Annotated in this window: 58 protein-coding genes and 1 riboswitch; of the genes, 20 read left to right on the top strand and 38 right to left on the bottom strand. The window is 45.8% G+C overall.

Annotated elements, in window-relative coordinates:
• Positions 1–75: 75 nt before the first annotated feature.
• The 8 genes from tpx to N746_RS0100255 all read right to left on the bottom strand — a co-directional run bounded on the left by tpx (position 76) and on the right by N746_RS0100255 (position 7,529).
• Entirely contained in the window at positions 76–582 is a 507-nt protein-coding gene (gene tpx, locus N746_RS0100295) for a thiol peroxidase (protein ID WP_029933363.1), read from the bottom strand.
• Between the two features lie 76 nt (positions 583–658).
• A complete protein-coding gene (gene thiD, locus N746_RS0100290) occupies positions 659–1,459 on the bottom strand; it encodes a bifunctional hydroxymethylpyrimidine kinase/phosphomethylpyrimidine kinase (RefSeq protein ID WP_038125784.1) in 801 nt (266 codons plus the stop codon).
• The gene (locus N746_RS0100285; RefSeq protein ID WP_051678415.1) at positions 1,456–2,133 is read right to left on the bottom strand and encodes a metallophosphoesterase family protein; all 678 of its coding nucleotides are present in this window, start codon (positions 2,131–2,133) and stop codon (positions 1,456–1,458) included. Before N746_RS0100285 ends, thiD begins: the two co-directional genes overlap by 4 nt.
• A 260-nt stretch (positions 2,134–2,393) precedes the next feature.
• Positions 2,394–3,095: a c-type cytochrome gene (locus tag N746_RS0100275; RefSeq protein WP_029933360.1), complete on the bottom strand. Its 702-nt coding sequence runs from the start codon at positions 3,093–3,095 to the stop codon at positions 2,394–2,396.
• Positions 3,096–3,112: 17 nt separating this feature from the next.
• Positions 3,113–4,408, bottom strand: coding sequence for an NAD(P)/FAD-dependent oxidoreductase (locus N746_RS0100270; protein ID WP_038125783.1), 1,296 nt, complete (start codon positions 4,406–4,408; stop codon positions 3,113–3,115).
• Positions 4,405–4,809 carry a c-type cytochrome gene (locus N746_RS10800; protein WP_051678414.1) on the bottom strand — a complete coding sequence of 135 codons (405 nt, stop codon included), beginning with the start codon at positions 4,807–4,809 and terminating at the stop codon, positions 4,405–4,407. Before N746_RS10800 ends, N746_RS0100270 begins: the two co-directional genes overlap by 4 nt.
• Positions 4,810–4,827: 18 nt before the next feature.
• Positions 4,828–6,066 carry a hypothetical protein gene (locus tag N746_RS0100260; RefSeq protein WP_029933357.1) on the bottom strand — a complete coding sequence of 413 codons (1,239 nt, stop codon included), beginning with the start codon at positions 6,064–6,066 and terminating at the stop codon, positions 4,828–4,830.
• Positions 6,066–7,529, bottom strand: a complete 1,464-nt coding sequence (locus N746_RS0100255) for a c-type cytochrome (RefSeq protein WP_029933356.1) — start codon at positions 7,527–7,529, stop codon at positions 6,066–6,068. The genes N746_RS0100260 and N746_RS0100255 overlap by 1 nt, the downstream gene beginning before the upstream one ends.
• Before the next feature lie 660 nt (positions 7,530–8,189).
• Between N746_RS0100255 and N746_RS0100250 the strand changes: the two genes are divergently transcribed.
• Positions 8,190–8,834: a hypothetical protein gene (locus tag N746_RS0100250; RefSeq protein WP_029933355.1), complete on the top strand. Its 645-nt coding sequence runs from the start codon at positions 8,190–8,192 to the stop codon at positions 8,832–8,834.
• A gap of 2 nt (positions 8,835–8,836) precedes the next feature.
• Here N746_RS0100250 and N746_RS0100245 read toward each other — a convergent pair whose 3' ends face one another.
• From N746_RS0100245 to thiC, 4 genes are all read right to left on the bottom strand, one after another.
• Positions 8,837–9,634 (bottom strand): thiazole synthase, encoded by a 798-nt coding sequence (locus N746_RS0100245; RefSeq protein ID WP_029933354.1) that lies wholly within the window; start codon positions 9,632–9,634, stop codon positions 8,837–8,839.
• Between the two features lie 165 nt (positions 9,635–9,799).
• Positions 9,800–9,994: a sulfur carrier protein ThiS gene (gene thiS, locus N746_RS0100240; protein WP_029933353.1), complete on the bottom strand. Its 195-nt coding sequence runs from the start codon at positions 9,992–9,994 to the stop codon at positions 9,800–9,802.
• Positions 9,995–10,013: 19 nt separating this feature from the next.
• Positions 10,014–11,078, bottom strand: a complete 1,065-nt coding sequence (locus N746_RS0100235; RefSeq protein ID WP_029933352.1) for an FAD-dependent oxidoreductase — start codon at positions 11,076–11,078, stop codon at positions 10,014–10,016.
• A 3-nt stretch (positions 11,079–11,081) separates the two neighbouring features.
• Positions 11,082–12,971, bottom strand: a complete 1,890-nt coding sequence (thiC, locus tag N746_RS0100230; RefSeq protein ID WP_029933351.1) for a phosphomethylpyrimidine synthase ThiC — start codon at positions 12,969–12,971, stop codon at positions 11,082–11,084.
• Positions 12,972–13,148: 177 nt separating this feature from the next.
• A riboswitch (TPP riboswitch) is annotated at positions 13,149–13,258 on the bottom strand.
• Positions 13,259–13,370: 112 nt separating this feature from the next.
• Between thiC and trmA the strand changes: the two genes are divergently transcribed.
• From trmA to N746_RS0100210, 4 genes are read left to right on the top strand one after another with little or no spacing between them, the layout of a single operon-like run.
• Complete coding sequence (trmA, locus tag N746_RS0100225) at positions 13,371–14,471, top strand: tRNA (uridine(54)-C5)-methyltransferase TrmA (protein WP_029933350.1); 1,101 nt, start codon at positions 13,371–13,373, stop codon at positions 14,469–14,471.
• 10 nt (positions 14,472–14,481) lie between these two features.
• The gene (locus tag N746_RS0100220; protein ID WP_029933349.1) at positions 14,482–15,252 is read left to right on the top strand and encodes a sulfite exporter TauE/SafE family protein; all 771 of its coding nucleotides are present in this window, start codon (positions 14,482–14,484) and stop codon (positions 15,250–15,252) included.
• The gene (locus N746_RS0100215; RefSeq protein WP_051678413.1) at positions 15,252–16,052 is read left to right on the top strand and encodes a PP-loop family protein; all 801 of its coding nucleotides are present in this window, start codon (positions 15,252–15,254) and stop codon (positions 16,050–16,052) included. Before N746_RS0100220 ends, N746_RS0100215 begins: the two co-directional genes overlap by 1 nt.
• Positions 16,039–16,944, top strand: a complete 906-nt coding sequence (locus N746_RS0100210) for a lysophospholipid acyltransferase family protein (protein ID WP_029933347.1) — start codon at positions 16,039–16,041, stop codon at positions 16,942–16,944. The genes N746_RS0100215 and N746_RS0100210 overlap by 14 nt, the downstream gene beginning before the upstream one ends.
• 57 nt (positions 16,945–17,001) lie before the next feature.
• Here N746_RS0100210 and N746_RS0100205 read toward each other — a convergent pair whose 3' ends face one another.
• Together N746_RS0100205 and polA are read right to left on the bottom strand one after the other, a co-directional pair.
• Positions 17,002–18,279, bottom strand: a complete 1,278-nt coding sequence (locus N746_RS0100205; protein ID WP_029933346.1) for an O-acetylhomoserine aminocarboxypropyltransferase/cysteine synthase family protein — start codon at positions 18,277–18,279, stop codon at positions 17,002–17,004.
• Between the two features lie 16 nt (positions 18,280–18,295).
• Complete coding sequence (gene polA / locus N746_RS0100200; protein WP_029933345.1) at positions 18,296–21,079, bottom strand: DNA polymerase I; 2,784 nt, start codon at positions 21,077–21,079, stop codon at positions 18,296–18,298.
• 317 nt (positions 21,080–21,396) lie between these two features.
• Between polA and N746_RS0100195 the strand changes: the two genes are divergently transcribed.
• Positions 21,397–21,984, top strand: coding sequence for a hypothetical protein (locus N746_RS0100195; RefSeq protein ID WP_029933344.1), 588 nt, complete (start codon positions 21,397–21,399; stop codon positions 21,982–21,984).
• Positions 21,985–22,039: 55 nt separating this feature from the next.
• Here N746_RS0100195 and trmB read toward each other — a convergent pair whose 3' ends face one another.
• Entirely contained in the window at positions 22,040–22,744 is a 705-nt protein-coding gene (gene trmB / locus N746_RS0100190; RefSeq protein WP_029933343.1) for a tRNA (guanosine(46)-N7)-methyltransferase TrmB, read from the bottom strand.
• 74 nt (positions 22,745–22,818) lie between these two features.
• Between trmB and mutY the strand changes: the two genes are divergently transcribed.
• From mutY to N746_RS0100175, 3 genes are all read left to right on the top strand, one after another.
• Positions 22,819–23,844: an A/G-specific adenine glycosylase gene (mutY, locus tag N746_RS0100185; RefSeq protein WP_029933342.1), complete on the top strand. Its 1,026-nt coding sequence runs from the start codon at positions 22,819–22,821 to the stop codon at positions 23,842–23,844.
• Positions 23,845–23,878: 34 nt separating this feature from the next.
• Complete coding sequence (locus tag N746_RS0100180; protein WP_029933341.1) at positions 23,879–24,148, top strand: oxidative damage protection protein; 270 nt, start codon at positions 23,879–23,881, stop codon at positions 24,146–24,148.
• Positions 24,149–24,232: 84 nt separating this feature from the next.
• Entirely contained in the window at positions 24,233–25,450 is a 1,218-nt protein-coding gene (locus N746_RS0100175) for an EAL and HDOD domain-containing protein (RefSeq protein ID WP_029933340.1), read from the top strand.
• Positions 25,451–25,525: 75 nt separating this feature from the next.
• Here the strand turns inward: N746_RS0100175 and hemE are convergent, their stop codons facing one another.
• The 5 genes from hemE to trxA form a co-directional block, all read right to left on the bottom strand.
• The gene (gene hemE, locus N746_RS0100170; RefSeq protein ID WP_029933339.1) at positions 25,526–26,590 is read right to left on the bottom strand and encodes a uroporphyrinogen decarboxylase; all 1,065 of its coding nucleotides are present in this window, start codon (positions 26,588–26,590) and stop codon (positions 25,526–25,528) included.
• 115 nt (positions 26,591–26,705) lie between these two features.
• On the bottom strand, positions 26,706–27,515 hold the full coding sequence (locus N746_RS0100165; protein ID WP_029933338.1) for a thermonuclease family protein: 810 nt from the start codon (positions 27,513–27,515) through the stop codon (positions 26,706–26,708).
• Between the two features lie 140 nt (positions 27,516–27,655).
• Entirely contained in the window at positions 27,656–27,907 is a 252-nt protein-coding gene (locus N746_RS0100160) for a type B 50S ribosomal protein L31 (RefSeq protein ID WP_029933337.1), read from the bottom strand.
• Positions 27,908–28,004: 97 nt separating this feature from the next.
• Complete coding sequence (rho, locus tag N746_RS0100155) at positions 28,005–29,264, bottom strand: transcription termination factor Rho (protein WP_029933336.1); 1,260 nt, start codon at positions 29,262–29,264, stop codon at positions 28,005–28,007.
• A gap of 119 nt (positions 29,265–29,383) precedes the next feature.
• Complete coding sequence (gene trxA / locus N746_RS0100150) at positions 29,384–29,710, bottom strand: thioredoxin TrxA (RefSeq protein WP_029933335.1); 327 nt, start codon at positions 29,708–29,710, stop codon at positions 29,384–29,386.
• Between the two features lie 355 nt (positions 29,711–30,065).
• Here trxA and uvrD point away from each other — a divergent pair, with 355 nt between their 5' ends.
• Complete coding sequence (gene uvrD, locus N746_RS0100145) at positions 30,066–32,264, top strand: DNA helicase II (RefSeq protein ID WP_029933334.1); 2,199 nt, start codon at positions 30,066–30,068, stop codon at positions 32,262–32,264.
• A gap of 20 nt (positions 32,265–32,284) precedes the next feature.
• Here uvrD and N746_RS0100140 read toward each other — a convergent pair whose 3' ends face one another.
• Positions 32,285–33,295 (bottom strand): hypothetical protein, encoded by a 1,011-nt coding sequence (locus N746_RS0100140; RefSeq protein ID WP_029933333.1) that lies wholly within the window; start codon positions 33,293–33,295, stop codon positions 32,285–32,287.
• A gap of 120 nt (positions 33,296–33,415) precedes the next feature.
• Between N746_RS0100140 and N746_RS0100135 the strand changes: the two genes are divergently transcribed.
• The 3 genes from N746_RS0100135 to N746_RS0100125 are packed head-to-tail and all read left to right on the top strand — an operon-like array spanning position 33,416 to position 37,193.
• Positions 33,416–34,198, top strand: a complete 783-nt coding sequence (locus N746_RS0100135) for an HAD-IIB family hydrolase (RefSeq protein WP_029933332.1) — start codon at positions 33,416–33,418, stop codon at positions 34,196–34,198.
• On the top strand, positions 34,195–35,406 hold the full coding sequence (locus N746_RS0100130) for a glycosyltransferase family protein (protein WP_029933331.1): 1,212 nt from the start codon (positions 34,195–34,197) through the stop codon (positions 35,404–35,406). The genes N746_RS0100135 and N746_RS0100130 overlap by 4 nt, the downstream gene beginning before the upstream one ends.
• An 11-nt stretch (positions 35,407–35,417) precedes the next feature.
• Positions 35,418–37,193 (top strand): sugar phosphorylase, encoded by a 1,776-nt coding sequence (locus tag N746_RS0100125; protein ID WP_029933330.1) that lies wholly within the window; start codon positions 35,418–35,420, stop codon positions 37,191–37,193.
• Between the two features lie 29 nt (positions 37,194–37,222).
• Here N746_RS0100125 and N746_RS0100120 read toward each other — a convergent pair whose 3' ends face one another.
• Genes N746_RS0100120 through N746_RS0100105 form a run of 4 tightly spaced genes read right to left on the bottom strand, consistent with a single transcriptional unit; the run spans position 37,223 to position 40,595 of the window.
• Complete coding sequence (locus tag N746_RS0100120) at positions 37,223–38,344, bottom strand: glycerate kinase (RefSeq protein WP_038125780.1); 1,122 nt, start codon at positions 38,342–38,344, stop codon at positions 37,223–37,225.
• A gap of 12 nt (positions 38,345–38,356) precedes the next feature.
• On the bottom strand, positions 38,357–39,241 hold the full coding sequence (locus N746_RS0100115) for a cation diffusion facilitator family transporter (RefSeq protein ID WP_029933328.1): 885 nt from the start codon (positions 39,239–39,241) through the stop codon (positions 38,357–38,359).
• Between the two features lie 38 nt (positions 39,242–39,279).
• Positions 39,280–39,876: a flavin reductase family protein gene (locus tag N746_RS0100110; RefSeq protein ID WP_029933327.1), complete on the bottom strand. Its 597-nt coding sequence runs from the start codon at positions 39,874–39,876 to the stop codon at positions 39,280–39,282.
• A 44-nt stretch (positions 39,877–39,920) separates the two neighbouring features.
• On the bottom strand, positions 39,921–40,595 hold the full coding sequence (locus N746_RS0100105) for a ComFC family protein (protein WP_051678412.1): 675 nt from the start codon (positions 40,593–40,595) through the stop codon (positions 39,921–39,923).
• Positions 40,596–40,656: 61 nt separating this feature from the next.
• Here N746_RS0100105 and bioB point away from each other — a divergent pair, with 61 nt between their 5' ends.
• On the top strand, positions 40,657–41,649 hold the full coding sequence (bioB, locus tag N746_RS0100100) for a biotin synthase BioB (protein WP_029933325.1): 993 nt from the start codon (positions 40,657–40,659) through the stop codon (positions 41,647–41,649).
• 8 nt (positions 41,650–41,657) lie between these two features.
• The gene (gene bioF / locus N746_RS0100095; protein WP_029933324.1) at positions 41,658–42,827 is read left to right on the top strand and encodes an 8-amino-7-oxononanoate synthase; all 1,170 of its coding nucleotides are present in this window, start codon (positions 41,658–41,660) and stop codon (positions 42,825–42,827) included.
• Positions 42,828–42,893: 66 nt separating this feature from the next.
• Here the strand turns inward: bioF and N746_RS0100090 are convergent, their stop codons facing one another.
• On the bottom strand, positions 42,894–43,391 hold the full coding sequence (locus tag N746_RS0100090; protein ID WP_029933323.1) for a DsrE family protein: 498 nt from the start codon (positions 43,389–43,391) through the stop codon (positions 42,894–42,896).
• 217 nt (positions 43,392–43,608) lie between these two features.
• Positions 43,609–43,818 (bottom strand): cold-shock protein, encoded by a 210-nt coding sequence (locus N746_RS0100085; protein WP_029933322.1) that lies wholly within the window; start codon positions 43,816–43,818, stop codon positions 43,609–43,611.
• Positions 43,819–44,028: 210 nt separating this feature from the next.
• On the opposite strand from N746_RS0100085, the gene bioH reads away from it, so the two are divergent.
• The 4 genes from bioH to N746_RS10510 all read left to right on the top strand — a co-directional run bounded on the left by bioH (position 44,029) and on the right by N746_RS10510 (position 47,311).
• Positions 44,029–44,832 (top strand): pimeloyl-ACP methyl ester esterase BioH, encoded by an 804-nt coding sequence (bioH, locus tag N746_RS0100080; RefSeq protein WP_051678411.1) that lies wholly within the window; start codon positions 44,029–44,031, stop codon positions 44,830–44,832.
• On the top strand, positions 44,825–45,760 hold the full coding sequence (gene bioC, locus N746_RS0100075) for a malonyl-ACP O-methyltransferase BioC (protein ID WP_029933320.1): 936 nt from the start codon (positions 44,825–44,827) through the stop codon (positions 45,758–45,760). The genes bioH and bioC overlap by 8 nt, the downstream gene beginning before the upstream one ends.
• A 4-nt stretch (positions 45,761–45,764) precedes the next feature.
• A complete protein-coding gene (locus tag N746_RS0100070) occupies positions 45,765–46,136 on the top strand; it encodes a SirB2 family protein (protein WP_029933319.1) in 372 nt (123 codons plus the stop codon).
• A gap of 293 nt (positions 46,137–46,429) precedes the next feature.
• Complete coding sequence (locus N746_RS10510; RefSeq protein ID WP_162173022.1) at positions 46,430–47,311, top strand: pentapeptide repeat-containing protein; 882 nt, start codon at positions 46,430–46,432, stop codon at positions 47,309–47,311.
• Positions 47,312–47,358: 47 nt separating this feature from the next.
• Here N746_RS10510 and N746_RS0100060 read toward each other — a convergent pair whose 3' ends face one another.
• The 4 genes from N746_RS0100060 to N746_RS0100045 form a co-directional block, all read right to left on the bottom strand.
• Entirely contained in the window at positions 47,359–48,033 is a 675-nt protein-coding gene (locus tag N746_RS0100060; RefSeq protein WP_029933317.1) for a YoaK family protein, read from the bottom strand.
• Positions 48,034–48,102: 69 nt separating this feature from the next.
• The gene (gene rpoH / locus N746_RS0100055) at positions 48,103–48,969 is read right to left on the bottom strand and encodes an RNA polymerase sigma factor RpoH (protein ID WP_029933316.1); all 867 of its coding nucleotides are present in this window, start codon (positions 48,967–48,969) and stop codon (positions 48,103–48,105) included.
• Positions 48,970–49,141: 172 nt separating this feature from the next.
• Positions 49,142–49,660 carry a HugZ family pyridoxamine 5'-phosphate oxidase gene (locus N746_RS0100050; RefSeq protein ID WP_051678409.1) on the bottom strand — a complete coding sequence of 173 codons (519 nt, stop codon included), beginning with the start codon at positions 49,658–49,660 and terminating at the stop codon, positions 49,142–49,144.
• A gap of 9 nt (positions 49,661–49,669) precedes the next feature.
• On the bottom strand, positions 49,670–51,706 hold the full coding sequence (locus N746_RS0100045; RefSeq protein ID WP_211245116.1) for a heavy metal translocating P-type ATPase: 2,037 nt from the start codon (positions 51,704–51,706) through the stop codon (positions 49,670–49,672).
• A gap of 114 nt (positions 51,707–51,820) precedes the next feature.
• Between N746_RS0100045 and N746_RS0100040 the strand changes: the two genes are divergently transcribed.
• Complete coding sequence (locus N746_RS0100040) at positions 51,821–52,876, top strand: FecCD family ABC transporter permease (RefSeq protein ID WP_245603300.1); 1,056 nt, start codon at positions 51,821–51,823, stop codon at positions 52,874–52,876.
• A gap of 13 nt (positions 52,877–52,889) precedes the next feature.
• Here N746_RS0100040 and N746_RS0100035 read toward each other — a convergent pair whose 3' ends face one another.
• The 7 genes from N746_RS0100035 to N746_RS0100005 form a co-directional block, all read right to left on the bottom strand.
• Positions 52,890–53,588, bottom strand: coding sequence for a zinc metallopeptidase (locus tag N746_RS0100035; protein WP_029933312.1), 699 nt, complete (start codon positions 53,586–53,588; stop codon positions 52,890–52,892).
• 7 nt (positions 53,589–53,595) lie between these two features.
• The gene (locus N746_RS0100030; protein WP_162173021.1) at positions 53,596–55,257 is read right to left on the bottom strand and encodes a thioredoxin domain-containing protein; all 1,662 of its coding nucleotides are present in this window, start codon (positions 55,255–55,257) and stop codon (positions 53,596–53,598) included.
• Between the two features lie 52 nt (positions 55,258–55,309).
• Entirely contained in the window at positions 55,310–56,302 is a 993-nt protein-coding gene (tatC, locus tag N746_RS0100025) for a twin-arginine translocase subunit TatC (RefSeq protein WP_029933310.1), read from the bottom strand.
• Positions 56,303–56,317: 15 nt separating this feature from the next.
• Positions 56,318–56,794 carry a Sec-independent protein translocase protein TatB gene (tatB, locus tag N746_RS0100020; RefSeq protein WP_029933309.1) on the bottom strand — a complete coding sequence of 159 codons (477 nt, stop codon included), beginning with the start codon at positions 56,792–56,794 and terminating at the stop codon, positions 56,318–56,320.
• Positions 56,795–56,820: 26 nt separating this feature from the next.
• The gene (locus tag N746_RS0100015) at positions 56,821–57,087 is read right to left on the bottom strand and encodes a twin-arginine translocase TatA/TatE family subunit (protein ID WP_029933308.1); all 267 of its coding nucleotides are present in this window, start codon (positions 57,085–57,087) and stop codon (positions 56,821–56,823) included.
• A 71-nt stretch (positions 57,088–57,158) separates the two neighbouring features.
• Positions 57,159–57,479 carry a histidine triad nucleotide-binding protein gene (locus tag N746_RS0100010; protein ID WP_029933307.1) on the bottom strand — a complete coding sequence of 107 codons (321 nt, stop codon included), beginning with the start codon at positions 57,477–57,479 and terminating at the stop codon, positions 57,159–57,161.
• 25 nt (positions 57,480–57,504) lie between these two features.
• The coding region (locus N746_RS0100005) for a phosphoribosyl-ATP diphosphatase (protein ID WP_029933306.1) at positions 57,505–57,671 on the bottom strand (167 nt) is incomplete at its 5' end.

Genomic DNA, 57,671 nt, shown 5'->3' with positions numbered 1-57,671 from the left:
AATGATAATCCCACTAATATAAAAATACTTTTTCCATACAGAAACAACCAGGCCTGGTGATTTATTACTTCCCTCTTAGCAGCGCTTTAGTGCGTCTAAAGCCGCATCGTAATCGGGTTCTTGGACAATTTCGGGAACCTGTTGGGTATAACAAATTTTTCCATTCGAATCGACGATCACAACGGCACGCGATAATAAGCCCTGGAGTGGACCGGTTGTTATTATTAAACCATAACTCTCACCAAAGGCCGAGTGACGAAAGCTCGACAAATTAATTACCTGGTCTAAACCTTCGGCACCACAAAACCGTTGTTGAGCGAAAGGTAGGTCGGCGGAAATACACAGCACTTGTACATCCTTTACCTTAGAGGCAATCTCATTAAAACGTCGAACCGAAGCGGCGCAAACACCAGTATCGATGCTTGGAAAAATATTAAGCACCAATTTTTTGCCAGCATAGTCGGCTAAATTAGTATCGCTTAAGTCGGCTTTAGTGAGGGTAAAGTTTGGAGCAAGAGAGCCCGCTGTTGGTAGCTCGCCAATTGTTTGGATTGGTTGGCCTTTGAGAGTAATACTCGCCATAATCTACTCCTTATTTTTTCGAATAGGCTTATGGATTGTGTCACTAAATACTATTTAAAACAAGCAGACCTAAGGCTTATAGAAATGGATTAATCAGGCGCGCGGATTCGGTGGGTTGAGAAATCTCTGCATAGTGCGCGTGCGTTAAATTTTGATATAAAAATGTTTTCGCATGTCCGGTGGCATGGATTAAATCATCCCCCTGTGAAAGATAAAAAGCCAACGCAGAAGACAGGGCGCAACCGGTGCCTTTTACATTTAAGTGAGTCAGACGCGGGGCTGAAAAAACCTGCGGCGGTCGATCGGGGTACAGCAAATAATCGACCGCCTCGTCATCTAAACTATGGCCGCCTTTCACTAAGACCGCCTGCACACCTAATGCAAAAAAGGCCTGGCCAATATCACTCATTTCATCGGCTAAGCCTTTATATTTCGTGCCGAGCAGCGCGTTGACTTCTGGAATATTGGGTGTGATGAGTTGTGCAAGTGGAAGCAACTGGCGAATTAAGGTTGAATGGGCCGATGGAGATAACAAGGCTTGACCACTAGAGCTGACCAAAACAGGGTCCAATACAATCGGGCATTGTGCAGGTTTCAGTGATTGGCTAAGCGCCTGAATAATCTCAGCGCTGGCGAGCTGACCAATTTTGATCGCATCAATTTTAACATTCAATAATAAGCTATCTAACTGTGCTGACACCTGCGCGGCCGATAACGGAAACACGGCTTGCACACCTGCAAAATTTTGCGCGGTGATCGCGGTGGTTACCGTAACCGCATACCCGCCTAAAGCATGAATGGTTTTTAAGTCAGCTTGCAGTCCGGCACCGGCCAGCGTATCCGAACCAGCAATCGTCAGAATGATAGGTTGATTCATAGTTTAGCCAAGTCAATAATCGGCGGAAACGCGAGTAGATTTTCATCACGTTTAACATAGGCACTGTTATAAAAATGTACGCCATTAAACTGTTTATAGCCATAGCTTTCATGAATATGACCGAACAAGTGCAGCTTAATGTTTGGGTGTTGATCTAGAGTTTCGCGTAAACGTTCACAGCCCAGCGGACGCGCTTGAGGACGACCCAAATCCAAGTGACCAAACGCAGGGCCATGCGTGATGAGTACATCGGTATCTTGGGGGATTTGTTGCCATTTTTCGGTTATTTCAGGGCCATTGATAGGTAAGTTAAATGCCCAGTTCATAAACTCTGGCTGCCAAGGAGAGCCATAGAATTTGACTTGGTTAATGACAACTTCATCATCTTCTAAATAATGAATTCCAAACTCATCCAGCAAGTATGTTTTTAAGTCGACGGTTTGAGTTAGACATTCATAACAGAACCAGTCATGATTGCCCGCGACTAAAATTTTATGTTTAAAAGGCAACGCCGCCAGCCACTTAATAAAAGCTTCAAACTCATATTGTTTGTAACCGCTATCACGAAGCTCGGTTAAAAAATCGCCTGAATGCACCAACACATCCGCCTCAACATGAGCAAAGTCGATTTGACGATGGAGGCCGTGGGTGTCACTGATATGAACGATTTTCATGCGTATCCTTCGGTTTTGAAAGTTTATTTTAACCTAAGCGACTGGTGGAAGTCGAAACAAGACGGGCGGGCTAAGGCGCAGATGAATAACCAGTTACAATGTTAAACTTGCGCCATAAAAAAGCCCGCTAAAGCGGGCGATTGATGTGGTTAAGGTGAAATTAAACCGATACGACAGTTAATAAACTCAATAGCCAAATTAAGGCGATTGAGCCAAAGGTGAGGATAATTCCCCAAATGATGGCTTTCATTCCTGTCATATCACTCTCCTTTGCCAAAGCTGGCGTAATAATCCGCCAAGGCATCAATTTCGGCATCGGTTAGATTATAAGTGAATTGCGCCATACCTTCATTAAGGTCATTGGTACGCAGTTTGTTTTTGTATGCTTGCATCGTACGCACAAAATATTCAGGCGTTTGACCCGCTAAGGCTGGGGTAACGCCGTTGCCTTCCCCTTTAGCCCCATGACAAGACGCACAAGCGACAATCATGCGAGACATATCACCTTTGCGTGTTAATCGATCAATAGCCGGGTCAATTTGCTTGGCTTCCGCACGTGGAGGAAGGCTTTGATCGGCATAATAAACAGCCAAATCGGCCATGTCTTGTTGAGACATAGGCTGAGTAGCGGCATGCATTAAGCTAGCTTTGCCATCGCCTTCGTTACGTAAGCCACTTTTATAATCCAACAAGGTTTTGTAGGTATACTCGATCGGTTGCGCCGCCAGACTGGGGGCATTGCGTGAAGGCGCGACGCCGTTTGCGCCATGGCAGGTCATGCACAAACCATTACGATGTAAATCGGCACCACGTTGAATATCACCTTGTGGCATTTTCTCTAATGTCTTACTCCATTGCATGGGTGTCCAAGGCTCAGCCTTTGGGGCATGATCCGCTGCCATCGCCGAACCGGTCATAAATGTCCCAGCACTGAATAGAGCGACAAATAATTGTTTTTTCATATTGCTCTCCTTGTCACTCAGCTGAAAATATCTTTACGGAAGGTACGTTGCCAATTCTTCGCCAGTTCGGCGCGAATGCGACGTTCGTAAGGATTGTCGGTGACTTTGGAAAGTCGTTTTTGCAGCAGGTAAGTATCGCCGCCGAAACGGTGGGTATCGGCAATGCTCATACCGTATTCTTCCGAAATAATCGCGACACAGTTGTTAGTGATAAACGGCGTACCTGGTTCACGACCCTCTAACTGATCCACAATCGCTTGTGCCACTACTTTGGCTTGGTTGCTGGCGATGTAGCCGGTTTTCGACATAGGGGCATCCACCATGTCACCGATCACAAATACGTCAGGATGAACATCCGAGGCAAAGGTTTTAGTGTCAAAAGGCACCCAACGTTGACCCTTAGCTAATCCCGTATCCATTGCAAACTTAGAGGCTTTATGCGGTGGAATGATATTAATCACGTCCGCTTTTACCTTTTCATCATTGGCCGTGGTGATCACTTTATTTTTAGCATCGACTTTGACCGCACGACCACCTTCTTGTTCACTGATCCAGCTAATACGAGCGTTATCGGTGCCATATCCGTGACGCTCTGTCCAGTAATGCCAATAGTGTTTGTCAAAAGTGAAACCGTTTTTGGAATCCAAAATTAAAATTTTGGCGGTGGGGTTTACCTTTTCAAGTTGTTCGGCGATCATCGAAGCACGCTCATAAGGTGCGGGCGGGCAGCGATAAGCGCCATCGGGTGAAGAAATAACCACCGTGCCGCCTTGGCGCATAGAATCAAGCTGTTGTTTTAGTTTGGCTGTTTGCGGACCAGCCTTCCAAGCGTGTGGTAAATCGGTAGCGGCCAACTGCGCGCTGTAACCTTCCACCGCGTCATACATAAAGTCCGGGCCAGTTGATACCACTAATTTGTCGTAGCTCACCCAATCGCCTGAACTAACACGAACACGATGCTTGTCGTAATCAATCGCGACTGCCTTATCTTGGATCATGTTGACCCCAAAACGGGTTTTAAACGTGTCGTAGTTATAGGTTAGATTGTCTAAGGTTTCGTGACCATTAAACACTTCGTTACTGCCAGGGCAGAAGGTGTATTCCGGGTTAGGTTCAATCATGGTAATGCGTACGCTGCCGTCCGCAATACGTAGATATTTTGCCAAAGCCGCGCCACCAATACCACCACCTACGATGACGATATGAGCCGATTTATTCGACCAGGCCTGGTTGTTGAAACCAAACAAGCCTGAACCGGCAACAGCGGACGCGCCTAGGTATTTAATTAATTGTCTTCTCGTTAAAGAGCTCATGGTTTCACTCCTTGTTTTACTGTGCCGTCTGCATTTAAATGCGGCCATTGTTGGGCCGGTTGTGCCGCAAAATAATCCGCCATAGCTTCGATTTCTTTATCGTTGTATACATACGCGACATCGTGCATCACCACGGTGGGGAATTCGTTGGCACGAAATGCTTTCATTAATTTAATAAAATCATCGCGATCCATACCTGCTAAAGGTGGCATGCCTTCGCTGAACTCGGCGCCCATGGTGCCGTGACAAGCCGAACAATTATCCGCCAACATTTTGCCGCTTGGCATTGGATATTGTTGGTTGATCTGATTGATTTGATCATCGGTTAATTTAGCTTTAGCCGCCAGACCTGGTAACGAAACACAGGCCAAAACCGCTAAGCTGATGAGTTGTTTTTTCATAGTTATATTTCTCCAATCCTATTGAGCCCAGATCCAGAAACCGATGGCGAAGAAGTGAATCATCCAAAGACTGACAATCCAAATTGCGATGGTTCCCATACGATCAACGGCTTTACTTGGGGTATAGACACCTTGGCTTTGGCCAACCTTCCAAGCAATCGTCAAGAAGTAGGCCAAAATAGCGCCACCAACGACCGCAAAGGTGCCAAAGAATAGGGCGGTTGAATACCAATCCATCGTGACTTTATAGTCAAAAAAGTCATAACCAAATGCACCGTTTAAGATGTCGTAACGCAATACTTCACGTCCGATAGACGCGACTAATACCGCGACAAACACCACGCCTAATGCCATGTAATTGCAAAGTGATTGACTTTCTTTTAAACGAAGCTGAGCCCATGCCGCAACACCAATTAAGGCGACAATCGGTAATAAACCCCAAATGGTTAGGCCAAACCCTGCGGCGGATTCTTGTACGGTCGCCATCCAGCCGATATAAGGCACGATCACCACTAAAGAACCGATTTTTATCCATTTCTTGCCAAGCTCACCTGCCCAGTTCAAGTAGTCTTGATCCATATCAGTACGAACCGACTTGAAGCGACGATAAGCCACCAACATCGCACCTGCGGCTGGAATGCCTAGCAAAATAAAGAAGGCATAACGCCAAGGGTTATTGGCATGCAGTTGTGAACCGCTGTAATCCATCATGCCGCCTGGTGCATACCACTCTTGCCATAGTTCAGGATGTAACATTTGCGAGGTCAAGCTATGCATAATCCAACCAGCGAATAAGAAGATCACTAAACTCGCTAAGATCGACCAGCGTGCTTTAGGAGAGCCCGCATTTTGGCCGTATTTACCATTTTTAAAATAGTAGTAATACATCGACCAGTAACCGGCAATCATAATCACGATAAACGCAATCACCCAGTCAGCTGAAAGCACATTGGAGGTATACCATTGTGGGTCATATACCACCTGTACAAATAGCAGCGGGGCGACCCCGATGACGATCGCAACCGATACCGATACTTTCGCCACTTCCAACATAGCGCTGGCTAAGCGGCGCCAGTTATCTTGCTTACTGAAGGCACCAAACGCAGTGAGCGTGGCGGTACCCAGCATTAGTTGTACAAAGAAAATATGCAGTGCAAAGGTCAATACACCCAATGCGACAAACACAATTGGGTAGAAAGGTACGCCTGCGGGGTTGCGCATGGCGTACATCATTTCGGTCAATTGCATGGCTTCCATTATTGAACCTCCTGTTTAGCCGACTCATTCAAGCTCACTACCAGGCCTAGTGCCTGATCAGCCAGCTTGCTTGCTTCACGATTTGCTATTTCTTGTTCAATCGCCACTTGTGTCGCCGCTTGACCGCTTTCGTTATTCATCACTAAATAGGCCGATAACGCTTCGATTTCAGAGTCGATCATAGGCATTTTTGGCATGTAAGCGATATGTCCAGGCATAATTGCACCGCGGATATAACGTGCCATGACCTCTTGTGTCACGCCTTCAGGGAAATAACGATGTAATGGTCGAATCCCAGTTTCGCTAGGTGAATGACAGTTCGAGCAATAGGTCATAGTGATAAATTCACCCGCTTGAATAATATTGCCGTCATTTACTTCGCGCAGATGCGCAGGCGTCATAGGGTGAGACTTCAAGATGCCGTGCTTTTCAAGGTGGGGTAATTGTGACTCGATCCCCATACCCGGCACATCCCGACCAATGACTTGGTTGGAGTAAACATATTGACCCGCTACCCAAGGTTTACGCATAGATTCACGCGCGGTTTCTTCCGGCCATAAACCGGCCACCAATAAAATCACCGCCATCGAGCCGGCAAAGCCAGCCACCAATAAACGCGGTTTCCACATGGTGACAATGAAATAAGCCAAGGTCATCGCTAACACGATCATAATGCTGGGACCGAAATAATCTGGCAGACGGTTTTCCATCACCAATAAAGCCGACTCCGGTACGGTTTTTAAATAAACCTGGAATAACCCTGCGCCGATCAAGGTGGCGATAATCCCTAACCAACCGAGCTTGCGCGCCATTTCTTTTTTGAACGCTGGGTTGGTAATGCTGGCAACCACTATGCCACCAACAATCGCGGTCATAGTCATCATAAAGGTCATGCGCATACCCAATTGCACAAAGGTATTGTCACCATAGAAACCAAGCAAATAGCCGCCTTCTTCAAACCAAGCCTCTTTACCCGGCACCATCATGAAAGACAAGATACCGATGATAATCACCATGGTCGCGAACGAAGAAATACCGAAAATCACCGAGATTTTCATGTGGGTCTTCTTATCAACCTTGCCGACTAGGTAAACGATCATATAAATCCCGACCACCTCGATCACGAAGAACACCCATTCGGTTGCCCACTTCCAAACAAAGGAGTGGATCAAAGCGCCGATACCATTCGGGCTGGCGACCGTGGTTGAATACCAAATCCCCACCCCAGTTAAGGAGCCGGCGACATAGGTGAACACCAATAAAAACAATCCATACTTCTTAACAAAGTCTAGATAGTCATCGTTATCTTCTTTGTAGGCTCGGTAGGATAAGTAAGCGAACAACAAAGCCGCGCCTACCGATGTATGAGAGGCCAGTACATGGAAGGTCGCAATAAAACCAACCACCCAGCCTGATCCCACCATTGGTTCGAACCAAGTTGGAAATAAGCTAATGAATTCCATAAAAACGTCCTTTTTCATTAGATGATATGCAGACTAATGACTTGTCTTAACAAGTTTAGTCAGCGAATAAGTAAAATTCTCAAATCAATCATACGCCTAAGCTACGATGCGTTCATGACACTTTGTTTGAGATTGTTGCTTGGGATAGATTGTATATAAATAATGTGAATGTGGTTATCGAATAATTTAATACTTAAATGTCTAAAAATTTAATCACCCATACAAATTAAAAGGTTTATTCGTGACGATAAGTATATATGCTTACCTACCTTCTAAAAGACGTGCTTTTATAGAGTCTAGGCTTAATTATGTATGTAGGATAAATCTAATTAATACAGATGGTTATTAATTAATTCAAGATAAGGTGGGCGAAGAGCACAAGTCAACCCTGATTGCACTACTGTGCGGGATTCCAGCTGTTGTTATCAGGTTTGAGGATTTTCAAACCTATGAGGAACTCGTTACCTTATGACTAGTCTAAAAACGCATAAAGTTTAAATCATGCAATTGTGGAGGTTTGGGAAGGCAAAACTTAGCAACATGATTTAACTGGGGAATACACACTTTATGAAAAAGCTGGTAGACAAAAAATTAAGCAGAGCTTCTATTTCAGTTATATTGAAACTGGAATAAAGTATGTAATAAATTTGGAGGGTGTGTATGCAAGAATCATTAGAAATTATTTCTGCTGTAAATAATTTTTATAGCCAGTCATTTGGACAACTTATTACAATAACGTTAGGCTTTTTGGCGTTTATCGGAGTCTTTTTGCCAATATTGTTAACTTTTTACCAAAAAAGATTAGTTAACTTGGAGCAAACAGAAATCGAAGCAATGTTAACTAAAAGGCTTGGACAAATAGAATCGTCGCTTCAAGAAAAACTTGATAGAGATTTAGCAGAAAAAGACATTTTACTAACTCAAAAGATAAGTAATAGTGAAGAAAAATTACAAGAAAGGGTGTCGCATGCATTATCAGGGGTTTTGTTTGTACAGGGCTCCTTACAGTTAAGTAATAAGCTTTACTGGTTGGCTTCTTATAGTTTCGTTAGAGCTGCAAAGGAAAGCATTAAAGCGAATGAAGAAGGAAACCTCAAGAAAGCATTGAGATTGATCATAGTAAATTGTTCCCCTAATATGACAGAACAAAATTATACAGAAGCACCATATGAAGAAGTCTTAGATGGGTTTCTAGAGATGTTATCTCACTTCAATCATAACAATAGATACACAGATGAAATCAATCAATTAAAAGTTTTATTCGAAAAGTTTTATACAATTTCAAATAAAAAAAGAACCTCTTAAATTTAACCCTGATGCCAAAACGGGGTACCTAAAACCGGGGTGGAAGGCGTAGCGAATTCGCGTTGTGGCATGGTGCCTGAGTTGTAGCCTAAGCGTCCGGCTTCGATGGCGAGCTTGAAGGCGCTCGCCATATTGATTGGATCATCGGCCAAAGCCACCGCGGAATTAAGCAACACCCCATCAAAACCCATTTCCAAAGCTTGAGCTGCGTGGGATGGTTTGCCGATGCCCGCATCGACAATCAGAGTGGTATCGGGCAGACGTTGGCGAATCAATTCCATATTATAGGGATTCATAATGCCTTTGCCCGAACCAATCGGTGATGCCCAAGGCATGACGATACGGCAACCGACATCAACTAAACGTTGACACAAAACGAGATCATCACTCGCATAAGGGAAGACTTCAAAGCCGTCCTCAATTAATACCTGCGCGGCTTTGACCAAATCAAATGGATCGGGTTGCAGGGTGTAGTCATCACCGATCACTTCGAGTTTAACCCAGTTGGTACCAAAAATTTCACGTGCCATCTGCGCGGTGGTAATCGATTCTTGAGCCGTTCGGCAACCAGCGGTATTGGGTAGAATGTGACAACCGAGTGATTGAATAATTTGCCAAAACGCCTGTCCACTTTGGTCACCTATATTCTGCCGACGAATCGACACGGTGACCACTTGGCTTTCACTGGCTTGAATCGCCTGGCGCATAATCTCGGGTGACGGATAAAGCGCTGAACCGATTAACAAACGGCTTTGCAATAAAGTATCTGCCAATGACCAGGCCTGGTTGTGAGTTGTCATATTCATTTCCTGTATTTTTATTCAGCAAAGAGACACGAAGGCACAGGATATTTGTAGGTTGGATTAGGTCGAAGACCGTAATCCAACATGCTCTTGACGCATGATTGTCAGATTACGGCTTGCAGCCTAATCTGACCTACTTTGTATACTGTGTTTAAAACCAAATCAGCCGCCTTGCATGGGGGCGACGATTTCTATGCGGTCGTTTTCATTTACAAACGTGTCAGCGTATTGGCTTTTGGGCACAAAGTTTTCATTCAGTGCTAACGCAAATGCGCCTTCAATTTCCAACTCAAGCACCAGGCTGGCTAAGGTTTGAGCATTGCTTTCTGTTGGTTTGTCGTTAATCAATAAAATCATGTTTCACCTTGTGGTTCGACTAATTCTTTAATTCAGCCAGTGCCTTTTCAATCATCGCAGGGGAGAATAAATAACCGTGGCGGTAGAGCCCGTTAATGCGCGTTAACCCCTCAAGTTGCTCAATGCGCGGTAAATTGTCGCCCAGCGCCGGACGGCAATTGGTGAGTTGATTGACAATGCGTGCCTCAGCAAAACCAGGGTGCACGCTATAGGCGGCAGAGAGTAATTCCAAGCTCGAGCGCACCGACATCGGACTGCGGTCTTCGCTTTCGATTTCACTCGCGCCGATGATATAGCGTCCATTGGCGCGCGGCACAATATAAATGCGATAACGTGGGTGCATTAAGCGTACTGGCCGCGTGAGGTTCACCTCGGGTGCATCCAGCCAAAGCACTTCACCACGTACGCCGCGTAAATCTTTTAACGCCGCTTTCGCACCTAAGCCACGACAATCAAATACCCAGTCATAATAATCTTGCTGTTTGCAACAATGAACAACGTGAGCTTCAACTTCTTTTGCCTCAGTACTTACGCGCCATTCGACTAGCGGATGGTTTTTTAGCAGGCGTTCGCTTTGCGCAAAAAACTGGGTGGAGTCTACCTGGCCTTCGTTAGGCAACCACCAAGCCTGGTGATGATGTGTCAGTTCTGGTTCAAGTTCGCTAATGCGTGCGTTGTTTAGCGGTTCGACTTGGCTGTTTTGATGGCCGGCGGGCATTTTATCCAGCAGTTGCCGCATAAAATGCTGCAGATCGGCACGGTCATTATGATGCGCCAAAATCAAGCTGCCACGGTGTTGAAAATCGACCGCATAACCTTGTTGCGCCATCCAAGCAAGCAGGCCTGGCCAAAGTGCAATCGAACGTGTACCGAGTTTAAATAACTCGGCATCCATTAACTCCAATTCAGCATAAGGCGCGAGCATGCCAGCCGCGGTATAACCAGCGGCATTAGGTGTGGCATCTGACGCATCTTTTTCATACAGCGTGACCTGAATCCCGCGCTGAATTAAATTCAACGCCAGCACGCGACCGACCAGGCCTGCACCGGCGATGCCAACGGTTTTTAAACCGTCTAGCTTCATAACTTAAGCCTGCTTTTTAGTTTTGTGATTCAGCTGCTCAACCGGCACCGAAATTTCACTGCCCAGTTCTTTAAAGGTTTGCGCTTGTTCCGCCATACCCGCTTCGAGGGCTTTTTGTTCATCCACACCCAGTTGCGCTGCGTAATCGCGCACTTCTTGGCTGATTTTCATTGAGCAAAATTTTGGTCCACACATGGAGCAGAAATGCGCGACTTTAGCCGAATCACGTGGCAAGGTTTCATCGTGATAGGCCATCGCACGTTCTGGGTCTAGGCCGATATTAAACTGATCCATCCAGCGGAATTCAAAGCGTGCTTTGCTCATTTCATCATCACGGTAACGTGCGCCTGGATGTCCCTTGGCGACATCGGCGGCATGGGCCGCGATTTTATACGCCATCAAGCCTTCTTTGACGTCTTCACGATTTGGCAAGCCTAAGTGTTCTTTTGGTGTGACATAACACAGCATCGCCGTACCGTACCAACCAATCATCGCCGCGCCAATCGCTGAGGTTATGTGGTCGTAACCGGGTGCGATATCCGTGGTCAGCGGGCCGAGAGTATAAAATGGTGCTTCGTGGCACAGTTCCAATTGCAAATCCATGTTCTCTTTAATCTTGTGCATCGGCACATGGCCCGGGCCTTCGATAATGGTTTGTACATCGTGTTTCCAAGCGATTTTTGTGAGTTCGCCCAGGGTTTTGAGTTCGGCCAGCTGCGCTTCATCATTCGCGTCTGCTAATGAACCTGGGCGTAAGCCATCACCCAACGAAAAGCTGACATCATAGGCTTTCATGATTTCGCAGATATCCTCGAAATGGGTATAGAGGAAACTTTCTTTATGGTGCGCTAAACACCATTTCGCCATAATTGAGCCGCCGCGCGACACAATGCCGGTCACTCGTTTGGCCGTCATCGGCACATAACGCAATAACACCCCGGCGTGAATCGTGAAATAATCCACCCCTTGCTCGGCCTGCTCAATCAGCGTGTCGCGATAAATTTCCCAAGTCAGGTCTTCCGCGATGCCATTCACCTTTTCCAAAGCTTGATACAAAGGTACGGTGCCAATCGGTACCGGCGAGTTACGCACAATCCAATCGCGGGTGGCGTGAATGTTTTTGCCAGTGGATAAATCCATCACCGTATCGCCGCCCCAGCGAGTTGACCAGACCATTTTTTCGACTTCTTCGGCAATCGAAGAGGTGAGAGCCGAGTTGCCGATATTGGCGTTGATTTTGACCAAAAAGTTGCGCCCAATAATCATCGGCTCGGATTCAGGATGGTTGATGTTATTTGGAATGACCGCACGACCAGCGGCGACTTCATCACGCACAAAATCAGGCGTGATCAGTTCTGGCAAGTTCGCGCCAAAGCTTTCGCCTTTTAAGCGCGCTTCGCGTTCGGCATCGATCACTTCAGAGCGGCGTTGGTTTTCACGGATCGCGATAAATTCCATTTCCGGCGTGATAATCCCCTGGCGTGCGTAGTGCATTTGGGTCACATTTTTGCCCGTCTTGGCGCGTAATGGTATGCGTTTTAAGCCTTTTTCCGCCGCTAAAAGTTCTTCAGGTACATCCGTTTCGCGCTTGTAACCATTATCCACCGCTTGAATTTGACGGCCTTCGTATTCTTCCACATCGCCACGCGCCGCAATCCAGGACTGGCGAATCGGCTCAATCCCCTGAGTTAAATCAATGCTCGCATTCGGATCGGTATAAGGGCCGGAGGTATCATATACAGTTAGCGTTTCGCCATTCGTCAGCGCGATTTCGCGCATCGGTACACGGATGTTTGGGTGGATTTTGCCTGAGATATAAGCTTTGCTCGAAGCCGGTAACGGCTCGCGAGTGATTTCGCTATGCGCGGCGGTGTGTTTAATATTCTGTGACATGTTTTTCTCCAAATAATTTTGGGATAGAAAAACAGCGTGAAAAGCCGGTGGGGCGTTTGTAATAACAGGCGAGGAGGGTTTTATGTGCAACCACCAGGCCTGGTTATTTTAAACGCAGGCGCCGGAGGCATTCAGAAACGGCGAATAGAGTGGGTCACAAAGTATGAAGCACACGCCGATTAAGATGATTCTCTTCCCTACGCTGGTTCTAACCAGTTCAAGTTCAGCGGGTTCGGTCGAAGACCATCTCAGCGTTCGCGATCGCAAACGCACCCCGAGAGATGCCAAGCAGATTAAATTAGACCTGTCGACTTGTCAAGCATCTAGGGTTGAGAAGTTAGGCATAGCCGCTTAGACACGATATAATGCCCGCCTAATTTTGATAAAGAGGACGGCCTTGTGCTGTGTCAGGTTTTTCCCCAACAATATGATCAACAGCTAGCCGACAAACAGCAGCGTTTGTTAGGTTTGGTGCCGAGTATGGCGGATAAGTTGCAAGTGTTTGCGTCGGTGCCGGCGCATTTTCGACAACGCGCGGAGTTTCGTATCTGGCATACGCCGGAGCGCTTGTTTTATGCTATGTTTGATCCGGCTAATCCCAAGCACCCGGTCGAAATAGTATCGTGCCCAATGGCGGCGGAATCGATTGATAACTTGATGACGCCCTTGTTAGAAGCGATTGGTCAGCAAGAAATTTTAAGTAATGGCCTGTTTGAAATTGATTTTCTCGCCACCTTAAGCGGCGAAATGTTGGTGACTTTAATTTATCGTAAAAAACTCGACGACCAGGCCTGGTCGTCCGCCGCGCAAAGCTTGCGTGAAGTTTTGCCGATTGATCATATTATTGGCCGCAGCCGTAAACAGAAAATTTTGCTTGATCAAGATTTTGTGATCGAACGCTTAGAAGCCGACCACCAGGCCTGGTGGTTTCAGCAGATTGAAAATAGCTTTACCCAACCGAATGCTAAAATGGCGCAGAATATGTTGGCCTGGGCGCGCGAGCAAAGTCGCGATATTAATTCTGCGGGCGGTGATTTGTTGGAGTTGTATTGCGGAAATGGTCATTTTTCGATTGCGCTGGCCGATTTGTATGACAGAGTATTGGCGACCGAAATTTCTAAAACCTCGGTGAAATCAGCACAATTCAATTTGACAAAAAATGGCGTGGAAAATGTCGAGGTTATTAAGATGGCCGCCGAAGAGGTGTCACAAGCCTTGCAAGGTCAAACATTTAATCGTTTGGCAGACATTGATTTATCCAGTTATCAATTCAACACTATTTTTGTCGATCCGCCGCGTGCGGGGTTGGACGATTTAACGCGCCAATTATCGAGTGATTTTGATCACATTTTGTATATCTCCTGTAACCCAGAAACGCTGGCACGAGACTTGTCTATTTTAGAACAAACGCATGATGTAATGGCCGCGGCTTTATTCGATCAGTTCCCTTACAGTCACCACATTGAATCGGGCGTATTGCTCAAAAGGAAACCGACATGAGGAAAACCTTATGATTTTGGCCTGGATTGGCGCGTTATTAATTGGCCTAAGCTTAGGCTTGCTCGGTTCGGGCGGCTCAATTTTGACCGTGCCAGTATTAGTATATTTAGTCGGACAAGACCCGAAAGTCGCGATGGCTGGGTCCTTGATGATTGTGGGCGTGATCTCGTTAATTTCGGCGATTCCCTACGCGCGCCAAAAGACCATTGACTGGCGCATGGTGGCATGGTTTGGTATACCGGGCCTGGCAGGGGCGGTGTTTGGTGCTTGGCTGGCGCATTTTATTGATGGCGTCATCCAGATGTTAATTTTCGCCGTTTTAATGTTAAGCGCCGCTTATTTAATGTTTAAACCCGTCGACTTGAGCGATGCGCCTAAAGCGCCTCGTGCGGCTTATAAAATTGTGGCAGATGGCTTAGTGGTGGGCGCGGTCACCGGGCTCGTCGGTGTAGGCGGTGGCTTTCTCATTATTCCGGCGTTGGTTTTATTGGGTGGCTTGTCGATGCGTTTGGCGATTGGCACCAGTTTAGTTATTATCGCGATGAAATCCTTTGCCGGTTTTGGTGCCTACTTAGAGGTGTTAAGCGCTCTGAATCTCGCACTGGATTGGGGCATTATTATTAAATTCACCCTTATCGGTATTATCGGCGGTTGGTTAGGCCACAAAGTCAGCCACAAATTTGACCAGCAGTTATTGCGCCGAATCTTCGCCGTATTCCTCGTGCTGATGAGCGTATTTATTCTTTATCAAAAACTACCAGGCCTGGTGATGGGAAGCTAATGGAAGACGTTATAAAGACCAAAAAAGAAGCCGTGATTAAGCCGCCAAAGAAAATTTTGCAGCCGGTTGGGCGAGCCATTGCGCAATTTAATATGATCCGCGAAGGCGACCGGGTGTTGCTGGGTTTGTCGGGCGGTAAGGATTCACTCGCCTTATTAATGGTCTTGAAACATCTGCAGCGCCATTCGCCGGTTAAGTTTGAACTGGCCGCCTGTACGATTAACCCCGAAATTCCTGGGTTTGATCCTTCGCCATTAAAAGGTTTTTTAGCTGAGTTAAACGTGCCTTATTTTTACGAGTCGGAAGACTTGGTGGCCTTGGCCGATAAATATATGAAAGGCGATTCGTTTTGCAGTTTTTGTTCGCGCCAAAAACGCGGCAAGTTGTACACGGTTTGTCGGCGCGAAGGTTACAACGTATTGGCATTAGCGCAACATTTGGATGACTTGGCAGAAAGTTTTTTAATGTCGGCGTTTAATGCCGGTCAGCTTAGAACCATGAAAGCGCATTATTTAAATAACGATGGCGATGTGCGTATTATCCGCCCATTTGTAAAAGTGCGCGAAAACCAAACGCGTGACTTTGCCGAGGCGGCTAATTTGCCGGTGATTCCCGATAATTGTCCAGCTTGTTATGCTAAGCCGCAGGCGCGTCAGTATTTTAAACAAATGTTATTGGACGAAGAAAAACGCAATAAACATGTGTATGCCAATTTATGGACGGCGATGCAACCGCTGATTGCCGATGATAACCATGCGGGTTTAGCCGGTTTGGAGGAAGCCTGGGATGAAGAAGAGTAGCGAGCATCACCCAATTCAAGGTGCCCTGTTTAAAGGTTTGGTGCGGTCTTTATCTTGGTTGCCGCTTAAATGGAATCAGCGTTTAGGTGCGGCGATTGGGTGGTTATTATGGCGACTACCGAACTCGGCCAAACGCGTGTCGATTAAAAATATCGAGATTGCGTTTCCCAATCTAACAACGGAAGCGCGCGCGCAGCTGGTGAAGAAAAGCCTTATCGAAACCGGCAAAACCGCCACCGAATTGGGGGCGATTTGGTGCTGGTCACAGGCCAAAAAACTCGCTTTAATTAAACGAGTTGAAGGCGCGGAGCGGCTAGAGCAAGCGGTTTCTCAGGGCAAAGGTGTGATGGTGTTGTCGCCGCATGTAGGCTGCTGGGAAATCATTGGGCATTATCTAGCCGAACAGTATCCGACGACGATTTTATATCGACCACCGCGCATTGGTTCGCTTGATAATTTTATGCGACAAGCGCGACAATCAAGTGGCGTAAAATTACAGCCCACCGATATGTCTGGTGTAAAAGGGCTTCGAAAAGCGTTGAAAAATGCCGAAGTGGTCGGCATCTTGCCCGATCAAGACCCAGGAAAAAGTGGCGGTGTGGTCGCACCGTTTTTTGGCCAACCGGCGAATACCATGGTGCTGGTTTCGAAACTAGCGCAAAAATCCCAATGCCCGGTGTTTTATATTGTGGCGGAACGGTTACCGAATGCACAGGGTTATGTCATTCATTTATTAGACGCACCGGCCGAAGTGGCGTCAGCGGATGAACAAGAAGCCACCAGCGCTTTAAATCAGGGTGTCGAAACCTGCGTGCGCCAATTGCCCAGTCAATACCAATGGTCATACAAACGCTATAAAAACCTGCCTAAAGGCTATGCAAAAGTTTATTGAAGGGTGATTGAGACTCCCCCGCGTGAGTGATAACAGGGGGGGAGAAGTGCGGCTTGGTTATGAGGCCACTTGAAGCGCTTGATCAATATCAGCGATCAGATCGTCGATATGTTCAATACCTATGGACAATCGAACCATTTCTGGCGGTACACCAGCGGACTTGAGCTCAGCATCATTTAATTGTCGATGGGTTGTTTCGGCCGGTATACTGGCACAAGACTTAGCATCGCCAATATTAACTAATCGAATAATCAACTTGAGCGCATCGTAGAAGCGGCGCGTGCCTTCTCGTCCAGATGCTAATCCAAAACTTAAAATTCCAGAGGCTTGGCCGTTCATATATTTTTGCGCTAGCGCATGGTCCTTATGGCTAGGCAATCCCGCATAGTTCACCCAAGAAACCGCCGGATGAGCGTCTAAAAATTCAGCGACCGCTTGAGCGTTTTGACAAATACGTTCCATGCGTAAGGTCAGGGTTTCCAGGCCTTGAAGCAATTGAAACGCGCTGTTTGCAGATAAGGCCGCGCCCATATTACGCAAAGGCACTACACGACAACGCGCTATAAACGCCGCCTGGCCGAAATCTTGAGTATAGGTCACGCCGTGATAAGAAATGTCAGGTGTGTTTAGCAGCGGGAAACGCCCGGCATTTTCGGCCCAGGGAAAGGTACCGGCATCGACAATCACGCCGCCCAATGTGGTGCCGTGGCCGCCGATATATTTGGTGGCCGAATGGATAACAATATCCGCGCCGTATTCAATCGGGCGCCAGAGCGCGGGTGAAGGAACCGTGCTATCAACCACTAATGGAATGCCGTGGGCGTGAGCTAACTTGGCAAGTCGCTCAATATCGACAATGCTGCCGGATGGATTACCGATGGTTTCGCAATACAGCATTTTGGTTTTTTCATCAATCAAACCGGCGAGTTCTTCGTCGCTGGCATCCTTGTCAAAAAAGCGCACTTCTAAACCTTGACGAGGCAAGGTGTGGGCAAATAGGTTGTAGGTACCACCATAAAGTTCGCTGGTGCTAAGAATATTGTCGCCAGCTTCGGCCAGTGTTTGCACGGTGTAAGTAATGGCGGCCATGCCGGTTGCAACGGCTAATGCGGCAAGTCCACCTTCCATCGCGGTTAAGCGTGCTTCTAACACGGTATTGGTGGGGTTCATCATGCGCGAATAAATGTTGCCGGGGACTTTTAGGTCAAACAAATCGGCCGCATGTTGGGCATTGTCAAACGCAAATGATGAGGTTTGATAAATCGGTACGGCCACAGCTTTGGTGGTGGCTTCTGGTTCATATCCAGCGTGTAGAGCGAGAGTTTCAAGTTTCATAATTACGCTTCCTTTATTAATGGGCTTCGTCCCAGTTTAAACCTTGGCCGATATCAACAATTAACGGCACATCCAGTTTCATCGCGGATTCCATGTATTGTTTGATGTGCGTTTTGACGGTTTCGACCTGCTCGGCTTTGACTTCAAATACCAGTTCATCGTGGACTTGCATCAACATACGGATATCAAATTCGCCCTTGTCTATCCATCCGTCCAGCGCAATCATGGCGCGTTTAATAATGTCCGCTGCGGTGCCTTGCATCGGTGCGTTAATCGCGGTGCGTTCGGCGTATTGGCGCAGTTGGCCGTTACGTGCGTTAATGTCCGGCAAATACAAGCGACGACCAGCTAGGGTTTCAACATAGCCATTATATTTAGCATCGGCTTTGGTGGTGTTCATATAGGTTTTCACACCCGGGTAACGATCAAAATAGCGATCAATATAAGCCTGCGCCAAGCCACGATTCACACCGAGCTGATTCGCCAAGCCAAATGCCGACATGCCATAAATTAAACCAAAGTTGACCGCTTTCGCGCTGCGACGTTGTTCAGTCGTGACCTCATCCAAAGGCGTATCAAAAATCTCAGAGGCGGTGGCTTTGTGAATATCTTTACCTTCAGCAAACGCGGTGAGCAGACCGGGGTCTTCACTCAAATGCGCCATGATACGTAATTCGATTTGTGAGTAGTCGGCGGCGAGCAAGACATAACCAGGCCTGGCGATAAACGCTTGGCGAATGCGGCGACCTTCGGCAGTTCGAATTGGAATATTTTGTAGGTTTGGATCGGTGGACGACAACCGCCCAGTAGACGCAACCGCTTGTTGATAAGAGGTATGAACGCGCCCGGTTTCGGGGTGAATTTGTTTTGGTAGCGCATCGGTGTAGGTCGATTTAAGTTTTGCCATACTACGATGCTGCATAATCAATTTAGGCAGCTCATGACCTTGTTCGGCCAGCTCGGCCAAAATCGGTTCGGCGGTAGAAGGCTGACCTTTTGGGGTTTTTTTAATCACCGGTAAATCGAGTTTCTCAAACAGAATTTCTTGCAGTTGCTTGGGAGAACCCAAGTTAAACTCTTGTCCGGCCACACGATAAGCGGCTTCTTCGATAGCTTGGATTTTCTCGGCCAGCTCATTGCTCTGAATTTTTAACAGGTCTTTATCCACCAACATGCCGTGACGTTCCATCTTCGCTAAAATAGGCAATAGCGGCATTTCGATGTCGCGGAAAACGTCCATTAACTGGTTTTCCGTTTGCAGTTTCGGCCACAGCGTTTGGTGTAAACGTAATGTAATATCCGCATCTTCCGCCGCGTAAGGGCTGGCGGTGTCGAGTTCGATTTGATTAAAAGTCTTTTGAGCGCGACCCGTACCGGCGATGTCTTTAAATTTAATCGTGGTTTTTTGCAGATAAAACTCGGCCAAATCGTCCATATTATGGCGCGTGGCCACGCTGTTGAGAATATAAGATTCCAGCATGGTATCGAAGCCAATGCCTTGTAAAGTAATGCCGTGGTTTTTGAAAATATGCCAATCGTATTTAATGTTTTGGCCGACTTTAATCAGATCTTTTGATTCAAGTATCGGTTTTAAAGCTTGCAGTGTTTGCTCGAAATCCAGCTGAGTGGGCGCGCCTTCATAATCGTGGCGTAAAGGCAGATAAGCCGCTTGCACCAGGCCTGGTTGTGGCTCAACCGCAAAACTAATGCCGACCATTTGAGCCAACATAGGTTCGAGCGCGGTGGTTTCGGTATCAATCGCAAACACCTCGGCCGCTTTGAGTTTGCCCAACCAGTTATCAAATTGTTCACGGGTTAAAATGGTTTCATAATCTGCGCTATCCGCTATTACACCTTTCACGGCTTCAACTGGCTTAGAGGCGGGGGCGGTTTGTTGCGTAGGCGTGGATTTAGCGTGGTGATTTACTTGACGGCTAAACGGCATTTTGCCGTCTTCAAGCTGGCCTAACCAGTTTTTAAATTCGTATTCCGCAAACAGGGTTTTAAGTGCCTCAACGTCCGGTTCTTGTCGCGCCAAGTCGGGCAGGTTAATTGGCAAATCGCAATCGGTGCGAATGGTGGTAAGTTGGCGGGATAAATCCAAATGCGGAATATGCTCGCGCAGAGTTTCGCCAATTTTGCCTTTGATTTCGTCGGCGTGCGTGATCAGATTATCCATCGTGCCATACGCATCTAACCACTTCACCGCAGTTTTAGGGCCACATTTTGGAATGCCGGGAATGTTGTCTGAGGTGTCGCCCATTAAGGCTAAATAATCGATAATTTGATCGGGGCGAATGCCAAACTTTTCCACCACCTTATCCGGCGTCATCAAAGTATTGTTCATGGTGTTAATTAAGGTAATGTGTTCATTCACCAACTGCGCCATGTCTTTATCGCCAGTGGAAATCAACGCATCGCGCTTGGCTTTAGTCGCCTGCACAGCCAGCGTACCGATCACATCATCTGCTTCCACGCCTTCAATCACCAATAAGGGTAACCCCAAGGCTTTGACAATTTGATGGATTGGCTCAATTTGCACCCGCAGCTCATCCGGCATCGGTGGGCGATGCGCTTTGTATTCGGCGTATAAATCGTTACGAAAGGTTTTGCCCTTGGCATCAAATACGACCGCCATGTGTTCGGGCTGATAGGTTTCCAGCAACTTGCCAATCATATTGGTGACGCCATAAATCGCGCCAGTCGGATGACCTTCTCTATTGGTCAAAGGCGGCATCGCATGAAACGCGCGAAATAAATAAGACGAACCGTCAACGAGAATAATGGGGCTTTGAGACATGTGAAACCTTAATAACTAAATTTGAATAGGATGATTTTAGATGATAACCAGGCCTGGTGGGTAATTTTAACAAACTCTGTAAGTCGACAAGGTGAAGCGCAAAATGGATAATTTATGCTTAGAAAAATTGAGGGTGATATAACCTTAGCAAGGTCAACGCAGTTTATTTCGAAATTTAATCTATAAATGTAGATTTCTACTTAACAAAATACAATTAAAGATCAAGTGGTTACTTAAACCCACTCTGCGCAATGCTTTAAAGTAACTGATGTGAAGCGTTAAGGTTTATCAGAATAATCAAGGAGGACATGTGAAATATGAACCAGATAAATCAAGTTAAAGAATATTTAAGTGTGCGTTTGGAACTTTGGGTCGCTTACCACAACCATAAAGAGAACATGTCAAATGCAGGATTTCTTGTCCAGATAAGTCTATTTAGTGCTGTAATTACTAATAATATTTGGCCGCCAGAATGGGTGGCCGAAATTATTATCCTTCCAGAGTTAGCAACTTTTTTGGTGTATGGCATGCTGTGGTTTCTTATTCACTATTACACTCGGTGGCAATTGATCAATAAACGCATTTCTGCATTCTATGTAGCGGGGTTCGACCAAGCTTTCCAGGAAATGATAACCTCTAGTGACCCGCAAAAATTGCAGTTAAAACCGTACGAAAAAGAGGCGCAGATTTATAGTAAATGGCGTAATTTTCTTGCCCGAATAATATATATACCAAAAGGATTCGTGAAGATGGATGCCTCAGTTGCAGGATTACCTCATTTTGTGGCAGAAAAAGTTAAACAGAAGTTTGATGATGGCAGCGGTGCCGACAGTTTGGAATTTCTAATGACCTATACCAGTATAGTTTTGCTATTTCTTGTCGGAGTTAAGGTCTTTTTTGGATGAGTCAGGTCAAATTTCGTTTTATATCAAGGTTATTATTTGACCAGGATTTACTCAATTAGAGCTTTGTAAATATCAAATCCCAAACCCCATGCCCTAGTCTATGGCCGCGTTGTTCGAATTTGGTTAGGGGGCGGTAGTCGGGGCGCGGAGTGAATTGACCTACTCCGGCGGCGTTGGTGTAATCTGGCGCGGCGCTCATGACTTCCATCATGTGTTCGGAATAATCTTCCCAGTCGGTGGCCATGTGAAACTCACCGCCAGGTACTAAATGTTCAGCCAGTTTGGCGACAAATTCTGGCTGCACAATGCGGCGTTTTTTGTGGCGGGCTTTGTGCCACGGATCGGGGAAAAATAGATATACGCCGCTTAAGCTGTTCTGTGGAATTTGCTTTTCTAAAATCTCGACCGCGTCGTGGTTAAAAATTCGAATATTCGTCAGGTTCTTTTCTTCAATCAACTTGCATAACGCGCCGACGCCTGGGCGATGCACTTCGATTCCAATGTAGTTATTCTGTGGATTATCTTGCGCCATTTGCGCCAAGCTGCTGCCCATGCCAAAACCGATTTCGACATAGGTTGGCGCGTCGCGGCCAAATACCTGTGCTAAGTCCAATAACCCGGCGTCGGCTTCGAGTCCGTATTGTGGCCAAACTCGGTCTATAGCGGCTTGTTGACCTTTTGACATGCGACCTTGGCGTAATACAAAACTTTTGATTCGGTGACGAAGGGTATTGTCGGTTGAGTTGGCTTGTTCGCTCATGGCGTAATCTCTCAGCGGGCGTTGAAAAGTCTGCTAGTATAACCGACTTCGTGGAAGCTTTACAGGAGAGGGGTTTGAGCTTTGCAGCACGTTTATTAGCTTGGTTTGATGTGCATGGCCGTCACGATTTGCCTTGGCAACATCCGCGTTCGCCTTATCAGGTTTGGGTGTCGGAAATTATGTTGCAGCAAACCCAGGTGCAAACGGTGATTCCGTACTTCGAACGTTTTATGCAGCGCTTTCCTGATATTAAGACGTTAGCGTTGGCTGACCAAGATGAGGTGTTAGCGCATTGGGCGGGCTTGGGTTATTACGCACGTGGCCGAAATTTACATAAAGCGGCTCAAATTATTGACACTCAATATGGCGGCGAGTTTCCCGATGAGTTTGAGGCGATAGTGGCGTTACCAGGAATTGGACGCTCGACCGCGGGGGCAATTTTGTCGCAGGCGTTTGAGCAGCGTTATGCAATTTTGGATGGCAATGTAAAACGCGTGTTAACCCGTCATGCGGCAATTGAAGGTTGGCCGGGTAATAAAAAACTCGAAACGGAACTCTGGCAATTGGCGGAAGACCTTACCCCGCAAACGCGTTTTGCCGATTACACTCAGGCGATTATGGATTTGGGCGCGACCTTGTGCAAAAGAACCAGGCCTGGTTGTGAAGAATGCCCGCTTAAACAGGATTGCCAAGCTTTTCAGCTTGGACGGGTGGCTGAGTTTCCTTATTCCAAACCCAAAAAACAAAAACCAACCCGCCAGGCCTGGTTCTTATTATTGTTTAATTCGGATAATCAGATCGCTCTGATACAGCGCCCAAATAGCGGTATTTGGGGTGGTTTGTATAGTTTGCCGGAATTTGATTGTTTCGATGATTTAAGCTTGGCTGGGGTAGATTTGAATAGTCTGGTAAAATGGTCGGGTATTCGGCACACTTTTAGTCATTACCATTTAGAGATAAAGCCGGTGTATGCCTTAAAAGCGCCAACCGTGGCCGAGCCTGACCCATGCGAACCTTATTATTGGTTGACGCTAGACGAGGCGTTGAAAGTGGGGTTACCAGCACCGATAAAAACTTTATTGCAACGGGCATTAAAGTAAACCGTATTAGAAACAAAACCTTTTGGAGACATCTATGACACGACAAGTACATTGCGCAAAATTTAACGAAGACATGGAAGGTTTGGATTTCGCCCCGTTTCCGGGTGAGCTAGGTAAACGTGTTTATGAGAGCGTTTCTAAAGAAGCGTGGAAACAATGGTTAAGCCAACAGACGATTTTGATAAATGAATACCGTTTATCCAGTTTAGATCCTAAAGCGCGGTCGTTTCTGCAGGAAGAAATGCAAAAGTTCTTATTTGGTGATGAGGATATTGACATGCCGGACGAGTTTAAGCCGGTATAACCCTTTATTTGCAGTAAAACTTAGGCTAATTCACGATAGAGTTTGTTATAATAAATTCTAATTGTCTGTTTTTGTAGTGAATAAATGTCTAAATTGATCGATGTTTTTGTTGGGCGACAGCCAGTTTTCAATGGTCAATTGCAACTTTTTGCATATGAGTTGTTGTTTCGTACCAATAGTGAAGACAATCACGCGGTGATCGTGGGCGGTGACAGTGCCTCAGCGCAGGTGATGCTGAATACCTTTGGTGATATTGGTATAAAAGATGTCGCCGGTGATCATAAAGTCTTTATTAACTTCACCGAAGGCTTGTTGTTGCGCGAATACCAGCCTTTCTTCCCTAAAAGTCAGGTCATTATTGAAATCTTAGAAGATGTTAATGTGACCCCTGCACTGCTTTCTGCCATCAAAAAACTACGTGACCGAGGTTATACCATTGCCTTGGACGACTATGTGTTTAACCCTAAACTCGAACCACTTGAAGCCTTAGCGGATATTATCAAAGTCGATATTCTTGAGGTTGGGCCAAAGCAATTATTGGAACATGTGCAGCGTTTAAAAGATAAGGGTGTGCGTTTATTGGCGGAACGAGTCGAAACACGCGAACAGTACGATTTTTGTAAAAAAATCGGCTTTGATTATTTTCAAGGTTACTTCTTTGCCAAACCAGTGATTATTAAAGGTCAGCGCCTACCCACCAATAAAGTGAGTGTTTTAGAGTTGCTGTCCAACGTTTATGATCCTGACGTGGACATGGTCAAACTCAGCCAGATTATTGCGAAGGATGTCTCACTGAGCCAAAAGCTATTAAGGTTTTTGGCTCAGGATGGTTCAGCCGGTAAAGCAAAAATCAGTTCGATTCATGATGCAGTGTTACGCTTTGGTTTAGAGCGTTTGAAGAGCTGGGCAGGGATGTTGGTCTTATCCGGGATGGATGATAAGCCAAATGAGTTGTTTCATACTTCTTTAACGCGTGCTAAGTTTTGTGAATTAGTGGCTGAGCGATTAAAAACCACTCCAAAAGAACTTTATTTTACGGTCGGCTTGTTTTCGACTCTGGATGCGGTGATGGATTTAGACTTGCCTAGCTTGTTAGACAAGTTAAGTTTGGATGATTTAATTGTGGGCGCGTTGATGGGCGAAGATAATACACCAGGCCTGGTGCTTAAGTCTGCGAAGGGTTTAGAGCAGGGCTCAACTCGTTTTAAATTACCTGGGGATTTAACTCCAACGGAATTATCAAACCTTTATTTGCAAGCGATGCAATATTCTCAAAGTGTAGATTTGTCACCCTTAGGATGAGGCTGTTGGTTGTATATTTATAGACATAAAAAAACCACCGATTTGGTGGTTTTTTGTTTTTGGATTACTTGATTCTTAAGCGTGGTATTTTGGGCTTAACTCAACCACTGCTTCTATAAATGCGCCCGCATGTTCCGGCTTCACTTCTGGATGAATGCCGTGGCCTAGGTTGAAGATATGGCCTGAACCTTGACCATACTTTTCTAAGATATAAGCCACTTCTTGACGAATACGCTCTGGTGAGGCGTACAACATACTCGGGTCCATGTTGCCTTGAATCGCGACGCGATCACCTACGCGACGGCGTGCATCATCAATATCGGTTGTCCAATCTAGTCCTAATGCGTCCGCACCCGTATCCGCCATGGCTTCTAGCCACTGGCCGCCACCTTTGGTAAATAGAATAACCGGCACCTTCACACCATTATGTTCACGCTTTAAACCGTCAACAATTTTAGCCATGTAGTTTAGCGAGAATTCTTTATAGTCGCGTGGGGTTAAGACGCCGCCCCAAGTGTCAAAAATTTGTACGGCTTGTGCGCCGGATTCAATTTGAGCGTTTAGATATTGAATTACAGAGTCAGCCAATACATCCAAAATGTGGTGTAGAGTTTTTGGCTGATCATACATCATGGCTTTGATAGTTGCGAAGGTTTTGCTCGATCCGCCTTCCACCATGTAAGTCGCCAGTGTCCAAGGACTGCCGGAAAAACCAATCAAAGGTACGCGGCCGTTTAGGGCTTTACGAATGGTACTGACCGCGTTCATTACATAGCCTAAATCTGATCCCATATCCGGTACATAAAGTTTTTTAGCCTCTGCCATCGAGCGGATAGGCTTGTCAAAAACTGGGCCTTCGCCTGTCGCAAAACGTAAGCCAAGCCCCATAGCATCGGGGATGGTTAAAATGTCGGAAAACAAAATTGCGGCATCAAGCGGAAAACGTTCTAATGGCTGCAAAGTTACTTCACAAGCGAACTCTGCATTACGGCATAAGTCCATAAACGAACCGGCTTCGGCACGCGTCGCACGATATTCAGGTAGGTAGCGGCCAGCTTGGCGCATCATCCATACCGGTGTGCGGTCAACAGGCTGGCGCATTAAGGCGCGTAAGAAACGGTCGTTTTGTAATGCAGACATGAAAAGAAACCTTTGTGAAAAACAAAAACAGTATTCTACCGACAAAGCACAAGACTGTCACCTTTGCTGTCGCATTCGCGGAGAGGTTACTGAGCACCAGGCCTGGTGCTCAAACTTAAGGTTGATATGGATTAAGTTTATCTATCATGTTGGGGTGAGAGATCACCACATACATCGCACCTTGATAGGCAAAGCCATAACCACGTACTTCAATAGTTTGGCCTTTTAAGGCTTCCACGTCCGGATAGTTAAAGTTGTCCCAATCTTCACGTTTTACGCGAATCCCTGTGGTGTCTAAGTTAATAATAATATTGTTGCGACTTTTAGATACATGGCGAACTTCACCACGGATGATCCGAAACCCTAGATCAATATCAGAAAGCTCACTACTAAGGGCAATTGGAAATTTGAGTTCAGGTTGACTAATGCTTAACCGCCAAATACCTCGGTTAGCTTGGCGTGCTCGTTGTTCTGCTTGGTAGTAGCACTCTTGGTATTTCAAATTAGGCGGATTGGTTTCTACCATGCCTAATCCGTTTTCTAACATCATTCGATTAACGTTGCGGCCGTCTTCTAGAAATATATGCGCGACCGTGCGCCCAAAGCCATCGGTTATTTCTTCGTCAAACTCGATACCAATTTTACGGTCGTTATTCGCCAAGATTCGATTTAGGAAGGTCATGGACTCACGTGACAATGGGCGAGCTGGATCCGTACGTTTACTCGGGTCGCCAATTTCTGGCGCGTAAACGCCAGCCATAATATATTGTCGACTGCCGACCACTATAATATTACCGGCTTGGGCAATGCGCGCTTTTTCCCAGTTTTCGATTTTGCTTGGGCCACAACTTTGGGCGTGCACCGAACTCAACGATAAGGTGCTTAAAACTAGGACTAAGTTGAATAAAAGAGTTTGTGTTTTCATGATGAGTTCATTCTAGAACAAGCGCTGACGAACCGCAATCGAATGACGTGTGTGATTACAAACTAAAAGCACAAACAAAAAAGCCACATAAAAATGTGGCTTTAAAGTCGCGTTTGACGGCGATAGGTAAAAACCTGATCTTACTTGCGAAGTGAACCGTATTTTTGACGGAACTTCTCAACGCGACCTTCGGTGTCAACCAGTGTTTGCTTACCAGTATAAAACGGGTGAGAAGCACTTGATACTTCAACACGAACCAGCGGATAGTCTTTACCGTCTAGAGTGATTGTATCGCCAGAAGTTTTCATGGTTGAACGAGTCATAAATGTCTCACCAGTTGAGATGTCCTGGAAGACGACTTCGTTATATTCTGGATGAATGTCTGCTTTCATAATGACGGTCCAAATTAATAGGGGGTTAAAATTTAAAGACGAGATTTTAACAGAGAAAAAGTTAAAATCAAGTCATGTTTCTGATTTATCTAATAAACTAGCGTTTCATCGACTCAAATAAAGCCGTGTTTGTTTTGCTCACTTTCATTTGATCAATCAGGGTTTCAATGGCTTCCACTTCATTCATGCTATGCAAGAAGCGACGTAGAACCCAAATGTTCTGCAGTTCTTCTGGTGTGGTCAAGAGTTCTTCTTTACGTGTGCCAGACTTAGTGATGTTAATCGCCGGGAAGGTACGTTTTTCAGCAATATGGCGCGACAAGTGAAGTTCCATGTTACCCGTGCCTTTAAATTCCTCGAAAATAACTTCGTCCATTTTAGAGCCAGTATCCACTAATGCCGTGGCAATAATGGTTAAAGAGCCCCCTTCTTCAATATTACGCGCGGCACCAAAGAAACGCTTTGGACGGTGTAAAGCATTGGCATCGACACCACCGGTTAAAATCTTGCCAGAGGCCGGTACAACGGTGTTATAAGCACGCGCTAAGCGGGTAATCGAATCCAATAAAATCACCACGTCGGTTTTGTGTTCGACTAGGCGTTTGGCTTTTTCGATGACCATTTCGGCAACCTGTACGTGACGGGTAGCTGGCTCATCAAAGGTAGATGCAATCACTTCACCTTTAACGGTGCGCTGCATTTCGGTCACTTCTTCAGGACGTTCATCAATCAATAATACGATCAAATAACATTCGGGATAATTTTCGGCAATCGACTGCGCTAAGCTTTGCATAATCACGGTTTTACCGGATTTTGGCGGGGCGACAATCAGGCCACGCTGACCTTTACCAATCGGTGAAGCCAAATCAATAATACGAGGGGTAATATCTTCGGTGCTGCCGTTACCAATTTCCATGCGCATGCGGCTGTCGGCATGCAAAGGTGTAAGGTTTTCGAATGCAATTTTTTTACGCGCAACTTCCGGGTCTTCAAAGTTAATCCGATCCACTTTTAGCAGAGCGAAATAACGTTCGCCTTCTTTAGGTGGGCGAATTTTGCCTTGAACCGTATCACCAGTGCGCAAACCAAAACGACGGATTTGGCTGGGTGAAACATAAAGATCGTCAGGGCCAGCTAGATAAGAGCCGTCGCCAGAACGCAGGAAACCGAAGCCATCTGGCAGAATTTCAAGTACGCCTTCACCAAAAATGTCTTCACCTTTTTGCGCATGGCCTTTTAATATGGCGAAGATAATATCTTGTTTGCGCTGACGAGCAAGATTGTTATCCAATCCCAATTCGCTAGCAAGGTCAATAAGTGAAGCGGCTGAGAGTTTTTTTAAGTCGTTTAGATTCATAATGCTTTTGGTGTTTTATTATTTAATGGAAGTGCCTATAAAGGCGGCTTTGAAATTCTGATTGGGAACGTTGGTTGGAGTGATACGCGCTGAATTTGCGTTCAGCGCGTGAAACGCGTTTACAGGTTGTTATCCAAGAAAGTGCATAACTGTGATTTAGACAGTGCACCCACTTGGGTTGAGTCGACTTCACCGTTTTTGAACAGCATTAAAGTTGGAATGCCGCGCACACCATATTGTGGTGGGGTTGATGGATTCTCATCAATGTTCAATTTTACGATTTTTAGTTTGCCATCATAATCGCCAGCTACTTCGTCAAGAATTGGAGCGATCATCTTACAAGGACCACACCATTCTGCCCAGAAGTCTACCAATACTGGTAGTTCAGACTTTAAAACTTCGGCTTCGAAGTTGGCATCAGATGTTGCAATAATTTTGTCACTCATAGGTAACTCCTTATATAGTTTTATTTTTTTGGTACGAATAACCATTCTGAACTTGATCAGTGTGTGAGGGGATTCGTACGGAAAGTGTTCGTTGAAACGAAGAGCAGTGATTTTTCACTATATTTTAGCTACTCTATTATCACTGTGATTCGGGGCTGAATTGTGCCCTGACAAAACATTTTGATAATTATTACACTAGGGATGTGGGATTTGCAAGCGAAATATTCATTTAGAGGCAAATTTATAATGCATTTTCCCTTTTAGGTTTTTTTATCGTAGCATAACGCACCGATAGATTTCACAGTACACATCCTGTTTATTCACGCACACAATTAGGTTAAAGCAATTAACGACCATGGATATTACATTTATATTAAACGACTTGAACGATGCGCAACGCGAAGCCGTGACCTTAGAAGAACGCCATGCGTTAATTTTGGCCGGGGCCGGCAGTGGTAAAACACGTGTATTAGTGCATCGCATCGCTTGGTTAACGGAGGTGATGAAATTATCGCCGTTTAATATTTTAGCTGTGACTTTTACAAATAAAGCGGCGCGTGAGATGCGTGGACGAATGGAACAGTTAATTGGTCATCAAGCTCAGGGTGTCACGATGGGTACGTTTCATGGGATTGCTTATCGTTTGTTACGTCAGCACTTTGAAGCCGCCGGCTTGCCGCAAAGCTTCCAGATTTTAGATTCAGACGATCAGAAGCGTTTAATTAAACGTCTTTTAAAAGCCATGGAACTAGATGAAACTCAATGGCCGGTTAAGCAGGTTCAAGCTTATATTAATGGTGAAAAGGAAGAAGGTCGCCGCCCTCATCATATTGATCCGGGACACAACCCGTTTGTGAAAAAAATGCTGCAAATTTACCAAGCTTACGAGCAACAATGCCAAAAAGCAGGCCTGGTGGATTTCGCGGAGCTGTTGTTGCGGGCGCACGAACTCTGGTTGAAACGCCCGGAGGTGTTGAGTTTTTATCAAGCACGTTATAAACACATCTTGGTGGACGAGTTTCAAGATACCAACAGTTTGCAGTATGCCTGGTTGCGAGTATTAGCGGGCGGCACGGGTAAATTGTTTGTGGTGGGCGACGATGACCAGTCCATTTATGGCTGGCGCGGCGCAAAAATCGAAAATATTCGTTTGTTTGAGCAAGAATTTGCTGACGTCAAAACCGTCCGTTTAGAACAAAACTATCGTTCAAGCGGACGTATTTTGAAAGCCGCTAACCATATTATTGCGTTTAACACCGAGCGCATGGGTAAAGAGCTTTGGAGTGCCGGCGAAGACGGTGATCCGATTCGCATTTATGAAGCCTTTAATGAATATGACGAGGCCAATTATGTCATCAGTCAAGCCAAAGCTTGGGTTGAACAGGGCGGTGAGCGTTCTGATGTGGCCATTTTGTATCGTTCGAATGCGCAATCACGCGTGTTTGAGCAGGCGTTGATTCAAGCCGAAATGCCTTATCGGATTTACGGCGGGTTACGTTTTTATGATCGTGCCGAAGTAAAAGATGTATTGGCTTATTTACGTTTATTGGTGAACCGGGATGACGATGCCTCGTTTGAACGCGTCTATAACCAACCTACGCGTGGTTTAGGCGAAAAAACCATGCAAACGGTGCGGGACTTAGCACGTGATTTGGGTTTATCTTTATGGGATGCCGCTAAAGTTCAATTAGAATCTGGCTTAACCGCGCGAGCCAAAGGCGCGCTGAGTGGATTTTTAGACTTAATCGAGCAGTTACAAATTGATACCCAAGGCAAAAACCTGCAAGACCAAGTTATGATGGTGATTTCACGTTCTGGGCTACAAACGCATTTTGAAAAAGACCGCTCAGAACAAGGTCAGGCTCGGGTTGAAAACTTGGATGAATTGATAAACGCCGCCAGCGGATTTGATAAAGCACCGCCAGCTGAAGAAAACCCCAATCCGGATGATTTGGATGCCGCGATTAGCGATAATCCATTACTTAATTTCTTAGCCCAAGCAACATTAGAAGCTGGCGATAACCAAGCGGAAGCTTGGGAGTCTGCAATTCAGTTAATGACTTTGCACTCCGCTAAAGGTCTAGAATTTCCGTTGGTGTTTATGGTGGGGTTAGAAGAAGGTCTATTTCCGTCCAAACCCTCGTTTGATGACCCGTTTAGACTGGAAGAAGAGCGTCGCTTAGCCTATGTTGGCATTACCCGTGCCGAACAAAAATTAGTCATGACCTATGCGCTGCGCCGGCGTTTGCATGGCACGGAGATTTATTCGGGGCCGTCGCGTTTTTTAAAAGAATTGCCTGAGGATTGTCTTGATTGGGTACGTATGACTGGTCAAGTGCAGTCAGCACGAGAATGGGCCTCTCCCACGAGTCAGAAAAGCCAGCATAATGAAGCCGGTTTCGCCATGGGTCAGCGCGTATTTCATCAAAAGTTTGGTGAAGGTACGGTGTTAGCTACTGAAGGTTCGGGTGATCATGCGCGCATCCAGGTGAATTTTAAACATGCGGGCTCAAAGTGGCTGGTAAAGGCTTATGCTAACTTGGAAGCGGTTTGATCAATTAATGAAATGCTCGATTAAAGCGCCACTTTTCTGGAAAAAACATCAATACTAAGCACGATAAATCGGTTAGTTTGATAGCCTAATTCAAGTGGTGCGTGTACGCCCGGCGTAACGGATAAAAATAGCCAATTATCATACATTTGGTGACGCCAAGTTAGTTGTAAATAAGTATCCAGCAGTTTGTCGTCATATTCACGAGCCCAATCCCACTGGCGCCCTAGCTGGTAACTTAGGCGGTTATTTTTATCCCAGTTGTGTCGCCACTCAAAAACCTGTGAAACCTCCCATTCGGGCCGCTCATCAAACTTAAACACTTTCGATGTCGAGCGTAAATAGTGCTGTTCATCATGCTGATAGGCCAAGTTTAATGTGCCTTGTTTACCCGTACCTTCAACTCTTCGCCAAAAGACTTCTGGTTCAAAAGCCAAATATAAATCTGGTTTGATTGCATATTCTAGGCGCAGTTTGGCCGTAATATAAGGACTCAATTCGCCCTCAGTTAAGCGGGTTCCGGTACGGGTTTTGAAGCCAATCATATCCGAAAACTGATAAATGGAACTCAAGCCTAATAACGTTTCTTGTTCGGCTTCCAGTTGAGTCTGTGCGCTGGATTGTGCGCTACGCTCATCCGGCCCAGCAAAGGATTCGACATAAACATTCCAGCGTTCTTGAGTTTTGGGTAAGTGGGCCACCAACTTAAACTTAAATTGATTTTGTTGGGTTAAGTGTTGTGAGTTCTGATGGCTGAGCGTGGTTTTAATCAATGATTTACCCTCAGGCACCTCGGATTCGGGGGTGAAAAATCGATCAATACTATTGGCGTAACGGTCAATATGCTTGGTTAACCAGGCCATGTTGTTTTGGATGGTCACCAATTCAAAATCTAACCGAAAATTTTCGCCATTGTTGAGGGGAGCTTCGGTGCTTGCTGAGCTGTCTTGAGCCTTTGCTAGATAAGGTGACACCCAAAGCAAAATGCTTAAACTCAGCCATAAACCTATTTTGAAATGTGTGCGAATCGGCATAGTCGGTTCTTGTTAAAGATAACAAGCACTATATTAGCCTCTAAGTTAGTTTTGTGCTCACTAATTGGGATTTGAGTTCGCTTTATGGTTTAATAAAAACAACGTATTAGGAGAGGTGTAATGGCTTGCTGGCTGATTTCAACCGACTTAGATGGCACCTTATTAAATCATAAGACCTATGATTACACCGGCATTATCCCCCTACTGTCGCAATTAAAAGCGCGGGATGTGCCCGTGATTTTGAATTCCAGTAAAACGCTAGCTGAGCTTACCAAGTGGCGCCAACGGCTAGATTTGACTTGGCCGGTGATTGCTGAAAATGGCGGGGTCATGCAAGTTGGTCAAAATCCACCGGATTTAGTGGGTCGTCCGATCAAGCAAATACGTACTTTTTTAAACCACTGGCGAGAGCAAAGTGGTTGGCAGTTTGAAGGCTTTGGTGATTGGAGCGTCGAACAGGTGATGCAACACACCGGGCTTAAACACCCAGATGCGCTAAATGCAATGCAGCGCGAAGTGACCGAGCCAATTCTGTGGTTAGGCGAAGCACCAGGCCTGGTGCTATTTGAACAAGCGCTTAAGCAACAAGGTTTGCAACTTCAGAAAGGCGGCCGCTTTTATCATGTGATGGCGCAGCACTCAAAGGCCAGCACACTCAAAATCCTACTCAACAATGAACATCATTACTTAAGCACTCAGTCCGCTTGGCAATTACTTGCGCTAGGTGATGGTGAAAATGACCGGGCGATGCTTGAAATGGCCGACATCGCGGTGGTGATGCCCGATGCGAATGGCGGATATTTAACCCTGCAATCAAATAATCAAATCTATCAGGCACAACAATCTGCTCCAGATGGCTGGGTGGAAGCGGTCAATCGGTGGGTATTAAAGGAGGCAGAATGAGTGATTTTTTTCAAAACGGCACAATCACAACCCTACACAATTTAACTCGGCGCGACTTATCCGAGCTTGAGTGGGATTTGGTGAATATTTCACGCGAACGTCCGATGGGTTTAGTGTTGCCTTCTTTATATAGTGAGCTTGAGGGTGAGGCCTTAACGCGTATTTTAGATGAGTTAGAGCGCGTGCCTTACTTATCTGAAATTGTGATTGGCTTGGACCAAGCGGATCAAGCACAATTTGAGCATGCTAAGCATTTTTTTTCACGCTTACCGCAGCCACATAAAATTCTTTGGAACGATGGACCAAGATTGCATAAAGTCATGCAGCCACTTAAAAAATTGGGTTTAGCACCGACCGAACCGGGTAAGGGCAAAAATGTGTGGGGCTGCTTTGGTTACATTTTGGCTTCGGGAAAAACATCGGTGGTTGGGCTGCATGATTGTGATGTTCTCACTTATGAGCGCGAGATGCTGGCACGTCTGCTTTATCCCGTCGCACATCCAACCTTTAACTTTGTGTTTTCAAAAGGCTACTACGCACGTTATTCGGATGGGCATATGAATGGTCGTGTTGCACGTTTGTTGGTGACTCCGCTATTACGAAGTTTAGAAACAGTTTTGGGGCAAGACGATTTAATTACCTATTTAGATTCATTTCGTTACCCGTTAGCGGGTGAGTTTGCGCTTGAGGTGACGGCATTAAAAGATGTACGGATTCCGAGTGATTGGGGGCTGGAAATTGGGATTTTGGCTGAAATACGGCGTAACTATTCTAACCGTCGTGTATGCCAAGTTGAGATTGCGGATCGTTACGACCACAAACATCAAAAAGTGTCGTTTGATGATGTCAATGCCGGTTTATCACGCATGAGTCAGGATATTGCCAAATCCCTGTACCGCAAACTAGCCACCAGTGGCCATCAGTTTTCACGCCAAACCATACGCACGATTCGTGCGGTTTATCATCGTACGGCTTTGGATCAGCTGGAGTCGTATGCGTTTGATGCCGAGATGAACGGGTTATCGTTAGATCGGCATGAAGAGGAGCGCGTGGTGGAGTTATTTGCAGATAATTTATTAGTGGCGGGTGAGGCGTTTATGGAAATGCACGATGAGCGTCCGTTTGTAGCGAACTGGAACCGGGTGATTAGTGCGTTTCCTGATATATTAGACGAACTCAAACACGCGGTAGAACAGGATAATGCCTAGGAGTTGAGCCCATGAGCCAAGAGATATTTGAGCGCATTAAACATCGTTTAGAAAAACTCTATCCGCTGGAGTCGGCGAAAGATGCCTATCAGGAATTACACCGTTTGATTCAAATTTGCGGTGTCGAGTCTGAGCTGGATAGCGAACGCTGGAACCAAGAAGATGTGGTGTTAATTAGCTATGCCGACAGCCTGATTGATACTGAGCAACCACACCCACCTTTGCAAGTATTACGTGATTTTTTGCAAGACTATGTCAAGGATGCAGTCAATACTGTTCACCTATTGCCGTTTTTTCCGTTCAGCTCGGATGATGGGTTTTCAGTGATTGACTATGTCAAGGTTGAGCCCGACTTTGGGGACTGGCCAGATATTCAGGCGATCAGTTCGGATTATAAATTGATGGTCGATTTAGTGATCAATCATATCTCGCGTGAGAGTTTATGGTTTACCGATTACAAAGCCGATGTCGCGCCGTTTAATCAATTTTTTATTGAGGTGGATGGGCGCGAGGATGTGTCGATGGTGGTGCGGCCAAGAAATTCGCCCTTGCTGGTGCCGGCTTATACACACCGCGGTCGTAAAATGGTTTGGGCGACGTTTAGTGCGGATCAGATTGATCTGAACTTCGAGAATCCGGCTGTGTTGGTGAAGATGATCGAAGTGTTGTTATTTTACGTTAAACAAAAAACCCATATTTTGCGTTTAGACGCGATTGCATTTTTATGGAAAAAACTCGGCACCAACTGCATTCACCTGCCTGAAACCCATGAAGTGGTAAAACTGATTCGAGATGTCTTTGAATTGGTCAATCCAAACGGCATGCTGCTAACCGAAACCAATGTGCCGCACAACGAAAACCTATCTTATTTTGGTCAGCAAGATGAAGCGCATTTGGTGTACCAATTTAGTTTAGCGCCCTTGGTGTTGCATGCCTTGTATCGTGGTGATGGTTATTATTTAACTCAGTGGGCGCAACAACTTAAACCGCCAGTCGATGGTTGTAACTTTTTAAATTTTACCGCCTCGCATGATGGTATCGGTTTGCGTCCGGTCGAAGGCATTTTACCGCAGCGAGAAATTGAGGATTTGATCACCGGCATGCACCGTCAGGGTGGTTATATCTCGATGCGGACTCGGCCAGATGGTTCAGAGTCGCCCTATGAAATTAACATTGCCTTGTTCAGTGCATTTCGTGAAACCTGCAACAGTCAAGGGCCAGATCAATGGCAGGTGGATCGTTTTATTTGCTCGCAATTAATTATGCTGAGTTTGCAGGGGATTCCGGCTGTTTATATTCACAGTTTACTGGCGACTGAAAACGATCAAATCGGAGTCGAGCGCACCGGTAGAACACGAAGCATTAACCGTAAAAAATGGGAGAAACATTATTTAAAGGCTTTGCTGGACGGGCAAAATACGTCCAATTTACAAGTTTTAAACCGTTTAATTCATGTGTTAAAGCGGCGTAAAAAACACAAGGCGTTTCATCCTGATACATCCCAAAAGGTGTTGGATTTTGGTTCAAGTTTTTTTGCGATTTGGCGCGGCGTGAATGAGTTGGACTTTCCGTTATTGGCGATTTTTAACTTAACCAGCGAAGTAAAAGAGCTTGATATTCAGCATGAAACTGGCCTAGACAGTGCGTCCGGTTGGGTGGATATTTTAGATCATCAGCATTATCAACCCACAAGCCAGCCACTGATATTGCAGCCTTATCAAGTGCTGTGGTTAATGCCGGATAATGTGGATAGTGTCAGTCCGTTATGGGCGATGAGCACCAGTTAAGCACCAGGCCTGGTGCTTTAGGTACACGCTTAGTGCAGGTAAAGTTTGAGCGAGCTATAAAGCGTATCGGCCAGCCAAGCTTCGGTTTGTTGCATGGCATCGGCTTCATTGGTCAAGCAATGCACTAGGCTGAACAAACCTATAAATTCTGGCATTTGTTCAGTGGAGACATTGAGCTGACCGCAAATGCCTAAGATCGGCACATTATAGCTTTGCGACATTTCGGCCAATTTCATCGGCAATTTGCCGTTACGTGTTTGCTCATCCATGCGGCCTTCGCCGGTAATCACTAAGTCCAGGCCCTGCTCAAATGTCCGATTCAGGCCAATGGTGTTGGCGAGCAATTCAAAGCCGCTAAACGTCTTTGCATTTAAAACCCCCATAAACCCGCCGGCCATACCGCCCGCTGCACCAGCACCAGGCCTGGTGCTTATGTTATGACCAATTCGTTGTTCGATTAACTCGGCAAAGCTGGCTAGGGCTTGTTCAAGCTCGGCATGAGTTTGCGGGGTCACACCTTTTTGTGGACCATAAACCGCGGTCGCGCCTTGCTCGCCTAGTAATGGGTTGGTGACATCACAAGCCAGATGCCACTCAATACCCAATAACTCCTGCGGAATCTCACCAATTTGCGCTAATTGCACCAGGCCTTTTGCTCCCGGTTTGATCGGTTGGTTTTGCTTATCCAGCAATCCAATACCTAGTGCTTGTAAAGCACCTGCGCCGCCGTCATTTGTTGCGCTTCCGCCTAAACCCAAAATGATGCGTTTAGCGCCTAATTCGAGTGCCGCCTTAATCACCAGGCCTGTTCCAGAGGTGCTCGCTCGCATCGGGTCGCGCTCTTGCTTGCTCAACAGGGGAAGGCCGGACGCTTGCGCCATTTCGATAATCGCGGTTTGGCTATCGGCTTGCCAAGCAAAGGCCGCTTGAATCGGACGCTCAAACGGATCAAGGCTGTTGATCACTCGGCGTTCGGCGCGGCCGGATTCTACCATCGCATCCACAAAACCTTCGCCACCATCTGACAAGGGGCGTTGAATGACTTGAATATCTGGCCAGTGACGCTGGATAACCTGCGCGCCGATCCGACAAAATTCTACCGCGGTGAGTGAGCCTTTAAAGCTGTCTGGGGCAAGTAGAATTCTGCGCATGGTTATCGCCTTTTATAAGGTTTCGAGTTGTAAGGTCACGTGGTGTACTGCGTGGCGATCGTTTAGGTAGGATTTAATTTCAAACAAGGTGTCATCATTAATATGCGCTAAATCGGTTTTAGCGTGCAGGGTCATCATCACCTGTTGTTCTGCAATCGCCCACAAGTGAATATGGTGAATTTGCTCAAGGTATGGAAAGTGTTCAGACAGGTCGTCTTTGATGGCTTGGATTTCATAACCGGCTGGCACGCCTTCCAATAAAATCGTGGCGGCTGAACGTGTGAGTTTAAAGGCATTAAACGCGATAATGGCGGCGACTAGAATCGACAAAATTGGGTCGACAATATTCCAACCTGAAAAATAGATAATAATCGCAGCCGTTATCACGGCAATGGATGCCAAGGTGTCGCCCATAAAGTGAAGGGTTGCTCCGCGCATGTTTAGGTTTTTCTGATCACCGCTATGCAGCATGACAAATACGGTTAAATTAATGCCTAAGCCAACAATGGCAATAATAAACATCTCCGCACCCATCACTTCTTGTGGGTTAAACATGCGTTCAATCGCCATCGCTGTGATAGCGGTCGCGATTAATAGTAAGGCTGCCCCGTTCACAAACGCGGTTAAGATTTGCGCCCGCTGATAACCAAAAGTCATGCGTTCAGTGGCTGGTTTTTGCGCGATATGAAAACCCCACCAAGCGATGATTAAGGCAATCGAATCGGTCAGCATATGCATGCCATCCGCAATCAGCGCGATCGAGTTTACCCAGAGACCGCCGACCACTTCCACCAGCATATAGGTGAAAGTTAAGGTGGCTGCGATGACAATTTTACGTTGGTTTTTGGCATCGGGTTTAGCTGTATGGTTGTGGTGGGGAGATGGGTGTGAATGCATATTGGGTCTCAAAAGTTGTAATAAATGAATAACTGGATTTAATCTGGGCGTTTGGCTTTGATTAATTCGCGGGTTAGGTTGTAGTCATCGCCGCCCATTTTGCCAACGGCGTCCAGTTGTGCCGAATCAATCAGGCCATCTTTGATTAAGTTGTCATCGACAAATACACCAATCAAATCCAATAAAATTAACTGGCCGCCCGCACTGATGCTAACGAGGTCACGCAGTTTACACTCATAACGCACTTTCGAGTCGGCGACACTAACCGGTTCAACTTGTTGGCTGGGCGTGGAAGTGATATCGAATTGTTTAAATTCGCTTTCATTATTAGCCAGCGGTTGACTGCTTGCATTGGCTTGTTGGATTTGGTTTGCGCTGACAATATTAATCACGCACTGTGGGTTCGTACGCAGGTTTTTTAAAGTATCTTTTTCGGCTTGGGTACGAGATGGAATATGCGTTACCGCAAGCACTGGTGGATTTACGCTCGCCACCGTAAAAAACGAATAAGGCGCTAAGTTCTGTACACCCTCGGCGTTTTGGGTGCTGATCCAAGCAATCGGACGTGGCACGATTGCGCCGACTAAATAGCGATAGATTTCCGGTGGACTTAACTCGGATACAAACTTAAACATATTAACCTCCCCTTAAACCAAGATTCATTTTACAACAATCCGTCTTAGTGTGTTTTGCCAACCGCCCAAGCTTCAACCACCAGACCTGGTTTTGCGGATTCAAGTTGTTTAGCGGCGGCTTGCATGGTGGCGCCAGTCGTAATAACGTCATCCAGTAGCGCGACCTGATCTAACCCTTCTAATAAGGCCGCATCGGCCGCGAAAGCTTGTTTGAGGTTTTGACGGCGTTGTTTGGCTTTGAGTTGGGTTTGATTAGGCGTAGCAATGGGGCGTGTTAAGGCCGATATGATTGGAATATTCAGCATTGGACTTAACATTCGCGCTAATTCAAACGCTTGGTTATAGCCACGTTCTCGTAGACGGGTGCGATGTAGTGGAATCGGAATAATGGCTTGAATCCCTTGCGCATCGAGTTGTGGGGCTAACAACTCGGCAAACAGGCGGCTTAAATGTAATTGCTGATGATATTTAAATTGATACATCAAATCGCGCAATTCATCTTCAAACGCAAACGCGACTTGGGTTCGACTGACGCGCGGTGGCTGGGAGAGACAATGCCCACACAATAAACCCTGCGGACTAGGCTCGGCGCAACGCGGACAGACGTCTGACCCTATTTGCCATTTAGCAATAAAGGCCGGATCTAAGTCATGTTTTTGGGTCGTAACCGCCGTTATGACGCAAGTGGGCGGAAATAGCCATTTTTCAAGCCACTGCATTTTCCAAATCCTGGTTGAATAATCGTTATAATAACCGCTTATTTTAAACGCGAGTCTCGAAATGAAATCTTTAGGACAAATTCGTCACGATTGGACCTCGGCAGAAATTAAGGCCATTATGAATCAACCTTTTAATGACTTGATGTTTCAAGCGCATACGGTTCACCGTATGAACTTTGAGCCCAACGAAGTGCAAATTAGCACCTTGGTCAACATTAAATCGGGCGGTTGTGCGGAAGACTGTTCGTATTGTTCACAAAGCTCACGCTATGACACCGGTTTAGAAAAACAAAAAATGATGGCGGTGCAAGAAGTACTGGATAAAGCCATGCAAGCCAAAGCCAAAGGCGCAACGCGTTTGTGCATGGGCGCGGCTTGGCGTAATCCGAATAAAAAAGACTTTCCGGTGGTGCTGGAAATGGTCAAAGTGGTGCGCGATTTAGGCATGGAAACCTGCATGACATTAGGCATGCTGGATGATGACCAGGTTGCCGCACTTAAAGAAGCGGGCTTAGATTATTACAACCACAACCTCGATACGTCAGAAGCTTATTACTCCAAAGTCATCACCACGCGTTCCTTTCAAGATCGATTAGATACGATTGATAAAGTGCAGAAATCCGGCATCAATGTCTGCTCCGGTGGGATTATCGGCATGGGCGAACAACATAAAGATCGTGTCGAATTATTGCGCACCTTTGCGAATATGGATAACCATCCCGGCAGTGTGCCAATCAACTTATTGGTGCCGGTTGAGGGTACGCCTTTGGCGGACATGAAAGGCCAAACCGATGCGTTTGAATTTATCCGTGTGATCGCGACCGCGCGTGTTTTAATGCCGCAGTCATATGTACGTTTGTCCGCCGGACGCATGGAACTCAACGAACAAGCCCAGGCCTGGTGCTTCTTTGCTGGAGCCAACTCGATTTTCTATGGCGATAAGTTATTAACCACTGACAACCCCGAAGCGGATAGTGATGTGCAGTTGTTTAAAAAGCTTGGTTTAAATATGCAAGCCCAATCTAAAGCGCACATTGAAGAAGAGTCGGCTTAAGTTTTGTCATGAAACCCACTATCGCGGATCGTTTTCAACCTAAGTTAGACGAACGACAAGCGCAATCCCTTTATCGCCAACGCCCGTTGGCGCTTTCCCCGCAGAATCCGCAAATGCAAATTAATGGTTTGCCGATGATCAACTTTTGCTCGAATGATTATTTAGGTTTAGCGGCTGATCCGCGTATAAAGCAAGCGGTGTGTGACGATAACACCGCAGGCTGGGGATCGGGGGCGGCACATCTTGTGACAGGGCACCATTTGCACCATCATCTATTAGAAGATGAATTGGCCGATTGGTTGGGGGTGGAGCGTGTGTTGTTATTTTCGACCGGTTATATGGCGAATTTAGCGGTGCAGCAAACCTTGATGCAAAAAGGCGATCTGATTCTGGGTGATAAACTCAATCATGCTTCGCTGATTGATGGCGCACTAGCCAGTGGTGCCGACTTTAAGCGTTACCCGCATCTTGATTATCAAACTTTAGAAAAACGTCTAGAATCGTCCGAAGCACCTACGTTAATCGTGAGCGATAGTGTGTTTAGTATGGATGGTGATTTAGCCGATATTCGTCAACTGCAAGCTTTAGCTAATAAGCACCAGGCCTGGTTGTTGGTGGATGATGCACATGGTTTGGGTGTGTTGGGTGCAGAAGGGCGAGGTAGTTTTGATCAGTTTGGGCTTAAGCTTGGAGCTGATATCGCGCTAGTCGGCACATTTGGCAAGGCGTTTGGCACATCCGGTGCATTTGTAGCGGGTTCGAGTGTATTGATTGAAAGTTTAATTCAGTTTGCACGACCGTTTATTTATACCACCGCCATGTCGCCCATGAATGCGCTCGCCACCCGCACCGCACTAAAAATTTTGCGCGAAGGCGAAGATTTACGTGATCAGTTACATGCCAATATTCGCTTATTCCGAGAAGGGGCTGTCGCTCTAGGTTTGGATTTAATGCCTTCAGAAAGTGCTATTCAACCAATTTTATTGGGGGATAGCGCCAAGGCGATGGCGTGGAGTGAAAAATTGAAACAGCAAGGTTTATGGGTTGCCGCAATCCGGCCGCCTACCGTGCCAAAAAACCAAGCACGCTTACGCATCACTTTAAGTGCGGGACATCAAGTTGAGCACATTGAACAATTGTTAGCTGTTTTGGATCACATACAAAAAAACGAGCCTTAAACTAAATAGCTTAAGGCTCGTTTAATTTTAGCCATTTATAAGCTACCAGGCCTGGTAGTAATTGATTTACCAGGCAATATAACTAAAGCCGGCCGCTTGCAGCTCCATTAAAGCGGAGGCGCCGACTTCGACGTATTCTGCAAATGGGCGAATGTCTTTATCTTCCCAGCCAATCGTATGCATGGTACTACCACACGCTATCCAACGTACATTATAGTCTTTTGCAAAACTTTCAACACGATCATAAATTAAGTCCGGCACTTCGCGCTTAGGCTCTTTAGCTAAAACATGAATGCCCGGTCCAATTACAACAACCGCTATTTCAACGTCACCACCATATTGGCGAATCATCGCTTGAATCGAGTTGAGGATGCTGGTTTGATAGCCTTCATCGGCTTGGTTAAACATATACACCACTTTGTGACTGGCAGGGTCGCCTGGAAAGCGATCTTGACTTGGACCTTTAATTTCAGGCACCGATTTAAGTTTATCCGCAGCCATTGACGGAGAACTAAAACCCAAGGTAGTGATTAAACTAATCGCAAATATTTGTAGAAAACGCATCACAAAACTCCTTAAACGAATACACAAAATGGTTATGGTTATAAGTATAAAGAAAAGTCTGAAGGCTTGTTGGCTTGAATCAGGATAATCCGCAATGCTTACACGATTGGTCAACCGAAGTGCCTGTGTAAATTTTAGATATAAAAAAACCGCGAGGCTGAAATCAATCTCACGGTTCCGGCTGCTTAAACACAAGTGTTAGAGCAACAAATTAGGATTAAAGTGCTGTAACGTTTTCCGCTTGTAAGCCCTTTTCACCTTCAGTAATGTTGAAAGTCACTGCTTGACCTTCAGCTAGGGTTCTACGGCCGTTGCCATTGATGGCACGGAAATGTACGAATACATCTGGACCATTTTCTTGTGCTAAAAAACCGAAACCTTTTTCATCGTTAAACCATTTAACGGTGCCTGTTACTAAATCTGACATAACTACCTCAAAAAAAACAAATAAAACGTCATCAAACTTAATGACGCTTGATCATTGTATCACCAAGTTTTTAAAAAAGTATCGTTATATATGAATTATTTACTAAGAAGTTCACGCAGTTAGATGTCTAAATGCAAATAAGCGCCTTTTTTATGGCGTTGACGGCACGCAATCGTTACAATCCATACACCACTTTTTTTGAGCTAAATCATGAAATCCAGTATTAAATTGCATACCGAAACCTTTGGAAAGGGTGAATCACTCTGTCTCATTCATGGTTGGGGCGCTCAAAATGCTGTTTGGCGAGATTGGGCAGAAACCTATCTTGCGCCCCATTATGAGGTGACTTTAATTGAGCTGCCGGGTTTTGGCGACAGTCCCAAGTTGGACTTACAAGCCGGTGATGATCTTAACCAGGCCTGGTTGGATGCGGTGGCAGATGTGTTGCCCCCTCAAACCTATTTGTTAGGCTGGTCGTTGGGCGGTTTGATTGCCCAGCAACTAGCCGAAGCCTATCCAGAACGAATCTCTCGTTTAATTTGCTTGGCTTCAACCCCCTGCTTTGTACAGGCCGGTAATTGGAAATGGGGAGTTTCACCGGAATTAATGAGCAACTTTATTAAAGCGCTTGGTCTGGATAGCTGGGCTTTATTAAGTCGGTTTTGGAAGCTGCAGTTGCAAGGTTCGGATGGCGCGCGCCAATTGATTAAACACTACACCAGTCAGATGAAAACACGCAGCTTGCCAAGCTTTGCGGGCTTGTTACAGGGTTTAGAGTTATTGCGTGATATTGATATGCGCCAAAATCTAGCCTTAATCCAACCCCCGACCTTATGGTTGCTGGGCGAAAAAGATCCGTTAGTGCCACCTGAGATTGTAAAACAGTTACCGCAGCTTCAACCCAAGGCGCAAATTGCCATGATTGAAGGCGCCGCGCATATCCCGTTTTTCTCACACCCCGAACAAACCGCACAGAAAGTGATCGTGTTTTTACAGGATGGTGCGCATGGTTAATCGTCAACATTTACGCCAGCACTTTTCAAAAGCCGCGGCTCGCTATGATGAGGCGGCGGTATTGCAAAAATTATCCGCACAGAACTTAGATCAACGTTTAGACTTAATCACACTGGATGTAAAGCAGGTATTGGATGTTGGCGCTGGCACTGGATTTTTAACCGAGCGACTGCTTGCACGTTATCCCGCTGCACAGATTAGGGCATTGGACTTGTCCGATACTATGTTACAACAAGCCAAGCAACGTTTACTGCGCCCGATCATTAAGTGGTTACCGCAAAGTTGGTCCGCGCGTTTGGGTTGGTTGCAATGTCCGGTGGACTTAATTCAAGCCGATGCCTATGCTTTACCCATCGCCGATGCGAGTCATGATTTGATCGTCACCAATTTTATGCTGCAATGGTGTGACGATCTAGATGCGGTGTTAGCCGAGTTTCGTCGAGTGTTACGGCCGGAAGGCTTGTTAATGCTCACCAGTTTAGGGCCGGACACCTTAAAAGAATTGCGCCAGGCCTGGGTAAGGGTAGAAGGCGAAGCCGGTCATCAACGTATGAATCACTTTATTGATATGCATGATTTAGGCGATGCGTTAATTCGCGCCGGCTTTGGGCAGCCCGTTATGGATGTCGAGCATTACACCTTAACTTATGATGAGCCCATAGGCGTGATGCGCGATTTAAAAGCCATTGGAGCAACCAACGCACAAGGCGAACGCTCATCAGGATTGACGGGGAAAAAACGATTTAAAGCTATGTTGGATGCGTATGAACACGCGCGCAAACAAGGCAAAATTCCGGCCAGTTACGAAATCGTGCACGGCCATGCTTGGGCGGCACAAGAGATAATCAAAGGTCCGGGGCGTAATAAGTCCGGGGTATATGAAATCACGTTAGACCAGTTTCAAAATCAATTAAAACCAGGGAGTTAAGCTTATGTATTTCGGATTAGTTTTATTACACAAAGTGGCGGTGTTGTTAAGCATTGTCGGATTTTTCGGTCGCGGTATTGGGCATATTTTTAACCAAGGCTGGGTGGCCAAAAAGCCGGTTAAAATTCTGCCGCATATTGTGGATACCTTGCTATTAGTCTCTGCCATCGGGATTGTGATGGTCACCGACTTTAGTTTCACCGATCCTTGGATTGTCGCCAAAATTCTAGGTTTGGTTGCTTATATTGGTTTAGGTTTAATGGCGTTTCGTTTTGCCAAAACCCGTGCTCAAAAAGCCATCTACTGGTTAGTTGCTTTAGTGGTATTGTTTTATATCGTTGCAGTAGCGGTACATAAGGTTGTTTGGCCGTTCTAATGCAAGCAATGTGGCGCAAGTTTGTAGCTTTATTTAAAAAAATTACACAATGGCTAAAAAGCGGGCGGAATTTCCTGCTCGCTTTGGCCTTGCTATTTTTTGTGCCGCTTTTTTTTCTTGCTTTGTTAGTCGTCTATAACCTGCTTTTTCAAGTAGTTGAACTTAACGCCTGGGACTGGGAGTCCACACTTAGTTCCTTTGGCTTGAAGGTTGATACTGTTGAACCGAGTTTTGGTTTTGCGGCCCTAATGGCAGCCATTTTAAGTGCGCCCTTTATTATTTGGCGGACTTGGGTGGCGCATCAAGATTATAAAGTCAAAGAACAAGGCCATATAACTGACCGCATTAATAAAGCGGTAGAGGGTTTGGGCGCAGAAAAAACCGTTAAACAAGTTAGCAAAGACGGTAAAACAAGTAGCGAGTTTACTCAACCCAATCTGGAAGTGCGTATTGGTTCAATTTATGCGTTAGAGCGCATTGCACAAGATTCTTTACGTGACCATATTCAAATTATGGAAATCCTGTGTGCCTATATTCGAGAGAATGCTTTGGAGCCTAACCATGTGAGTTCAAAGCTGAGGTTAGATATTCAGATTGCACTAACAGTAATTGGTCGTAGAAGCTCCAGCCAAATAAAACTCGAACGTCAAAAAAGTTATGAACTTGATTTAAGCAATCTTAATTTAGATAAAACAGTTTTAAAGGGTTTAAATTTTGACAGAGCAAATTTTTCAAACTCCACCTTTGAAGACGCTGATTTATCTGAAACAAGTTTAGTTGATGCAAACTTTTATCAAGTAAGCTTCAAGCTAGCAAGAATGTACAAGGCTAAGCTTGATGATGCGAAGCTGTATCATGTTAAGTTTGAAAACACACTTTTACCTTTTGCATATGTTAAAAACGCTGAAATCGGCCAAGCTTGTTTTTCAAATAATGCTCAACTTGACGGCATTGACTTCACAAAGTTTAAGCGTTTTATGTGGGTAACAATGAGAAATGTTGATTTGTCGCGTTGCAAAAAAATTGAGCAAAGCCAGTTAAATGAAATTTTTGCGGACGCTAGTGTAACTTTGCCAGAGGGTATGGAGCGGCCTAAACACTGGTCAGTGGAAGTACTTGGTAATAAGTTTGATGAGGTTTATAAGGCTTGGAGGCCATCGACTGTTCGACTTTAAGCTAACCACCAGGCCAGGTGGTTAGCTTAAAGTTTTCTGGGTTTGTTTTACTGGCGGAACGGACTTTGGCTTTTGTGCGCTAGCCTTAGCCAGGCTAGCGCAATCGGAATGCAGGCTAGGGCGGGGATGAGTAAGCTTGCGCCATACCAGAATGCAAACATGAGTATGCCTAGTACGCCGCCAACCAGAAAGCTGACAATCAGTAAAATGAGCAACCAGGCCTGCCAAGGCCAGCCTTGGCCTTTAATCATTCTAGCTAAATAAACACCCAGATCGGTAACGATGCCGGTGACGTGGGTGGTTCGCATTTGTAAGCCACGATATTTTGCGGTGAGGGCGTTTTGTAAGCCGCATGCAAAAGCAGTGGTAAAAAGTGTCGCTAGGTGCATGGCGCTAGCTAGCCAGGCGCTGACGAATAGGCTGGTCGAGAGTAAAATCATACCTAAAGCAAAACGCCGGTCTTGTGGACTTTCTCTGTCGCCAATCACCAGGCCTGATATGAGTGCGCCAAAAATAAATCCAACAAAAACCAAGCTGGCATGAAACGCCAGTGACCAGTTATGTTGGTAAACACTTTCACTTAAACGCGACATAATGCCGGTCATTTGGCTGACGGGTAGGCCAAATTCTAAAAATAAAATGGTATTGATATAACCAGCCTGCAAGGCCATAAAGCTACCTAGCAGCATAAAGTTACGAATAGAAAAGGGGTTTTGATTCATTAAGTTGCTGTTAAGTAGAGGAAATGAAAAGCGCCCTAAAAGGGCGCAAATAAATTAGTTTGATTTTTGTTAGGCGCTAAGTGTAATGCTTTGATTTAAAGCGGCTTTCATTTTTTTCATCGCTTGTTGTTCGATTTGGCGGATACGTTCCATCGAAACACCGTATTTTTCTGAAAGCTCTTTTAATCCAAGCTTATTTTCACCTAACCAACGTGAACGGATAATGTCTAAACTGCGTTCATCCAATTGCTTAAGTGCGGCTTGCATAAGCTCAGTCTGACGTGATTCTTCCGTTTCACGTACCCAGTGAGTTTCTGGATCTAATTCATGACTAATTAAGATTGGAGAGTTATAACCGCGCTCTTCTTCCTCATCCGAGCTCATGTCGACTTGAATGTCTTTGCCGTATAAACGACTATCCATTTCAAGCACGTCGGCGCGAGTTACGCCCAGGTCTTCAGCCACACGGTCTGCGTCTTTATCGCTAAACCATTCAAGCGCATGCTTGGCACCACGCAATTTAAAAAACAGTTTACGTTGTGCTTTAGTGGTGGCGGTTTTAACGATACGCCAGTTTTTGATGACAAATTCGTTAATCTCTGCGCGAATCCAATGCACGGCAAAAGTCATTAAACGTACTTTTTCTTCTGGATTAAAGCGCTTAACGGCCTTCATTAAACCGATGTTGCCTTCTTGAATTAAGTCGCTTAACGGTAAGCCGTAACCTTTATAGCTGCGTGCTACCGGTACCACATAACGCAGTGAAGACAAGATCAGTTGACGAGCCGCTTCTAAGTCTTGTTGATAATACAAGCGCTCAGCTAATGCACGTTCTTCCTCAGCGTTTAATTGAGGAAGCGTGCGAACTGTGCGCAGATAACTATCCAGGTTTTTGCCTGGCGTTAGCTGTTGAATCGTAAGCGCAGTAGTTGTCATTTTTCACGACCTCTTAGGTTGTTTTTTCGATCTATTTAAAATAACACTTTTGAATAAAAAAAGCAAGTGGTAGTCGCATTATTTATGTTGACGGGTGGGGTGGCATTCTCTTTTATAACAGTATGTTAGGAGGGATAGTTAAAGTCGGACTAAAGGTTTGTCTGGGATTGTTTTAAGTGTTTTTTGATTGAGCTATGCGCTCAGCTAACACTTGTCGCACCTCAGTAAGTTGCGCGCCGCTTAGGGTATAAGTTTGTGCAAAGCCTGCCACATAATGAGCCTGTTGAGGGGTGAGTTTAAAGAGTTGAAAATCTTGCATGCTCGAGAGTAACGACATCATTTGAGGATGCTGTTGGCTAAATAATGCGATGATTTTTTGCCAATTCCCAGAATCTCTTGGAATCACATCAGCGATGATTTTTAACCTTACTCGTTCACGCGCAAATAGATTGTTGGCTCTAGATTCGTCTTCAATAAACAACAGTTCCGCTTGCGGATGGTCGATAAGGTTTTGGGTATGACTGGCCAATTGCGAAATATAAATATAAAAGCAGGCCTGGTGCTGAATAATGGGTGCATAACTTACCTCGGGTTCCCCATCAGCGGAGAGGCTAGCAATCACAGCCGTTTGAAAAGTTTCGATAAACTGCTGAAATTGAAGCCAGACTGATTGAGGGTCGTTTTTGCTCATTTGATTAACCTAAAGTTGTACGCGCCGTAAAAGTTGCGCATTCATGGCGACAATAATGGTACTGGCCGACATGAGTATCGCGCCAACAGCGGGTGATAATAAAACACCCCAAGCGGCTAATGCCCCAGCGGCGAGAGGAATCGCGGCGATATTGTAACCAGCCGCCCACCATAGGTTTTGTAGCATTTTACGATAGGTGGCTTTTGATAAAGTAATAATGCGCGGAATGTCACGTGGGTCGGAACGCACTAGCACAATATGACCCGCTTCGACCGCGACATCGGTACCGGCACCGATTGCGATGCCAATATCCGCCGTCGCTAAAGCGGGTGCGTCGTTTACGCCATCGCCCACCATCGCCACCTTGCGACCGCCTTTTTGAAGTTCCTTAATTTTTGAAGCTTTATCTTCCGGTAACACTTCGGCAAATACTTGATCAATGCCAAGTTCTTTTGCTACCGCATCGGCAACGTTTTTCGCATCCCCGGTCAGCATCGCCACTTGAATACCGAGTTGGTGTAGCGTTTTAATCGCGGCTTTGCTTTCTTCACGCAATGCATCGGCGACGGCAAATAATGCGATGGCTTGTTGTTGATGTAGAAGATAAATAACGCTATGACCTTGTTCTTCAGCTTTATTAGTGGCTTGTTTTAATTCGTCACTAAGTTCCACTTTTTCTAATTCTAATAAGTTGGCGCCGCCCATTAAATAGTCGTTACCATTCACTTGAGCTGATACGCCTTTGCCGGTTAAGGATTCAAAGTTGTGCGCTGAAGGAATGTTTAACTTGCGATCCTTGGCGGTGCGAACGATGCCTTGGGCAATTGGGTGTTCGGATTCCGATTCGATGCTGGCCGCAATCTCTAGCGCCTCATCATCTGATAAGGATTGTGTGGTTTGGCTAACGACTCTAAATTCGCCCAGTGTGAGTGTGCCGGTTTTATCAAATACAATCGTATTGAGGTTGCGAGCTTGCTCCAGCCCGCGTTGGTCGCGTACTAATAAGCCGTTTTTTGCGCCTAAACTGGTGGAGATCGCAATCACTAATGGCACGGCTAAACCTAACGCATGCGGGCAAGCGATAACTAATACGGTGACGACACGCACGATCGAGAATTCGATATCGGCCCCGACAAATTGCCAAGCAATCAGGGTGATAACACCGGCACTTATCGCGACGGCCGTTAAGGCGCGAGCCGCTCTATCTGCAAGATGCTGTGCGCCGGATTTGGATTGTTGCGCCTCTTTAACCAAGTGCATAATGCCAGATAATTTGGTGTCATCACCGCTTTTTGTTACTTCAAGTCGTAGAGAGCCGCTGCCATTAATGGTGCCGGCAATCAGGTTGTCGCCGGGCTGTTTGCTAACGGGTTTGGATTCGCCGGTAATCATGGATTCGTTAACGTCGCTTTTACCTTTTTTAAGCACGCCATCGGCCGGAATACTGGCACCAGGCCTGACTAATAGGATATCGCCGGTTTTAAGTTCACTTACGGCGACCTGTTCTTCTTGATCGCCTTTTAAGCGGGTGGCTTGGTCGGGCAATAATTTAGCCAGTTCTTGTAACGCACCTTGCGCTTGATTGATGGAGCGCATTTCAATCCAATGACCGAGCAACATAATCGTAATTAAAGTCGCGAGCTCCCACCAAAGAGCTTGTGCATCAATCAAACCTAATTGAACAATCCAAGAAAATACGAATGCCACCAGGATCGCGAGTGATATTAAGGTCATCATGCCGGGTAATCGGGCACTTATTTCATGCCAGGCGCCTTTTAAAAATACTAGACCACCATAAACAAAGATAGCGGTACCCAACAAGGGAGCGATCCAATCTGAACCCCAAAATTCGGGCGCATCGTAACCGACTAGAGATTGAATATGGCCAGACCAAAATACGATCGGCAAGGTCATTAATAGTGATAGCCAAAATCGGGCACGAAACATTTCTGGGCTGTGGCCCGCATGTTGGTCATGACCATGGTCATGATGCGAGTGTGATGGGTGTTCAGAATGCGAATCGTGATTATGATGGTCGTGTGTCATCTAGGCCCCCTTTTTTTAAAAAAGAATAAGGAACAGTCATTTCATCCTAAGCATGTCACTGAGAAAAGTCAAAAAGCTAGCTAATTAATGTTTAGCGGTGTAAGAGTGGGTACAATGTTGGCATCTATTGAATGGCGTATTGAAATGCAAAACCGTTTATTAAACTCTCCTAAATTAGCCTTAATTAGCTTGCTCATTCTGTTGGCGTTATTAAGCCTTATGTCGCTGCAAGTGGGTGCAATTGATTGGCGTTGGTCCGAGGTTTTGCTTGCTTTGATTTCAAGTCAGTCGGAAGCTCATTGGGTAGTGTGGGAAATTCGCTTACCACGCTTATTGGTGGCGATTGCCGTCGGCGCGGGTTTAGGTATGGCTGGTGCGGCGATGCAGGGGTTGTTTCGCAATCCGTTAGCCGATCCAGGCCTGGTGGGTGTGTCGAGTGGCGCAGCCTTAGCCGCTGTATTAGTGATTGTGTTTGGCCCAGCTTGGTGGTTGGATTGGGTCGGTTTGGGTTTAGCCATTCCGTTGGCGGCTTTTCTGGGCGGCCTTGCGGTAACTTGGTTGATCTATCGTTTGGCGAGCTATCGTGGCACCACTGATGTCGCGCTTATGTTATTGGCGGGTATTGCAATTAATGCGATGGCGGGGGCGGCCACGGGTTTATTAGCCTACTGGGCGAGTGATGAAGCCTTGCGTAGCTTAACTTTCTGGGCGTTTGGCTCGTTGGCGCATTCGAGTTGGCGTGAGGTGATGATGATTTGGTGGCCGATGTTCTTAGTCTGGCTAATTCTGCCCTTATGGGCGATGGATCTGAATCGTTATTTAATGGGTGAAGCCAGTGCACGCCATTTAGGGGTGCATGTAAAACGCTTAAAATTTGTTATTGTCACTTTGGTCGCGTTAGCCGTGGGGGCGAGTGTGGCCGTGGCGGGGGTAGTTGGCTTTGTGGGTTTAATTGCGCCGCACCTAGTGCGTTTATTAGTAGGGCCGGATCACCGCTGGTTATTAGTGTTAAGTGGTTTAATGGGCGCGCTGTTAGTGGTGGCCGCTGATAGTTTGGCACGTAGTTTAATTGCGCCGAGTGAATTGCCAATTGGCTTATTGATCGCCGCGCTGGGCGGGCCATTTTTTTTATGGTTGTTACTAAAGCAACGCCATCGGCTCCACGTTTAAACTTATTTTTCTATTAACGTCTAAAGCCGCTGAACCATTTCCAGAGGTTAAACAAGCTGGCTAAACTGCTACTGACATAAGTCATGGCGCAGGCGGTTAAAATGTGGCGTGCACGTTTCATATCTTTTTTATTCAGGTACTCGCCTTCTTCCAGTAAAGGCAAAGCGCGTTTGTAGCTGGCATCAAACTCGACGGGCAGAGTGGATAAATGAATCAGCACCGGAATCCCCATTGCAATAAAACCGGCGGCAAACGTGACCATACCAATAATCGGCGTGTGCATGAGGGGAATTAAAACCGGCGTGGCCATGAGTGCAATTCCACTGAATTTTTGCAGCCATTGCGAGCGTTCGACCATTTCGGTTCGCGTTAGTAGTGGTTCGTAATTGGCTTGGTGTTGTAACGCGTGCCCAATCTCATGTGCGGTGGTGACAATCGCAGTTAATGAATTGCTATGAAAGTTTTGGTGGCTCAAACGTACCACTTTTTCGATTGGATCATAATGGTCACCATGAGCAGAGTCGGCCGGTAGTTCTTCGATGCGAACATCGTTAAGTTGGAATTTATTAAGCAAGTGTTCGGCAAATGCGTGCGCATTGCCCGGTAAAGTAGGGTGAGGTTGACTGTGTTTTTTAAGAATGGCGCGCGTCCACCATTGTGGAACAAAGCTGATAATCGCCAACAAAACCAAGCCAATAATTAGAAATGCCATATTCGGTTTAACAATCCTTCTGAATTAAATAACTGGCATAACGCCAAAGTGGTAGGGCGGATTCTACCTGAATGCTTTGTTTATTGGTTGGGTTTTCGCAATGCAATAAAGCGGTACTGGAAGGGGTTGCACTGTCAGCATAATCCCACTGTATTTGCTGGGTTGGCAGAAGCTTTTCTTGATTAGTCGCCCAGCCGTTTTCGGTTTTAAACAGTTGGTTTGCTTTGGTTTGTAATTGCTGAATTGGCTTGGACAAGTCAAGTTGACTGACGGCTTGCCAGTCTTCTAAACCAGCCAAAGTATAAGCAAAGTCTTCTAATCCCGCAGCGTCAGAAAATTGGCCTTGGTTATTAACGGCGCGCGGCGCATGGTCAAGTAATAGTAATTGACTCAAACGTTGGGCGAGGGCATGTCCAGTGCGTTGGTAGCTCGGATTTTGTGTGGTTTTAAAGGCCTGAGCATAAGCGCTGAGCAATAAACCATTCCAGCCAATTAACTGTTTATCATCGGTAATACCAGGCCTGGTGCTTAAGTGAGATTGAATTGACCACCAGGCCTGGTGGTCATCAATCGGTTTGGGTAGCCAGCCGTAATTTAATAAAGGCGGCGCTTGGTCAAGAGACCAGGCCTGGTGCACTTGCTGATATAGCTCAGGGCTAAGTGCTTGTTTGAGTTGCTGAGGTGTCCATAAGTAGCGACCCCCGTCCAAGCCTTTTTCATCAATGGCGGATTGGCTAGATTGTGCCAAACCGGTTAAAGGGCTCATGAGTTCGGTTTCGATATAAAGCAAGGTGTTTTGCGCCGTCTGCAAAAAGTCTTCGCGTTTAAATACCTCAGCGGCTAGAAAATAAATCTCACTCAATTGGGCATTGTCGTAGAGCATTTTTTCGAAATGCGGTTCTTGCCAAGACGGATCGACGGTATAGCGAAAAAAGCCGTGATGAATATGATCATAAAGATGCTCGGATTGCATGGCTTCAAGCGTGGTTTCTAACCAGGTCAAGATATTGGTATCAAGATTTTTTTCAAGCAGTAAGGCTTTGAGTAATGGGCTGTTGGGAAATTTTTGGGTGGCATTTAAGCCGCCAGCGAACTCATCAATTTGGCGGGGAAGTTGGCTTAGTAATGATTGTTTGAGTTGATCGGTGCTTAAGGATTTAAACGATAAGGTTTGGTTAGACTCTTGGCTAAGTCGGATAATTGTGTTGGAATTGGTTTGCCAAAGCTGTTGAGTACGATTAAGACGTGTAATCAAATCTTCTCTGGGTAAATACACGAAGCTACTGAACGCGTAACCGTCAGGCGTTAAGATAACATGCAGTGGCCAGCCAGCTTGCCCGGTGGTTCGACGTGCAAATGCTAATAGATGATCATCTAGGTCGGGTGATAGTTCACGGTCAATTTTTATCGAAATAAAATGTTGGTTGAGTAAAGCCGCTACCTGAGGGTCATGATAGTTTTCTTGCTGCATCACATGGCACCAATGGCAGGCGAAATAGCCGGAAGAAATAAAGATCAGTTTATTTTGTTGTTTGGCTTGGTTAAGGGTGGCACGTTGCCAAAGCTGCCAATTAACTGGGTCTTCTGCGTGCATAGCCAAGTAGGCGGACGGATGGTTTTTAAGCGGGCTTGCGAAAGCTGAAAAACTGGCGATGAAAAATGACAACACAAGCCCTCCGCTTAGCCCTATTTTGTAGGTGTCTAAGCGGTCTAAATAAGCCTTAAGGTTTATCTCCATCCTTAGGCTTATCGGGATTTGAGCCGCCATCTTTGCTAGATTCATTTTGTTTTGAAGATTCTTTATTTAATGCAGACATTTCTGCATCAATCTTATCAAACTCAGCGTCATAATCGAAATCGTCATCAACTTGATCGGCATAACGGTCGTCAAAACCTTCTTCGTCCATTTTTGAACGATAGGTCGATGTGTTTGATTCGTTTTCATCAGCGGATTTTGATTCTTCTTTGTCTAAGCCTTTACGTTTAACAATGTAGGTTCCCACCAAGACGCCCAATTCGTAAAGCAGCCAAACCGGGACGGCTAAAAGGGTTTGTGAAATAATGTCAGGTGGTGTCAACAACATGCCCAGTACAAACGCACCCACGATCACGTAGGGTCGTGCATGAGACATCGACTCAGATTTAACCATGCCAGTCAATATCAATAAGACCACCACCACTGGCACTTCAAAAGATAGGCCAAAGGCGAAGAACATTTTGATGACAAAATCGAGATAAAGCGAAATGTCGGTCGCAATCGTGACGCCTTCGGGGGCGGTTTGCGATAAGAAGCCAAATACTAGAGGAAATACCACATAGTAGGCAAATGCACCGCCAGCGTAAAACAAAAATGAGCTAAAGAATAAAATGGGCGCAACCAGTTGGCGTTCATGCTGGTAAAGTGCAGGCGCAATAAAGGTCCAGAACTGATACAGCAAGTAAGGCATGGCGAGGTAAATCGCTAAGATTAAACTTAGTTTAAAGGGTGTTAAAAACGGTGAAGCCACACCAACCGCAATCATGCTGGCGCCAACTGGCATAAAACGAGTTAGAGGCTCAGCAATGTAAACGTATAAATCATTTGCAAACGGAAACAGGGCTAAAAACAATACTAAAACCGCGATAACGGCTTTGGCTACCGCATTTCGAAGATCCAACAGATGTTGAACCAGCGTCATTTCTTGATCGTGAGGGGGAAGTGCGCTATTGCTCATGCAGGGCCAATGTCGTTATACGTTCGTTTTAGGAGCGGATTCAACTGGATTTACCTTCTGAATAGAGTCAGTTTGGCTTTTCTCAGCTTTATCGCTTGATTTGGGTTTTGGGGCTTCGTCTTGTGCCACGTCGTTGGTGGATTCCAATTGACGTTGGGCTTGATCAATATCGGCTTGGGTTGGTTCGGGATTGCCAAACGGACGCTGAAGTTCATCGAAGTTAATTTGATCTTGCACATCTTCAAAGCCTTTATAAAGGTCTTGTTTAATGTGATCAAATTCACGTTTATGCTCTTGCACATCCACCGCATCTTGCAGCTCACGAACGGTTTCTCTCAGGTTGGAATCATCTTTTACTGAGTTGATGAAATTACGCATTTTACGCACAAACTCACCCGCTTTGCGTGCCACTTCAGGCATACGCTCAGGCCCGATCACCATCAACGTGATGATCAGGATAATAATGATTTCGAGAAAGCCGATATCAAACATGATCTAAACCTCGGGCGCCGGGCGCATTAAACCTTAGGTTTGGTTTCGTCAGAATCCGCAGTTTTCTTTTCAGTCGCTTCAGTGTCGTAGACGTTGCCTTTTTTGTCAGCGGTGTCTTCTAACTTTAGTTCTTCAGCTTCTTTGGCCTTTTTTTCGTCTTCATCACTCACGGCTTTTTTGAAGCCTTTGATTGCACCGCCCAAATCGCTACCGACGTTTTTCAAACGTTTTGCACCGAAAATAACCAAAACGATGGCTAGGATAATTAATAGTTGCCAGATGCTGATGCCCATAATGTGCTCCATTTAAAACAGGGTTAATTGTCTGCTAAATCGCAAACGCTAAATAATAGCAAAATAAGTGATTAGTTACCAAGTAAATGTATATGTACGTGAAACACTTCTTGACCGCCAGTTTCGCCAGTGTGAATTTGGGTTTTGAAGCCGTCCAAGTTTTGCGACTGTGCTATTTGTGGCAAAAGTAGCATCATGTGTCCCATGAGGTCTTTATCTTCAGGTTTCAAGTCGAACAAGGTTGGGATAGGCTTTTTGGGAATAATTAATAAATGCACGCGAGCTTTTGGGTTGATGTCTTTGATGACAACACACTTATCGTCTTCATAGACGAATTCGGCGGGCAGTTCTTTATTAATAATACGTGTGAATAAAGTCGGTTCGGTAATCATAGGAGGATCTCTCTTGGGTGAAGTTTTATTGTTCTCTCTGGGCCTTTTCGACTAATCCAGACAGTCCAAATCGGCGCTCTAGTTCTTTTAGAACATCGGCGCTCGATAAGTTTTGGTGTGCCAACAACACTAGGCTGTGAAACCATAAGTCGGTGACTTCGTAAATTAAGTGTTCTCTATCGCCGTCTTTGG

The sequence above is a fragment of the Thiomicrospira pelophila DSM 1534 genome (assembly GCF_000711195.1).
Taxonomy (GTDB): domain Bacteria; phylum Pseudomonadota; class Gammaproteobacteria; order Thiomicrospirales; family Thiomicrospiraceae; genus Thiomicrospira; species Thiomicrospira pelophila.
The sequence above is the reverse complement of the archived record's forward strand: the minus strand, read 5'-3'. Positions and strand labels throughout refer to the sequence as shown.

Coding starts and splice junctions, on each gene's coding strand:
- tpx (WP_029933363.1), bottom strand. CDS start 582: ATGGCGAGTATTACTCTCAAAGGCCAACCAATCCAAACAATTGGCGAG.
- thiD (WP_038125784.1), bottom strand. CDS start 1,459: ATGAATCAACCTATCATTCTGACGATTGCTGGTTCGGATACGCTGGCC.
- N746_RS0100285 (WP_051678415.1), bottom strand. CDS start 2,133: ATGAAAATCGTTCATATCAGTGACACCCACGGCCTCCATCGTCAAATC.
- N746_RS0100275 (WP_029933360.1), bottom strand. CDS start 3,095: ATGAAAAAACAATTATTTGTCGCTCTATTCAGTGCTGGGACATTTATG.
- N746_RS0100270 (WP_038125783.1), bottom strand. CDS start 4,408: ATGAGCTCTTTAACGAGAAGACAATTAATTAAATACCTAGGCGCGTCC.
- N746_RS10800 (WP_051678414.1), bottom strand. CDS start 4,809: ATGAAAAAACAACTCATCAGCTTAGCGGTTTTGGCCTGTGTTTCGTTA.
- N746_RS0100260 (WP_029933357.1), bottom strand. CDS start 6,066: ATGGAAGCCATGCAATTGACCGAAATGATGTACGCCATGCGCAACCCC.
- N746_RS0100255 (WP_029933356.1), bottom strand. CDS start 7,529: ATGGAATTCATTAGCTTATTTCCAACTTGGTTCGAACCAATGGTGGGA.
- N746_RS0100250 (WP_029933355.1), top strand. CDS start 8,190: ATGCAAGAATCATTAGAAATTATTTCTGCTGTAAATAATTTTTATAGC.
- N746_RS0100245 (WP_029933354.1), bottom strand. CDS start 9,634: ATGACAACTCACAACCAGGCCTGGTCATTGGCAGATACTTTATTGCAA.
- thiS (WP_029933353.1), bottom strand. CDS start 9,994: ATGATTTTATTGATTAACGACAAACCAACAGAAAGCAATGCTCAAACC.
- N746_RS0100235 (WP_029933352.1), bottom strand. CDS start 11,078: ATGAAGCTAGACGGTTTAAAAACCGTTGGCATCGCCGGTGCAGGCCTG.
- thiC (WP_029933351.1), bottom strand. CDS start 12,971: ATGTCACAGAATATTAAACACACCGCCGCGCATAGCGAAATCACTCGC.
- N746_RS0100220 (WP_029933349.1), top strand. CDS start 14,482: ATGATTTTGGCCTGGATTGGCGCGTTATTAATTGGCCTAAGCTTAGGC.
- N746_RS0100215 (WP_051678413.1), top strand. CDS start 15,252: ATGGAAGACGTTATAAAGACCAAAAAAGAAGCCGTGATTAAGCCGCCA.
- N746_RS0100210 (WP_029933347.1), top strand. CDS start 16,039: ATGAAGAAGAGTAGCGAGCATCACCCAATTCAAGGTGCCCTGTTTAAA.
- N746_RS0100205 (WP_029933346.1), bottom strand. CDS start 18,279: ATGAAACTTGAAACTCTCGCTCTACACGCTGGATATGAACCAGAAGCC.
- polA (WP_029933345.1), bottom strand. CDS start 21,079: ATGTCTCAAAGCCCCATTATTCTCGTTGACGGTTCGTCTTATTTATTT.
- N746_RS0100195 (WP_029933344.1), top strand. CDS start 21,397: ATGAACCAGATAAATCAAGTTAAAGAATATTTAAGTGTGCGTTTGGAA.
- trmB (WP_029933343.1), bottom strand. CDS start 22,744: ATGAGCGAACAAGCCAACTCAACCGACAATACCCTTCGTCACCGAATC.
- N746_RS0100180 (WP_029933341.1), top strand. CDS start 23,879: ATGACACGACAAGTACATTGCGCAAAATTTAACGAAGACATGGAAGGT.
- N746_RS0100175 (WP_029933340.1), top strand. CDS start 24,233: ATGTCTAAATTGATCGATGTTTTTGTTGGGCGACAGCCAGTTTTCAAT.
- hemE (WP_029933339.1), bottom strand. CDS start 26,590: ATGTCTGCATTACAAAACGACCGTTTCTTACGCGCCTTAATGCGCCAG.
- N746_RS0100165 (WP_029933338.1), bottom strand. CDS start 27,515: ATGAAAACACAAACTCTTTTATTCAACTTAGTCCTAGTTTTAAGCACC.
- N746_RS0100160 (WP_029933337.1), bottom strand. CDS start 27,907: ATGAAAGCAGACATTCATCCAGAATATAACGAAGTCGTCTTCCAGGAC.
- rho (WP_029933336.1), bottom strand. CDS start 29,264: ATGAATCTAAACGACTTAAAAAAACTCTCAGCCGCTTCACTTATTGAC.
- trxA (WP_029933335.1), bottom strand. CDS start 29,710: ATGAGTGACAAAATTATTGCAACATCTGATGCCAACTTCGAAGCCGAA.
- uvrD (WP_029933334.1), top strand. CDS start 30,066: ATGGATATTACATTTATATTAAACGACTTGAACGATGCGCAACGCGAA.
- N746_RS0100140 (WP_029933333.1), bottom strand. CDS start 33,295: ATGCCGATTCGCACACATTTCAAAATAGGTTTATGGCTGAGTTTAAGC.
- N746_RS0100135 (WP_029933332.1), top strand. CDS start 33,416: ATGGCTTGCTGGCTGATTTCAACCGACTTAGATGGCACCTTATTAAAT.
- N746_RS0100130 (WP_029933331.1), top strand. CDS start 34,195: ATGAGTGATTTTTTTCAAAACGGCACAATCACAACCCTACACAATTTA.
- N746_RS0100125 (WP_029933330.1), top strand. CDS start 35,418: ATGAGCCAAGAGATATTTGAGCGCATTAAACATCGTTTAGAAAAACTC.
- N746_RS0100120 (WP_038125780.1), bottom strand. CDS start 38,344: ATGCGCAGAATTCTACTTGCCCCAGACAGCTTTAAAGGCTCACTCACC.
- N746_RS0100115 (WP_029933328.1), bottom strand. CDS start 39,241: ATGCATTCACACCCATCTCCCCACCACAACCATACAGCTAAACCCGAT.
- N746_RS0100110 (WP_029933327.1), bottom strand. CDS start 39,876: ATGTTTAAGTTTGTATCCGAGTTAAGTCCACCGGAAATCTATCGCTAT.
- N746_RS0100105 (WP_051678412.1), bottom strand. CDS start 40,595: ATGCAGTGGCTTGAAAAATGGCTATTTCCGCCCACTTGCGTCATAACG.
- bioB (WP_029933325.1), top strand. CDS start 40,657: ATGAAATCTTTAGGACAAATTCGTCACGATTGGACCTCGGCAGAAATT.
- bioF (WP_029933324.1), top strand. CDS start 41,658: ATGAAACCCACTATCGCGGATCGTTTTCAACCTAAGTTAGACGAACGA.
- N746_RS0100090 (WP_029933323.1), bottom strand. CDS start 43,391: ATGCGTTTTCTACAAATATTTGCGATTAGTTTAATCACTACCTTGGGT.
- N746_RS0100085 (WP_029933322.1), bottom strand. CDS start 43,818: ATGTCAGATTTAGTAACAGGCACCGTTAAATGGTTTAACGATGAAAAA.
- bioH (WP_051678411.1), top strand. CDS start 44,029: ATGAAATCCAGTATTAAATTGCATACCGAAACCTTTGGAAAGGGTGAA.
- bioC (WP_029933320.1), top strand. CDS start 44,825: ATGGTTAATCGTCAACATTTACGCCAGCACTTTTCAAAAGCCGCGGCT.
- N746_RS0100070 (WP_029933319.1), top strand. CDS start 45,765: ATGTATTTCGGATTAGTTTTATTACACAAAGTGGCGGTGTTGTTAAGC.
- N746_RS0100060 (WP_029933317.1), bottom strand. CDS start 48,033: ATGAATCAAAACCCCTTTTCTATTCGTAACTTTATGCTGCTAGGTAGC.
- rpoH (WP_029933316.1), bottom strand. CDS start 48,969: ATGACAACTACTGCGCTTACGATTCAACAGCTAACGCCAGGCAAAAAC.
- N746_RS0100050 (WP_051678409.1), bottom strand. CDS start 49,660: ATGAGCAAAAACGACCCTCAATCAGTCTGGCTTCAATTTCAGCAGTTT.
- N746_RS0100045 (WP_211245116.1), bottom strand. CDS start 51,706: ATGACACACGACCATCATAATCACGATTCGCATTCTGAACACCCATCA.
- N746_RS0100040 (WP_245603300.1), top strand. CDS start 51,821: ATGTTGGCATCTATTGAATGGCGTATTGAAATGCAAAACCGTTTATTA.
- N746_RS0100035 (WP_029933312.1), bottom strand. CDS start 53,588: ATGGCATTTCTAATTATTGGCTTGGTTTTGTTGGCGATTATCAGCTTT.
- tatC (WP_029933310.1), bottom strand. CDS start 56,302: ATGAGCAATAGCGCACTTCCCCCTCACGATCAAGAAATGACGCTGGTT.
- tatB (WP_029933309.1), bottom strand. CDS start 56,794: ATGTTTGATATCGGCTTTCTCGAAATCATTATTATCCTGATCATCACG.
- N746_RS0100015 (WP_029933308.1), bottom strand. CDS start 57,087: ATGGGCATCAGCATCTGGCAACTATTAATTATCCTAGCCATCGTTTTG.
- N746_RS0100010 (WP_029933307.1), bottom strand. CDS start 57,479: ATGATTACCGAACCGACTTTATTCACACGTATTATTAATAAAGAACTG.